This window comes from Nitrospinota bacterium (assembly GCA_027619975.1).
In the GTDB taxonomy this organism is placed as follows: Bacteria; Nitrospinota; Nitrospinia; order Nitrospinales; family VA-1; genus JADFGI01.
In genome coordinates, this window is the sequence record JAQCGX010000008.1 from 1 (window position 1) to 57,671 (window position 57,671).

Below are 57,671 nucleotides of genomic sequence, written 5' to 3' on the forward strand. Positions count from 1 at the left end.
AAAGACTGATATCTTTGTGCGGGTAGTCTCCCTCATGGATGGCTCGGCCGATGGCTTCCCCCATTCCGGTCTTAGGATCATCGGCATAGGACTGGTTGATGATATCGTTTAATTTCCCCGTCTCCTGCCACAACCCGAATTCTCCGTTTTTAATATAGCGGGCGACACTTTCTGTCGTGGCCCCGATCAGGGAGAGTTCATAATCGTGGATGATCCCTGCACCGTTCATGGCCAGGCCTCCGATATACCCCCGTCTCATTAAGTCAATCAGGTAGTGTTGCACACCGGAACGGATCACGTGACCTCCCATCATCAGGATGATGGAACGCTTATGTTTCCTGGCTTGGACGATGTCCTCGGCGACCGGGCGAAATTGTTTTTTTAAATCCGGGGAAGCACTTTCTTCCAAAGAGCGGATCGTTTGAAGGTCCAGGTCGTGGTCTCGTTTTTCGAGAGACTGAATTTTCAGGGAATTGCGGTCGAATAGTGGAACCATCGTCATGTGCCCAAGGGGGGAGCCAGAAGAAACTGAAGTGGATATTCCGAGATAAAAAGCGGCCAGGTTAATGCAATATTTTGAAAATTCTATGGATTGTTCAGCCAATAGTCAAGAATATATTCGGCGAGTCCTTTTCGGAGTTGGGGTAAGGAATGATTATTTTTTCTCCAATTTCAAAAATTAAAATACTTCAGGATAATTGATTTTTTCCTTCTGATGATCGACCCTCCATGGAATGGAGATCCGCAGTAGAATCTCAAGCTTAAAAATGTTACATACTACATGAAGTATAGAATGTTAGGATTTAATCAATGTGAAAGTCATTATGATTAAATCATTTTAAAACCTTACTTCCCAGTTTTTTGGGATCAAAAATAATTGCGAAATGGATACGCATTTGTCAAAGATTTTGGAACAATCAGGAGGGTTGAACGATTACTACCACTCCTATGTCGATTATTTGCATAAATTGTTGGATCGGTTAGACGGCAAGTCTGTCGAAAAAGTGGTAGAGGTGTTTTTGCAAGCCAGGAAAAATGGAAAGACCATTTATTTTGTCGGCAACGGCGGCAGTGCCGCAACGGCATCTCACTTTTCCCAGGACCTTGCCGAAGTTGGCAATAAAGCCAATTGTGAAGGGTTCCGAACCCTGAGTCTGACTGACAATACGTCCTTTATTACAGCTGCGGGAAATGACTGTGGTTATGAATCGATTTTTACCAAACAGATGAAATTTCTTTTTGGTGAAGGAGATGTGCTGGTGGGGATCTCTGCCAGCGGGAATAGTCAAAACGTGGTCAACGCGGTGAAACTGGCAAAAGAACGGGGAGGGGTTGCCGTGGCCCTGGTGGGCTTCGATGGAGGCGAACTGGGGAAATTTGCTGATCACGTTGTTCATTTACAAACACCTAAAGGGGAATATGGACCTGTCGAAGACGCCCACATGATTTTGGACCATATCATTACGTCCTACCTGATGTGCAAATTGAAATCTGAAGAGAGTTCGGGTTCATGGAGGTTCTAAGTAGGAGTAAAAGCAGGTTACTCTTTTGAATGGAGTACATCATTGAACAACAGCCCCAATCCAAAAATCACCATTGTTCTCACCACCTATCGCCGGCCTCATTTATTGAAGCGCGCCATTAAGAGTGTTCTCAATCAGACCTACCCTCATTTTAAGATCCGGGTTTACGATGACGCTTCTGGAGACGAAACAGAAAAGGTTGTCTCGGAATTTGCTAAGACCGATTCACGGATCCATTTCCACTCTCATGAAAAAAACATGGGCTGGTTCCTTGATAATGTGAATTTTGGTATAGCCCGTGTGGATACGCCACTGTGGACTGTATTGTCCGATGACAATCTTTTTCTTCCAAACTTTCTCGAGACAGCCGTTCAAGACCTTGAGAAAAATCCTCAAGCCCTATTTTGTGCCCAGCAGGTAATTTTTATGACTGACGAGGGGAAAATTCATACGGTGAGTCCATCTAACGCTTGGCGTTCTGGATTTTATACCACCGAGGAGGGGTTACCGGCATGTATAAAAGACCCATCGATCTTTGGAGGCGCAATATATCGGAGCAAGGCAATCGCAGAGGTGGGGTTGCTTGATCGGGAAACAGCCGAGGTCTCGGACTGGGATTATACCTTCCGGGCAGTTTCCCGGTTCCCGTTTGTCATCAATCTTAACCCGGGTGTTATCTTTCGCTTCGATACCACCAGCTTTTCAGGTCAAAGCCAAAGCCGCTACACCTGGCTCCCCTGGCACAAGATGTTGAAAAATCTGACCAGCTACAAAGGGCTTGACCCCACTGTTATTCAATCCGCTGAGAGACTACTTAAAAAACGTTTGCGGGGAATGCTGGTCCAGCAAGGAAAAATTTCAGCAAGGGCGGGCAATTTCAAAGACGCCGCTTTGGCCGCCAAGACATTGAAAGAATTTTTCCACTGTTACCGAGATTCTCTGTATATAACGTTTTTGAATAGCTTGTGCAGAAGCATTCCCACCTTCCGAAATGCTCTTCTATTATCGAATGCAAAAAAGTCGGAAAGAAAACGGGAAATGAGTACCCGCAACTATTCCAGTTATATAAAATACGAACAATATCTATAATGTAACTCGCTTTTGTATAAAAGCTTCCCTCTTTAAAAAGGGGCCAGAGCACCGGTGGCGGCTGAATATGAGTGACTAGCAGAAGACAGGTGTAGATCCTCGATGAAAATAAGTTTTACAATTTCGAGTGAGACCCGTCGCAGAAAGGCGACTTGCTGGTATGGCCGCAGTCGCAGATGGCTACCCGTTTGGCTTCTTGCATCACATGTTCCTTGGGGGATTTCCCCGTTCCCTTGGTTTCATGCGAGCCATCACAATAGGGTTTATTTGCGGACTCACCGCAGGTGCAGTAATACTTTATTCCTTCAGTTTCTTCGACATAATTGGGAAAATTCTCGTAAGCCATGTGGATTCCTTATTTATTAAGGGTGGTTGAATGAATCGTAGTCAAAAAATTGCAGATATGTCTTCGGTTGTCAATATAAAAAGATTCTGAAAAAGTTAATTGCTATTCTATATCCAGCCCCGAACGCAAGCCCAGTATGCGTTAAGAACCGGGCTCAATAAATATTTCATCAGTGGATCATTCATTCCGGCCACCGCCAGCTGGCCCCGGTAAAGCCTGATGATTTCCCTGTCAGGAACCCTCCGGAGGGTTTGTATTATTTTTCTTTTTTTGAGGATGCGGGGCAGAAGCGCTATCAATTCAAAATAGCTTTTTAGTTTCAAATGCAACCACCCGTGCAGGATCGCATGGACCCATTGGGCGGATTCTATAATCAACAGGGCGGGAAGGATCAGGACGAGTGTCTTCCACTCAAGGTTTTTTATCAGAATGTGCAGCCGGTTTTTTTCTGAGTAATAAAATTTTCGGATGCCTTTATTAAACTTGTAATGGTGGTAAAGAACCGCTTCAGGTGTGGCCATGATTTTCCAACCCGCCAGCCGTATGCGCCAGGATAAATCGTGATCTTCGTGGTAAAGAAAAAGATCTTCATCGAACCCGCCGACGGTTTCGTATACCTTGCGAGGAAACATGAAGATGCCGCCACAGGCGGTTTCGGTCCGGTTCAATTCTTGATCATCAATTTGGTCTATTTTGTCGGGGCAGGCGATTCCGGTGAAGTGAATCCCGACGCCGAAGGAATTGAAGGTGTTGCGTTTTTCGTAATAAAGGATTTTGGGAACGGCGGCTCCGATTTCGTCATTCGATTCTAGAAGCTCAACCAGTTTGCCGATGCTCGCAGATTCGAGGACCAGGTCGTTATTCAGGAAAATGAGATATTCCCCTGAAGCTTCTTCCAGGCCGCGGTTGACCGCCGTGCCAAAGCCGAGATTCCTGCCATTCTCCAACAGGCGGATCGATGATGAAAACCGTTCCCGCAAAAAGTCAATGGACCCGTCGGTCGATCCGTTGTCGCTGACGATGATTTCCAGATCGGAATAATCCTGATCCAACAGCGATTGGATGCAGTCCGCCGTTTCATTTTTTCCATTCCAGTTCACGATGATGGCGGAAACTTTTTTCATGTCAGTTCAAAGGGAGTTCTTGGTAAAAAAGTTTTAATGGGACTTAAATAAATTGATCAAGCGCTGGCAGTTTTCTTCCCAGTCGAGTTCCCTGATTTTTTTTTCGCCGTTTTCAGAAAGCCGTGTCATTAATTGTTTATCGTCAATGACGGCGGTCAAATTGTCAGCCAGCGCCTCAATGTCTTTGGGGGGAGATACGAGGGCGGTTTCTCCGTGGATCGCATAATCTCTGCAACCTCCGGTATCTGTTGTTACTAAGGCGCAGCGGCAAGCCATGGCTTCCATCGGCGGCATTCCAAGGCCCTCATGCCAGCTTGGGCAAAGATAGATGTCGCAGGATGAAAGGATGCGAGCCACTTGATCTCTCGTTGGGCGGTAATGGTATTCAAACTCGAACCCTGTTTCCCGAAACAGTTCCTGAGGGTCTTTCACTTTTTCGCCAAAAACCACCAGGTCGAGCTTCCGGTTCTGCGACCGGACTTGTTTGATGGCGGCGATTCCTTCCTTGTATCCTTTCCAGTCATAGTCGTGGTGCATCAGGCAGACTCTGGGAGGCGTGTTCCAAACTTTTTCTTTGCAGAAGAAAAGATTCCTGTCAACGGGGGTGACCAAAACTTCAGCTTCCTGTTGAAAGTTGTCCGCTAAAATTTGTTTTAACCAATTTGAAATGACGATCTTTTGAAAAGGCAGACGATATGTTTGTTCGGCGCGTTTTTTATCCCGCATCCACAGGCTTTCATAATGCTGTATAAAGTAAATTTTTTTACCCGTTTCTCTGGGGAGCTTGGCGGCAAACTCCGCCGTCTGCCATGCGCTGGCGATCAGGACGTCAGCAGGGGGGATAAACCCGGCGTTGTTGCTGGGAAGGGTGGTGATCGGCACTTGATTGTCGAACCAGTCGATAGATTTCGGATTCAAAATAGTTGGTTGTTGCCCCAGCGACTTTAATTTTTTGCCGAAGCGGTACCATTTGTGGGATTCAGCGGGAATAATAATATGCACTTCGTGGCCCATCGCGTAAATTCGATTGGCATACTCCAGCAGGGCCTTGACGCCGCCGCTGAGCCGGACGTGAGGGAGCAGGAAAGTTATTTTCATGATTGCGGAGCCGGATTCATTTAAATGTTGGAGCAGGTGTAATTAGCAGGTTGCTGAAAAAGAGAAAAATCCGTCAGCGAGTTAAGCTTTACAGGTTTTTGCTTTTAAGTGGCACAGCCTTTCCAGGCTGTGCGCACAGGCTGGAAAGGCGGAATTAAATTCCGCACTTCCGCATAAACTTTAAGGATAGGTCGCCTGTTCTACTGGTTTTCTTAAATTAACAGTAAACTTGAAATTAACATTTTAGGGTCCCAAAAATAGTTTTTCAGCAACCTGTTAGAAGTCCGCTGTGTCAGGTGACCTGATCGCCTTTGGCTCACTCCAGTATTTTCTGGTAAAACGTGTCCGGGTCGGCAGGGTCGAACGTTTCATCGGTGTAGACGATGAGCACCATGTCATTGCGACCATTATTTTTGATGGCGTGGACGATGCCGGGGGTGATCTTGACCGTTTTTAACGTATTTTCTCCCATGAGGATTTGTTCCTCTTCGCCGGTTGCCAGATCCTTGAGCAGGAGCAGTCCCGTGCCGCTGGGAACGGAAAACCATTCGGTTTTTCGCTGGTGATAATGGTTGCCGCGGACTTTTCCGGGATAGGCCACGGAAACGTGGATTTGCCCGAAGGGTTTGCTCTCCCCGTGCAATTCATCGCCCAGCACTTCGATCAGCCAGCCTCTTTCGTCGGATTTCTTGTCCAGATCCTGAACCTGGATGCCTTTCATGAGTTCCGTCCTTCCCTGAAGCCGCGCAGGGTATCTTTGATTCCCGCCGCTAAAGAAGTTGTGGGTTTCCATTGGTAGTTTTTTTGAAAACTGGAAGAGTCACAGCCATAGGAATATCCGCCCTCAGTTTTCTGATATTCGACGTTCACGTTTTCTCCGGCGCGTTTGATATTGCCAATCACCTGTCGCAATGAAGATACCCTGCCGGAACTGATATTGTAAACCGCTCTTTTTTTAAATTGTTTCCCGGTGCCTGCCAGTATCATCGCCTGGACCACATCATCGATGAAAATGAAGTCCCGACCTTGCCTGCCATCACCATCGATGATCAGGGGCAGACCCCTCACTGTGCGGTCGCAGAAGGTGGCAATGACCGAGTTGTAATTCGGGCGGCAACCCGGACCATAGACGTTGGAAAGTCTTAGAATGAGGTGATCCAAACCCGATAACCGGATTAAATCCTCCGCCGTTTTTTTACTGACACCATACAGGGATTCCGGTTCCGTCGCACGCGATTCCTTGATCAGGTCATTTTCTTTTCCCTGTTGATACACCTGCGAGGAGGAGGCGAAAACGATTCGCGTTTGCGGGGAGCCATGAGTTTTGATGGCCAGCAAAAGATGCAGTGTCCCCAGAATATTTCCTTGCAGAATGTCCTCATCCGATCCGCGGTTGACCCCGGCCAGATGATAAATTACATCTTTATCGGCAACGAAATTTTTTAGATCTTTTAGGGTAGGTGGAGAGTTTTTCCGCGTTCTGACAAGGGCAGATACGTGGATACCGGGGAGAGCTTGCAATGCGTTCGTCAAATGGCCGCCGATGAAGCCGGAGGCGCCGGTTACGCCAATACGCATATTTCCTGAAGCTGTTTTTTCAATTTTTCGATGCCGGATTTTAGGTCGACTTTAGGTTCCCAGCCCAGCATCGACCGGGCCTTGGAATAATCGCACAGCAGTTTGGGAATTTCGGATTGCGGGTGACGGTGTTCTACCAATTTGATTTTATTTTCGTCCGGGCAGATCATGCGGGCCAGGTCGAGAATGGAAATGTCGGTTCCCGAACCGGCGTTGATCACCTGCCCCAGCGCCTGTTCACAGCGCGAGGCGGCATAAACAAAATCCACGCAGTCCTCCACGTAGAGCAGGTCCCGGGTTTGCGTGCCATCGCCAAAAATTTCGAGGCCCTCTCCATTCAATACCTGCCGGACGAAAATAGAGACCACGCCGCCTTCCAGATTGTATTTCTGATAGGGGCCATAGGTGTTGAAGGGACGGCAGGTTACAACCGGCAGTCCGTAGCTGTAATAATAGGACTGCGCCAGAATCTCCGCCGACAGCTTGGACGCGGCGTAGGGAGAAGTCGGTTTGAGGGGATGGTCTTCGTTGATCGGTTTGTGGCTTCCCGCCATGTCGTAAACCATGCAGGTTCCCATGAGCATGACCTTGGACCCTAACGCGCGGCATTCTTCCAGCAGGTTGTAGGTACCCTTGATGTTTATCTCGTACGCCTTGCTCGGGATTTCCAGGCTTTCGTGAACGTTGATCTGCGCGGCCAGATGGTAGACGATGTCGGGTTTGAATTGAAAGATCGAGTGCAGCGCTTTCTGGTTGAGCACATCCTCGTAAACGATGCCTTTCAGCAACGGATGATTATGAAATTCCGCGAGATTGCTTTCCAGTCCGTTTTCAAGGTTATCGAGAACCCAGACCTCGAAATTTTCTTCCAGCAGTTTTTTGACCAGCCATCTGCCGATGAACCCGGCACCGCCTGTAACCAGAGCTTTCATATCAATTGCCTGTACCACCTGATGGTGCGTTCGAGGCCGTCTTGCAGACTGACCTTCGGTTCCCATCCGGTTTTTTGGTGAATGATGGAATAATCGGCCTCCAGAGACATCAAATCCGCTGAGCGGCCCGGTTGATTGTCGATGATTGAACTGGACCCGGTGAGTTCTTTGATCATGTGAGCCAGATTCTTGATCGAGGTTTGTTTGTTGGTGCCGATGTTGAATACATCGCCGGAAAACCGTTTGTCCTTGGTGATGACCAGCGAATAGGCACGCACCGCATCCTCGACGTATTGGAAATCGCGCGTCTGCTCGCCGCTGTCGTGGATGATGATGGGCCGGTTGTTCAGGGCGTCGCGAATAAATTTGGAGATGACCCCGGAATGATCGGAGATGTCCTGATTTTCGCCAAAGGTATTGAAATTGCGAATCACGACAACAGGGTATTTATACCACTCGTGCATGGCCTTGCAATGTTTTTCCGCCGCCAGCTTGGTGACCGCGTAAATACTGCGCGGCAACATGGGGTGGTTGATGTCCATCGGCGTGTAGATGGGGTTGCCGTACACTTCAGGGGAGGACGCGTAAATAATCAGGGGCCAGCTCTTGGTGCGGACGAGGGTCTGCATCAGGCGGAAGGTTCCCCACTCGTTGTTTTTGAAGTATTCGTTGGCCTGCTCCATCGACTCGGGGATCGAGATATGCGCCGCCAGGTGCACGATCACATCCAGATCCATCTCGTCCAGTTCCTCGATGGTCAGATCGTAAAATTTCTTGCGGATGAGGGTGAACTTTTTATCAAACCCTTCCGACTTGATGAACGGATCTTCCTGGAAAAACTGGCGCGAAAAATCGTCCACTCCAATGATGCTGGAGATATCTGGACGGCGGACCAGAGCGTCTACCAGATGGATGCCGTACAATCCAGCGGCACCTGTGATCAAGACTCTCATAGCTCATGCACCTTTAGTGTGGGTTCATTTGCAAACACGGGAAAGCTCTGTTACTTTTTTCATTACTTATCTTAATTATTGACGGCATTCTTGGTGATTAGCTTGAGCTATCTTATGCATCGGACGGATAAAAAATCAAAATTAATAATAATCCTGCTGGTTTTATTGGCTTTCAGCCGCTGGACCGAAGCCCACGCAGAGGAACCGCCGCAATTTCGCAAGGTTTTGCCCGGTTATGAGTATCAATTTCCGCGCGACTATTTTTCTCACGACGATTTCCGCATCGAATGGTGGTATTACACCGGCAACCTTGAATCTGCCGAGGGCCAGCGCTTTGGCTACCAGGTCACTTTTTTCCGAGTCGGTCTCGAGGGGACGAAAAAAATCGTCAACCCTTCCGAATGGAAAGTGGATCAGGTCTATTTCGCGCACATGACAGTCTCCGACATCGATGGCAGGAAATTTCATTTCTATGAGCGCATAAATCGCAAGGGGATGAATAACGCCGGAGCCAAATCAGATCGGTTTCTGGTGTGGAACGAAGACTGGGTGCTCACGGAGCGCAATGAGGCGCATCGCTTGCAAGCCATCGAAGCCGGGACGGGGGTGGATTTAAAACTGATGCCTGGCAAGCCGATGGTTTTTCACGGGGAGGGCGGCATCAGCAGAAAGGGTGAGCGGGCCGGAAACGCCTCGCATTATTTTTCTTATCCGCGCATGCAGACGACTGGAAAAATCTTCATCGCAGGCAAAGAGGTTCAGGTCACTGGAACCAGCTGGATGGATCGGGAATTCTCCAGCGACCCGCTGAACCCGAAACTGGTGGGCTGGGACTGGTTTTCACTGAAACTCGATAACGACACCGAGATCATGCTGTATCAATTGCGCCAGAAGGACGGCGGGGTCGATCCATTTTCCAGCGGGACGCTGATTGCAGCCGATGGCGTTTCCCGTCATCTGCAAAAAGATAAATTCTCGGTCGAAGTCACGGGAGACTGGACCAGTAAAAAAACGCAAACCACTTATCCTGCAGGTTGGATCATCACACTTGCCGATTCTAAAACGCGACTCACCGTCCAACCGGATTTAGCCGATCAAGAGCTTACCAATTTGCGTTCCATTTCAGGGTCGTACTGGGAAGGCAGTGTTTCCATCGAAGGCACGCTTGAGGGCCAGCCGGTCAAGGGCAAAGGCTACGTCGAGCTGGTGGGCTACGAAACACCGCTCAAACAGGAATTGCCAGAGTGATCACAAACCGCTTGGACCTCCCCTGACCCCTCCTTCGCAAGGAGGGGAATTTATAACTCCTTCCCTCCAGAGGGTAGAGGAGGGGGGGCTGGGCAAGGACGGGTTAGCGAATGTGGCTCAACTGGGAACCATTGAATAGGAATCGGTTTTTCTGAATCTTGACCTAAAAGATAGGATTCGGAAACAGGATTTCCATGATAGAAATGTGATTTAAACCCGAAAATATTTCTTGTTTTTTTCTTGCCAAGGAATAACATTGCATAGTGGATAGCGTCCACTCGTTTTCGTTTGGATTCTTTTTTGAGTTTTTATGTTTCCAACTTCTAAAATAGTTTTTCACGCCAAGTTAAGAAGAGGCTTTTCTTCTTCTCACCTGCATCTCAACAGGCATGTGCTCCGCATGTCAGTTACCGACAAATTAGAGCAATCCTATTTTTCCAAAGGGTTCATGTAATTTAATTCGCACCCGTTTTTTCTCTGGTCAATTTCTTTTACGAAGAAATTAGTGTGTTCTGGTGTCTTCAAAGGTACTCGGGATTTGTTAGGTAAGGATATTGAGCCGCTCTGAAAGGAGGAAAAGCAAGACTGCCTGATTGGTGCATCCAGGCAGGGGGATTTCTCTGAGTTCAACGTATTCTAATATCATCAAAAAATTTTAAAGGAATCATGAAATTATGAAAAAGTCGGTTTCTGTTTTAACAACTTTCTTGTTGGCTTTCTCGCTTTATATTATTTCCCCCGTCAATCTGGTATTGGCAGACAAGGGCCAGGAAGACCCGAATTTTGAATTGATTCAGGATGACCAGATCCCAAGTGATGCTGAGGCTTCCGAACTCTATAAGGATGAGACTCCAGAGTAAGCCGAGGAAAGATTAAGGCAGGAAGAAGAAGATCGCATGAACCCCCTTTCTTTGCAGGGAGGCGATAATGATAAGGATGAGGATAAGGATGAAGGTAGTAAGAGTATGAATTGACCGTTTAAATCCATTAATTAATGGCTGAGAGCCAGGGGGAGTCACCGCCCCTGGTTTTCTTTTAATTAAGCAATTTGTTCGGGAATGATAAGGCTGAGACAAGTGATAGCGCCATCGGCTTTCTCAAACTCGCTCATTTCCAGTTCCAGAGTTTTAAATCCGTGACTGCGGATTTGGTTCGCAACTTTAGGATATCCGGCAGGCATGAGCACGAATTCTCCCAGCCGCAGGCAATTGGTCGCGTAGCGTTCTTTTTCCTCCACCTCGATCCAGTCGAAACTTTTGAACGGGGACGCATCGACACTGGCAGGGTCGATGACCAGAAGGTTTCCGCCCAAAAAACTCACCGCACTTTTCAAATGCAATCCGCGTTTGACAGCGACCGGCAGGCAGAGTTTTCCGCATAAAGCGGCAAGAGCTGCGACGGCTTCTTTGTTGGTTCTGCTGGACTGCCCGACGAACACTGTGTCGGGGGTTACAAGAACATCGCCGCCATCTACGGTGGCAGGTGGCGCAAGATGCTGGATCGTCCGGTAATTTCTAAGCACTTCGGCAACGGAGGGTGTTTCTCCGCGCCGGGTTTCTGCTTGCATCGAACAGATGATCGCTTGGCGCTCGAAGATAACGGCAGTGTCTTCAACGAAAGGGCTGTCCGGGAAATCGGCCAGGGGTTCGAGAGCTACGACCTGCACTCCCGCCTGCTTTAAAGCTTCTGTATAGCTGAGATGTTGTTCGCAGGCGAGTTGAGTGTCGATCTGGTGTTTTTTTGGGTGGCGGGACAGGGCATGGGTGAAATCGGGGCCGGGTTTTCTAACGAGAGCCGTGACTAAAGACATAGAGAGAACTTAGAATTCAGTGACTAGCATTGTTCGCATCCTTTTTTTGGCTCCTGAATTCTACACTCTATGTTTTCATTTTCAATCAATGGTTTTAGTGCCCATGAGCCGGGAAAAATACAGCATGGGGACGCTTTTTTTCGCATTTCTAAGAATTTTCATCGTGGCTTTATCGGGTTTGAGACTGTGGTTGATTTTTTCAGGGCGGGCAATGTAAAGAAAACCGTTCACCATGGCAAAATCGTGTTTGTTGAAGCGCATGACTTTGCGTTGGTATTCCTGAGGCGCCTGATGAATTTCATCCAACCGTGGAAGATACTTGTCATCCATTTCGTACATGATCCCGATAGCCATTCCCGCATTGTCCGGGGTAGGCTCTATATTGGATAAACCCAATCCTTCAGGAGCGTTTTCATCACTGGGGATTTTATTAAACACGACCCTCTGCCCTGAAAGGGTGACGGATAACTTGTCAACATAGTCCAATCCCTGCTTCCTGAAGTAATCTTCGTTCATCAATTCCGCGTAAGCGAAAAAATTTATTATATCTGTCATTTAGTGCTCCATCCCGTGATCTTCTTCATTAGCGTTATTTTCGAGCCCTGCGTCAAACTTTAACCCTGGGTATTATAGTTGATGATATAGAATGCCCTATGTTATAATTCACCTCGTTTCCCACTTCAATATTTCAGTTGGATCCGATTCAGAATTGTATAGCAATTGCTGGAAGAATTGTCTTTGAAAGTTGTATTTCCCTATTTCAGCCTTAAATTTGCTGACTTTGGTCAGCAACGGGTTGAAAGCGGTCTGATTTTTTTTAAATAAATGGAGGAGATTTATATGTCATCCGGAAAAGTCGTGGCCGTATCTGACGCTGAATTTGAAACGTCAGTGATTCAGAATGGCAAACCCGTCATTGTGGATTTCTGGGCCGAATGGTGCCAGCCTTGCAAAATGCTCGCTCCCACGGTGGAAGAAATTGCCAATGAGTATGAAGATCAGATTCTGGTGACTAAATTAAACGTCGATGACAACCCTGCCACGGCCACCAAATACGGAATTCGCGGTATTCCTACGTTGTTGTTTTTTAAAGACGGTCAGGTAGCTCAGCAAATTGTAGGCGTTAAGACCAAAGCAGAGATCAAAAAAATCATCGAAGAAAACCTGTTGTCCTGAACTTCCTGCTCAATCTTAAAGGCTCGTACGGATGGTTCTCTCCGGCGGGCCTGGTGTTTCCTTCCTGAAGCCCCGGTTTTCTGGAAAATCTATGCCGATTCGTAAACCGGACGCAGACCCAGGCTTTCTATCATCTCAATATCTTTTTTGGGGTCCTGGCCCTTGGTGGTGAGATAGTTTCCTCCCAGAATTCCGTTGGCGCCCGCCGCAAAAAGTGTTTCCTGTCGATCGGTGAATATTTCTTCGCGTCCGCCGCAGACAAACAAATCCATTTTAGGAAGGATCAGCCTCAAGAGAGCGATGGTTGCGAGTGCTTCGTAATGGTCCATGACCTGTAAATGGTCCAGCCCGGTTCCCTCGATCGGCTTGAGAAAGTTGATCGGAAACGATTGTGTACCCAGCGCTTTGATATCGAAAGCAAGCTCGACTCGTTGGGCGTGGGTTTCCCCCATTCCAAAAATACCGCCAACACAAACTTGCAATCCCGCTTCCTTGGCGTTTTCTACGGCGCGGATTTCATCTTCATAGCTATGCGTGGTGACGATTTTATCGAAATGGCTGGCGGCGGTTTCCAGGTTGTGATGACAACGGTCCAGCCCGGCGGCCTTCAATTCCTTTAAATGCTCGAGACCCATCAGCCCGATGGAACAGCAGGTTTCCAGGTTGGTCTCGGCTTTGATCCGCTTGACGGCTTCGATGATTTTATCGAGTTCCTGCCGGTCATCCATTGCGGTGCCTGACGTGACAATGGAAAACTCGTTGGAACCGAACGCCTCTGCTTCCTTTGCGGCGGCGACGATTTCATCGACGCTCATCAATTCATACTCAGGGGAATCGGTTTCAAAACTACTGGATTGTGCGCAAAAGGAGCAATCTTCCACACATTTTCCTGATTTGGCATTGACGATGGAGCAGATTTTTACATCCTGACCCTTAAAGGCTTCGCGGATTTTGTTGGTACCTTCAAACAGGGTATCCAGTTCTTCGTGAGTCAAGGTTCCCATTTCCAAGGCATCGGCACGGGAGATGCCCTCCCCACTCAGGGCGTTGTCGATCAGTCGGTCGATAAAGTCTATTCTCATGGTTGCAAATCATCCATGTTGCTTTGAGTTGTTTGGTCCCAAAGGTTTGGGAAATTTAGAGATGGAGAATATTACCACAACTTCTGTTTCCACCAGTGGATTTTATACCCCGCAACGCGGGGAGGAAACGTGGGGCTGACGTTTGCTTCGCTCACGAGCCCCGAAGACAATGCCAGGATGAAAATTCAGCACTATTCAATATTGGGTCCAGCGTCACGCTGGCCACAACTTCTATTCGTAAGCTAACAGTTTGATCAATTCCGTGACCGATGTGACGGGAGCCAGACAGGTTCCCTGTCGGCAGACATAGGCTGTGGCCTTGCCGTCCACCAGCTTGCGCCCTGCAAGCAGAGGAATATTTACAGCCGTTTTGTCGACATCATCTGCATAAGAAAAGGCGAACACCGCGTTGGGAAAAAATCCGCCACGAATAACTTTCAGCATCTCCTCGGTGGACGGATGGTTGCGGGGGCCGACGATGGCGACTTCTTTCAACCCTCCCAAATAGAGGTGCAAGGCCTGCATCATGAAAGCCGAGTTCAAGCCGTATTCCATGACATCCTCATGAAAGGACGTGAATATTTTTTCGGCGTTGGCGGCAAGCGTTGGGTCGGCCAATAAAGCGGATAATTTCAAAAAGGCCAGTGCGGCGTTGCTGTTGCCGGAAGGCTCGACCCCGTCATAACCGGAGATTTGCCGGACGATCAGATTTTCTGCATCGCTCGCGGTTTCGTAATACGCGCCTTCCGAGGCAAATTTTTCCTCCACCTGTTGCATCAGGTCGCGGGCATGGCGGATGTAGTCGCCGTTATAAGTGGCCTCATAAAGGTCGAGACAGGCGACGGCGATCGAGGTGTAGTCGAACAGATAACCGTCGTACCGTCCTTCGCCATCCCGGTAGCGGCGCAACAACTTACCATCCGGTTGCCGTAATTCGGTGAGGATGAAGCGCATGGCTTTTTCCGCTTTTTCGATGCGCGAAGCATCGTCCAGAATGCGTCCGGTTTTGGCCATCGCCGAGATCATCAGTCCATTCCAGGAAGTGAGGACTTTGTCATCCAGCAGGGGGCGGATGCGTTTGCCGCGAACCCCTAGCAACTGTTCGCGCGCCTTATCCAGTTCCTCCCGGACAGTCGATTCTTCGATGCGTAGTTCCTTGGCCAGTTCGGGGATGGTTTGTTTAACATTGAGGATATTCTTGCCTTCGAAGTTGCCTCTGGCGGTCACGTCATAGTAGGGGGTGGCGATGCTGGCGGTTTTACGGCCCAGAAGTTTTTCGACTTCCTCCAGGCTCCAGACGTAAAATTTTCCCTCCACCCCTTCGCTGTCTGCATCTTCGGCGCTGAAGAAAGCGCCCTCGGCAGACGTCATGTCGCGGTCGATGTATTGCAGGACATCGTTGGCGTAATCTGCGAAATCCTGTTTTCCGGTCACCTGATAGGTTTCGATCAACGCGTTGACAAACAGGGCGTTGTCGTAGAGCATTTTTTCAAAATGCGGCACCAGCCATTTGTAGTCGGTACTGTAGCGGGACAGGCCACCGCCGATCTGGTCGTAGATGCCGCCGTTTTTCATGGCCCGCAAAGTGTTTTCTGTCATCGTCAGGCTGTGTGCCTCGCCGGTTCGGTGATAATGACGCAACAGCAGGGAGAGCCCCATCGACGCTGGGAACTTGTTTTGTTGTTGAAAAGCAAAGCCGTGGTTCAGCGTATCGTAATGGCGACCAAAGAGTTCCGCCGCTTTGTCCTCGCCGTCGAAATCCAGCGTATCGAGCGATCCCGTTTTGGTTTCCTTGGCGGAGGAATTGCGAATGGCCTGAATCAAGGCCGCGCCCTGCTTTTCCACCTTTTCATATTCGTTTTGCCAGGTATTGGTGAGAAAACGCAGGACATCCTCGAAAGAGGGCAGGTTGAATTTGCCCTCCGGCGGGAAATAGGTGCCTCCGTAAAAAGGAATGCCGTCCGGCGTGACAAATACGTTCAGCGGCCAGCCGCCCTGTTGCCCCAGGTTTTGCACCGCCTGCATGTAAATGCTGTCGATGTCCGGGCGTTCTTCGCGATCCACCTTGATGCTGATGAAATGGCTGTTCAGTACCTGGGCCAGGTCCGGGTCTTCAAACGATTCCCGTTCCATGACGTGGCACCAGTGGCAGGTGGCGTAGCCGATTGAGACCAGCACCGGGATATTTTTTTCCCTGGCGATTTTAAAAGGCTCTTCCCCCCAGGCGTACCAGTTCACCGGGTTGTGCGCGTGCTGGAGGAGGTAGGGACTCTTTTCGTGTACGAGTTGATTGGTGTAAGTAGGCTCGTTCATTAGGAATTATTTTAAGGTTGCAAAGCGGTCGAAAAAATCGGGGAATGATTTTTCCACGCATTTTGGGTTTTTGATTTTGACGCCGGGAATTTTCAAACCGGCAACGGCAAAGCTCATGGCCATGCGGTGATCTTCGTAAGTTTCGATCTCCGCTCCGAAATATTTTTCACTGGGCCGGATGGCTAGAAAATCATTGCCGCTCGTTACCGAGGCGCCTAACCGGGAAAGTTCCGTTTCCAGAGCCTGAATGCGGTCGGTTTCCTTGATTTTCAGATTGGCAATTCCGTTGATGACCGTTTCCCCCTCGGCAAACAGAGCGGTCACCGCCAGAGTCTGCACCGCATCCGGCATGCTGTTCATATTGATGGTGATTGCCTTTAAAGGGTTTCCTTTTAAACGGATATTTTTTGTGGATTTCTCGACATTACACCCCATTTGTTGCAGGACATCGAGGAACCCGGCGTCGCCCTGAATGCTGTCCGGGTTCAGCCCTGTGAGGGTGACCTCGCCTCCCGTAACCGCCGCCGCCGCAAGGAAATACGAGGCACTCGACCAGTCGGCCTCGACCTGATAATCCTGCGCCCGATAACACTGACCGGACGTGACATGAAAGCGTTGGTAGTTCTCATTTTCTACATGAACGCCGAAGGACCTCATGATGTCGAGAGTGATGTCGGCGTAAGATTTGGACGTGAGATCTCCGAGGATCTCGATGGTGGTGTCATTCTTGAAATAAGGGGCGGAAAGCAGGATCGAGGTCAGGTATTGACTGCTCTTGTCCCCCGCCAGTTGAATTTCTCCCCCCGGCACATTGCCACCGTGGATTTCAAGGGGGGGACATAGATTGCCTTTTACCGACACCGCCCGAATCTTCATTTGCTCCAGACAGGAAAGCAGATCACCGATGGGCCGTTGTTGCATGCGCTTATCGCCCGTCAGATGCACAGTTCCCTGGGCCAGAGTGGAAAAAGTCGTCAGAAAGCGCATGGTGGTTCCGGCATTGCCGACAAAAATTTCTTTCTTGGGAGACCTGATTTTTCCGCCGGTGCCGGAGATGATAAAAGCGTTCTCTTCTTTTTGCACCGGAATGCCGAACTCAATCAGAGCCTGGCTCATATAATGCGTGTCGTCGCTGAACAGGGGGTGCTCCAGCCGGCTTTTGCCATCTGCCAAAGCGGCGATCAAGAGAGCCCGGTTGGTGTAACTTTTGGATGCGGGAATTTCAACGGTGACAGAAATTCGGCCTACAGGTCGGATTTCGATAGTGGAATCGTCCATTATGCGTTTAGTTATAATAGGTTAATTGTTAGGTAAACGGGATAATATAACACATGAGGCAAGGGAGACTTTAATAATATCCAGAAGTTTTATATACTGATTGACTATTCTGAAAGAACGTTTTTTAAGGAGGTAGGTCATATGGCCGATCAATGGATGATTCGTGGTTCTCAATTTGCGAACTGCAACTGCGACTTTGGATGCCCCTGCCAGTTTTATTCGAAAACGACCCATGGGTTTTGCGAGGCCAGCAACAGTGTGATGATTGAAGAAGGGTATTTTAATGATATTTCTTTGGACGGGCTGTGTTTTGTACTGCTGGTAAAATGGCCGGGCGAGGTCTCTGAAGGCAACGGACGCCAACAGGTAATTATTGACGAACGCGCTAACCCCGAACAACGCGAAGCCATTCGAAAAATTGCTCATGGCGAATCGACCAAACCTGGGTCCACGCATTTTTTTATTTTCAACAGCACCATGTCCGAAGTGCATGAAACGCTCTACGCGCCCATAGAAATGAGTATCGATGTCGATGCGCGTCGCGCCCATACAAAAATCGAAGGCCTGGTTGAATCAAAAGGATCGCCGTTAATAAACCGCTTTAATGGTGAGGAAATGAAAAAAGGAATTCACCTGCCCCGGGGTTTTGAATACACCTATGCGGAGGTCGGGTCTGGCAGTTCCAAAGTAACCTCTCAGATTGAACTGGACCTGAATGAAAGTCACGGCCATTTCAACATTCTGCATATGAATCAGGATGGTGTGATCCATCGCCAATTAACCGGCACATGATCTGATGCCACCTGCCCGGCAATTGCCGCGACGTGATTTCTGGGCCATCGTCCTTTCCCTTGGCGGTGTCACCCTGCTCGCCTGGCTCTACTTGTTGTCCCTTAACGCAAACATGTCCCTATCTATGGATGGTGGCATGGCCGCCATGCAAATGCAGGCCTGGGACTTGCGTTATTTCCTGATGATGTTCCTGATGTGGGCCATCATGATGATCGGCATGATGTTGCCTTCCGTCACTCCCACGGTTTTGATCTATGCATCAGTAGCTCGGAAAGCAGCTACGCAGGGAACGCCCGTGGCTCCCACTGGCGCATTTGTATCAGGATATGTCGCCATGTGGGTTATCTTCAGCCTGTTTGCGGTCTTCGCGCAATGGGGGTTGGAGAAAGCCGTGCTGTTATCCCCCATGATGGTTTCCAATAGCGTGGGTTTAGGCGCCGGGCTCTTGATCGCCGCAGGTATTTATCAATGGCTTCCCATTAAAGATAAATGCCTCACCCAATGCCGTTCTCCCGTGGACTTTATTTGCAACCATTGGCGCGACGGAACCACAGGGGCCTTTCGAATGGGGCTTTCCCATGGCGCGTATTGTCTCGGCTGCTGTTGGGTGTTGATGGGCTTGCTGTTCGTTGGTGGCGTGATGAACCTTTTGTGGATTGCTGGCATAACAGTATTCGTTCTGCTGGAAAAAATTCTGCCTTTGGGCGGAAGGGGTGGGCGCATTTCGGGGCTTCTGATGATCCTCACTGGTGCTGCTCTCGCGTTTATGGGCGGGTGAAGCCCGGTATTTTCCCATATTGCCACAACTCTTGTTTCCGTTCTTATATTTTGATACGATGCCTCCTTGCCGATATTTTTATATGTTGATGAATTAAAAGGCCCAGCGGAGAAGGGATCATGAGTGATAAAAAAGGCTCTTTGTGGTACCGGTTGTGGGATCACAGGACCGAAAAGGACAAAAAATGGATCAAGTCGTTCATTCCGGTGGTCATGTACACCCTTGCTTTTATGTATGGGGTGATCTATTTGTCCATTCTCAACACGGTGAACCGGTACAATCCGGGGCCGGCGGTCAAGTCCTGGTTCGGCGGCGACTCGAATGAGGTCATTGAAGCCAAGAACAAGCTAAAGGCCGACATCGAGGAAAGTTACAAGGGCTTGCGCAAACGGGTTGCCGGAGGTAGATAACCCCGCTACCCGGGGAGCGGGCCACGCCCGCAGGAAAAGTTACCGCGCGATGGGTTTTCGAGCGGGCGGTGCGTTATCTTTGAATATGAATTTTTACCGGGAGGCACTCCCTGAAAAAACTGATCTATATTTTTAACATGTTCTACCTGTTCTCGCTTTCGTTGTGGGTGGCGGGAATGTTTCTTCTGGGCATCCTGGTCGAGATCATGGTTCGCATCACCCTCAAGGATCAACCCCTGATGGGCAGTGCCATCATGAACAAGGTCATGGACGTCTACAACGTCAATATCATTTACACCTGCATCGGGTTGATGCTGACGGCGGAAGTTATCAAATTCCTGGTGCAGAAATACAGCAAGGTCGGGTTGCAGCGTGTTGTGGTCACCAAACGCGCTTATACCAAGGAGGTCGTTTTGGCGATCATGATCGTTCTGGCGATTTATATGGGCAGTTTTCTCAGGCCGGAAATGCACAGGGTGGATCAGCTTAAAAAGGCCAATCCAACGGATGTGAAACTGCAGATCCAATTCGACCGGTTCCATTCAAAGTTCACGTGGATATATTCCGTTAATATGATTCTCGGATTGTCCCTGTTTTATATTCATGGCAAAGAGATGGTCCGGTTCAGGGAAGATCCCGAAGACGGGCTGTAGCACTTTGCCGTCAACGCTTGCCGGTACTACGATCGAACCGATTTGATGTCCATTCGTCTCTCGTCTTTTTTTCTCAATCAGATATTTATTATTGCATTGGCGCTCCACGCCGGTCAGGCGGCTTTTGCTGCGCCATCGACCGATGTTTCCCGTTCGGATGATTATTCCCTTATGGTCAGAGTCGAGGCGGGGGGATTCAAGAGAGGTTCCCTGTTTGATGAGACCAAAGAGTACCTCGAATTGTGCCGGAAATGGGATAATGCCTGTGAACTGTGGTGGTTTGAGGATGAATTTCCGCAAAAGCAAATCACTCTGGACAGTTACTGGATCGATATGTATGAGGTGACCAATACTCAATATCTGGAGTTTGTCAAAGCCACGGGGCACCGGCCTGCTTTGGACGATTCCTGTCTGACGGAAAAGTGTCGGGAGGGTAATTTGTGGGAAGGAAATTCTTTTCCGCCGAGCATCCGCAACCAGCCGGTGGTGCAGGTCAGCTGGTACGATGCCGACACGTATTGCCGCTGGAGGAACAAACGCCTGCCATCGGAAGCGGAGTGGGAAAAAGCCGCCCGTGGATCCATAGGCAATATATACCCTTGGGGGTCAGCGTCTCCAAAAGGCCGAGCCACTTTTCAGAGAAAATGGCAGGGTGTGTTTACCATGACCGATGTGGGAAGCTATCCGCAAGGAGCCTCCATTTACGGGGTGTTTGATATGGCCGGCAATGTCTGGGAGTGGGTGGACGACTGGTACCATTTTAAATATTACAGTCTGGGTCGCAAAAAAAATCCGCATGGCCCAGCCACTGGAGAGTTTAAAGGGGTCCGGGGCGGGGCCTGGGTCAATTACCCCAACGCTTTGCGTAGTGCCTTTCGCCGATGGAGCCGACCTGAGGTCCGCTTCAATGATACAGGATTCCGATGCGCCAAGGATGCCGTAGATGAAACCGAAAAGAACTGACGAACTGACTGACCGCGAGAAAGAGATTCTCGCGCCTTACGTTTCCGATGTGGACGCCAAGGTCTTTGCGCTCAAAAACCTCAACCCTGAGGTGATCGGCGCCGCTCTGGCACGCTACAGCCGCGCTCCTACAGGATTAAAGGAAACCATTGCGCGCGAGTTTCTCAATGCCGACGGCTCTCCCAATGAAGTCAAAGGCAGTGAACTGATCGACCGGGTGGTGAATAAATTCGGCGATGATTCCGTTGCCGAGCTGGCAGTTGCGCCGCTCTGCCTGGAAGACGTTTCCAACCTGATGACCAAGATCATCGAAGACCGTCGTATCGGCGGTTCCCCCATTGAGGAATCGACGCGCTACGTTTTATACGATCAGAAAAAAAACGGCGAATGGCGTTATGTGCGCCCACAAAGCATCCTTGAATCCGGCCTTGGAAATAAATTCGTGGAGACGATGGAGTTTCTTTTTGAAACTTACGCCAGTCTTGTGGAACCCATGCAGGAACTTTTCCGTAAGCGTCTTACCGAGAATAAGTTTCAAATTGAAGTGGAGCGGGCGGGAGTCATAAAAAAAGCCGGTTGGGACGAACTGGAGAATGACGGTGAGCGCAAGGCGCACCGCATTGCCTACGGGTTCACCATCCGCAGCGCCGCCTGTGACGTGATCCGATGTATCCTTCCGGCTTGCACCCAGGCCAATATGGGCCTGGTCGGCAACGGCCGGTTTTATTCCGGCCTGATTTCCAAATTGCTCACCCAGGGGCTTGGGGAAGGTCACGCTCTGGCGGCGTCCATCCAGGAGGCGCTCAATACTCAGATTCCGACGTTTATTAAGCGGGCGGCCAAAAATACGTATCAGGCGGACAACCACCGCAACATGAGACGGCTTTGCGGCCTGTTGTTTGCAGGGATTCCGATCGAGAAAAGCGCGGAAGTGGTTTTACTGGAGGACCGCCCGGAAGAGCCATCAATCCATCTTCTTACCAGCATGATTTTCCCACACGTTCAGCACTCGACCGAACAGATACGCCAGATCGTAAAAACTTTTAGCGAGGACCAGCGCAAGGAAATTGTCGCCACTTATTTTGGGGAACGGAAATCGAAACGCGACCGGCCGGGCCGAGCTCTGGAGAGCGGGTATCCCATCAACTTCGATATCGTTGCAGGGTTTGCAGAATACCGTGACCTTCAGCGCCATCGAATGCTGACCCAGCAAAGGCAGGACCTTGGCGTTTTGCTGGGATATTCTATTCCAGAGGAAATCATAGAAATCGGCAGAGAGAAAATCGTTCAGGAATGTTTTGAGCGGAGCGAAACTCTGCACGGTGATCTCAAGCGCGCTGGCATGGAAGAGGAAGCCCAATATGTCACCCTGTTCAATCACTTCATCCGCTGGAATGTGGGAATGAACTTAAGAGAGCTGGGCCACCTCACGGAACTGCGTACCCAAAAAGCCGGGCACCCTAAATACCGGCGCATCGTTCAGGTGATGGCAAAACAGTTTTTAAAACGGTCGCCGGAAATGGAACCTGTGTTGAAGTTTGTGGATTATAACGATTACGACCAGAGCATCGCGCGGGCGGATCAGGAAGCGCGGACGGCCAGAAAAAGTCTGGCCGCAGGCGTGTTTGATGACATGGATTGATCCATCAACTTTCTAGCGGGGATGGAAGAGGTAAGAGAGGATAATGGGTTCTGATTGGGGGGAGTTAGGGGTGAACCCCCGGCCCACCAGGACCGGGAGTTCGGTGAAGAAAGCGATTGAAATGAGTATAGTTCGGTATTCCTGATAAATAAACAAAAAATTCGTAATTACGATAAATTTATTCTAATTTATGGGCATCTCTAAAAATTAGTTTTCACAGAAAATAGACTCGTGTGCAAAATTTACTTAAATCAGTGGCACGGGCTTTCCAGCCCGTGCGGACAGGCAGGAAAGCCTGTCCTACTAAAACAAAAGACGCTTCTTTGAATTGGCGATTCGGCGTCGTTGTCAATTTTTAGAGATGCCCTTATTAGTATTTATTTCTGTACTCGGATTATTTTCCTCTTTTTTCATCCTTCATCGGTTTTTTTCTCTATATTTGCGCCTCAATTAAAGTGTTTTGTTGTGGGCGAGAGTGACGGTTTCCTCACGACTCTTTGACTGAACTGACACCTTCCCATATAAAAAAGGAAATTGTCCTTTTGCGCAGGTGTCCCTAACCTAAGGATCATTTAACTTCCCTGGCAAGAAGGTTTCAGGGAAATCGTAATTGAGAGTGGATAACTCCCCCAGATTCAGTTTGAAATTGTTGCTGGAAACGCAAATACAGGAAGTGCAGAGAGCGGCTCAAAAAAAGTGCGTTGAAATAGTGAAAAGATGACGAAACTTTTTTTAACCGGTCACCGGAGATGGAACCGTTTCTCCAATTTGCGGGCAATAATGATTACGATGGCGGTATAACCTGTGCTGATCAAGAGGCCCGTGCCGCCCGCAAAAGCCTCGCTTCCAACCTCTTCGACCAAATGATAAATCTGGCTAGCAGCGATGCTCCCGGCTTAACGAGCTTATGCCCAATTTATTCCACGGGAGAGAGTGCAGCAATAGGCTGTCGCGTCTGAGTCAGTTCTCTTGACAACGGCCTCTTCCGTTAGGACACTATTTTTTTGAGATTTTGAGAAAAATTGACAATTAATATGTTAGTCTTATGCGCTTTTATGTTCCCCTAACCCATTCTTTACTGAGAGAGAAAAGTGATGAAGATTGGTATCCCTAAAGAAGTTCATGCTGGCGAAAAACGGGTGGCGACCACCCCCGAGGTCGCAAAAGAGCTTATCAAACTGGGTTTTGAAGTAGCCATTGAGTCGGGCGCTGGTTCCGCCGCTCATTATTCAGATGCTTCTTTTGTTGAAGCGGGCGTAACGGTTATAAAAAATACCAAGGATCTCTGGAGTGACAGCGACATCATTTTAAAAGTTCGTGGCCCCGAAGCAAACGAGGTGAAATTGCTTAAAGAGGGCCAAATTTATATTTCGTTCCTTTGGCCGGCGCAAAATCCCGAACTGCTCAAAAAATTAGCCGATAAAAAAGTGACTGCCCTGGCAATGGACATGATACCGCGTATTTCTCGTGCTCAAAAAATGGACGCGCTCAGCTCCATGGCGAATATTGCCGGATACCGGGCCGTTGTTGAGGCCGCTCAGCATTTTGGCAGGTTTTTTACCGGGCAGATCACGGCGGCGGGAAAAGTTCCTCCGGCAAAAGTCATGGTTATTGGTGCGGGGGTTGCGGGTTTGGCTGCCATCGGCGCCGCTAAAAGCATGGGCGCCATTGTACGGGCTTTCGATACCCGGCCAGAAGTGAAAGAACAGATCGAGAGCATGGACGCAGAGTTCCTGGAACTCGATTTTGAAGAAGAGGGTTCTGGCACTGGCGGATATGCGAAGGTGATGAGCAAAGAGTTTATCGCAGCAGAAATGGCCCTTTTCGCAGAGCAGGCCAAGGAAGTGGATATTATAATCACGACAGCGTTGATTCCCGGCAAACCGGCTCCGGAACTGATTCTGGAAGATATGGTGGCTTCCATGAAAGACGGTAGCGTGATCGTTGACTTAGCCGCTGAACAAGGGGGCAATTGCAAGCTATCTGAAGCAGGAAAAGTGGTCAATGTTCATGGGGTTTCCATTATCGGATACACCGATTTACCGAGTCGTATGGCGACCACATCGAGTCAGTTATATGGAACCAATTTACGCCACTTGCTGACAGACATGTGCAAGGCAAAAGACGGGAACGTAATAATAGATTTTAATGACGAAGTGGTCAGAGGAGCGACGGTTGTCAAGGAGGGTGAGATCACTTTCCCACCGCCTGCGCCAAAACTTTCAGCGGCGCCGGCCAAACCGGCTGAACCCGCTAAACCACATGAAAAACCCAAAGAAGAAAAACCATCATGGGTGGGACCGGTTGTCACTTTTGGGATTGCGGCCTTGGGCTTGTTAGGGTTGGGTGCCGTTGCGCCTGCATCTTTTATGGCCCACTTTACGGTATTTGTTCTGGCCTGCTTTGTCGGCTATATGATTATCTGGAATGTGACAGCGGCTTTGCACACTCCGTTAATGAGTGTGACCAACGCCATTAGCAGTATCATTGTTGTGGGTGCTATTTTGCAGATCAGTTCGGGAGAAAAACTTCTTATGGGGGTGGCGGCTTTCGCAACGATGATCACTGCAATTAATATCGTGGGCGGGTTTGCGGTAACGCGCCGCATGCTTAACATGTTTCGTAAATAGGAGGCGATTAAATGAGCGAAGGTATAATAACCGCCTCTTATGTTGGGGCGACCATTCTTTTTATTCTTGCGTTAGGCGGATTGAGCAATCCGGAAACTTCCCGGCGTGGCAACCTTTATGGCATGCTGGGCATGGCCATTGCCCTTGTAGCCACTATCTCAGGGGTCACAGCTAATATAGGGATTTTGATCGGGGCATTACTGGTAGGCGGTAGTATTGGTCTGGTTCTGGCACGTCGGGTGCAAATGACGGAAATGCCCGAACTGGTTGCCATTCTGCATAGTCTGGTAGGGCTGGCCGCAGTTCTGGTTGGTTTTGCCAGTTTCATGGATCCCAATGCTCATTTCAAAGGAGTGGAACTCACCATCCATGATATCGAAACCTACTTAGGAATTCTTATTGGGGCGGTCACGTTTTCAGGATCCATCATTGCATTCGGAAAACTCAGCGGAAAAATTACCGGGAACGCCATGTTATTGCCGGCTCGACATTGGCTCAATCTGGGTTTACTGATTGCTTCCATTTACTTGTGCGGCATGTTTGTCAATCAGTCCGCAGCGGGCGGTGGATTAATGCCTCTGATGATTATGACAGGAATCGCCTTGCTGTTCGGGATTCATATGGTCATGGCTATTGGCGGGGCAGATATGCCGGTGGTGGTTTCCATGCTCAACAGCTATTCCGGCTGGGCGGCTTCTGCAACGGGTTTCATGCTCAATAACGACTTGCTCATTGTGACGGGCGCATTGGTAGGCAGTAGTGGTGCGATCCTCAGTTACATCATGTGTCGAGCCATGAACCGTAAATTCCTGTCTGTTATTGCCGGAGGCTTTGGCACAACAACAGGCGGTGGTTCCTCTTCGGCCTCAGCTGAAGAACAGGGTGAAGTTGTTGCGATGACGGCACATGAGGTTGCAAGCCTGTTGAATGAAGCGAAGGAAGTCGTGATCATTCCGGGATATGGCATGGCCGTAGCCCAGGCCCAGCACATCGTCTGCGAAATCACCAAAGCACTTCGTGCCAAAAAAATAAATGTGCGGTTTGCGATTCATCCTGTTGCCGGGCGTATGCCGGGACATATGAATGTTTTATTGGCAGAAGCCAAGGTCCCCTACGATATTGTTTTTGAAATGGATGAAATCAATGACGATTTCCCGGATGTTGATGTTGCGATCGTCATTGGAGCCAACGACATTGTCAATCCCTCAGCTCAGACAGACCCGAACAGTCCTATTGCGGGAATGCCGGTACTGGAATGCTGGAAGTCTGAAACCACCATTGTGCTGAAACGTGGCATGGCTACAGGCTACGCGGGCGTTGAGAATCCGTTGTTCTTCAAAGAGAATACCCGCATGTTGTTCGGCGATGCCAGGGCCAGTCTGGACGAGGTTTTCAAAAACCTTTAACGGTTAGTTTCCTCATATATGGCCTGTCCATTTGGGCAGGCCGTTTATTTTAGAGGAACTGTGAACACCAGGTTGCCATTGAAAGAGGGGACCAGCACTTGATGGTTCCTGAAATCTTAGGAAATGCCCGCTGGCGTGACCATGCTTTTTCGTATCACCTCCACCGTAGAATATTTTTTGATCCGGTAAATGGTTCCTTCCCCGGCACTGGACACGATGATATTTCTCTCCCGGTCCAGATCAATCCCACTCAAATCTTTGAATCGTTTCTTGAGAATCGGCAGAATATGGCCCCGCATATCGACGGCGATCAATTTTCCTGACTCCGTGGCCACCAGCAATCGACGATGTGGCGCTTCATAAACCAGCCCGTTAGGATTTCCAAGTTTTGGATCTTTTGCCAGAACCGTGATCTGGAAATGATTGGCCGGGTCGATTCGATAGATGACGTTGCCAGCGGTGTCGGAGACAAACAGCAGTCCATCCGAGTCAACCGCCAGACCGTGTAAAGATCGCGCACCTAATAGCGAAAAATTGATGGTCCCCAAGGGCTTTCCAGATTCCACATCGAAGCGGCGAACCACATCGATATCCGTCACATAGAGATTTTGGCCGGAAAGGGCCAACCCCCTGGGAGCGTTCAAATGCACGCCTTTTTTTCCAGAGCGAATGAAATCCCGGTCCACGGCTTTTCCCGTTGGGTCGATTTTGGCGATGAAAGCGTTATTATCTTTTGCGCCGGGGGAGCCTGAAACGTTGGAAACGTAGTACACTCCGGTGGAGGGATCGACGATGAAACTTGCAGGCCCATCCATTCCCCGTATCTGGAAAGCGTGAGCGGGAGAGAAGAACAGGATGAGAAGTAGGGTGGCTAAAGGTAAAGGGCGCATGAATGATGTTTTCATTAGATCAATGGTCACCTTTTTATGAAAAGACCTTTGCATAGGGTCATCCTCGTTGGCTTTGGAAAAGTATAAATCCCCCCTGCCCCCTTCGCAGAAGGGGGAGAAGCGGGTCCCCCCTTTTTCAAAGGGGGTTAGGGGGATTTTGGAACTCCCAGGCCCCCTCTCCCTTTTAGGGAGAGGGTTGGGGTGAGGGTTTTTTATCAATATTTAAATTGACACAAAATCAGCCTACAACAGAAAATAATTGAATGAAAATAAAAGATAAAAACAACCTGGTGTTTGGGATTTTATTGATGAGTGCCACCGGCCTTGCGATGGGCTGGGTGGTGGACAGCCCCCTGCTGATGGCGGTGGCCGGAGGTCTTGGAGCCATTATAGGTGGCTTTGTCGGCTGGCTGGGCGGCAGGCTTTATCTGGTGATCATCTGCTTTGGTGTGCTCTTGGGCGCGTATCTTGGCAAGCTGTCCGGCGACCGGGACATATTGATCATGGCCGCCGGAACCGGCGGTGCTATGGCCGGTTTCCTCGGCAACTTTATTACGTTGTTTGTGAGGAAGAGGTAGAAATTCATTAATAGAACCACTATTCTAAGAATAGCAAATATCCCAAATCACCTAAAAATTTTGAGTTTTATTTAATTTTCTCATTAACCTGAAAAATCCATACAAACTTTTGTGAATATTATGGAAACTAAATTTAAATTCAATATATCCAATATTTCTAAAAACCCTTATTTTGGTTTAATTGGAATAATTTTGGGGCTTATAGGAATAATTTTGTCGATATTCTTTTATGTTGGAAGTAAAAAAGAGTCTGAATTAACCTTTATGGTAAATCCCATTAAGACATCCATTGTTTCTTCTGGAAGGACCTCATCAATAAAGGTTTTTAACGCGGAAAAAGAAATAACTAATGATGTAACTGCTGTCCAAATTGCCATTTGGAATGGAGGGGCGAAAAGTATTAGAACAAATAATATTTTAGAACCTATCGAGATTTACACAGACCCGCCGGTTTCAATAATTGAAGCTACAATCCTTAATACCTCTCGCGAGGTAACTAATTTTCATATCGAGACGGATAAGCTTGAACAGGGGATTATTAAACTTAAGTGGAAAATTCTAGAACAGAATGATGGAGCAAGCATTCAGATCATATTTATTGGTGCAAAAGATACTAAATTTAACTTTAGAGGGACAATTGAAGGGCAAGCACAAATTTTTGATTTTATGAATATCAATAATCAAATTATTTATCTAACTTCTCTTATTTATTCAAAAAAACGTTTAAGGGAAAAAGAGTTTGGTTTGGAAGAATTTAGAACCCTTTGGAAATTATTAACTGGAATGGTATTACTATTATCATTGATACCATTGACTATGGCTATCGATAGACACAAACGAAAAAGATATTTCTTTGCTTATGGTTATTTTTTCGGTTTCCTCATAATGCTTTTTTTAGCTTTGGTTTATTGGTTCTTGACTCCCCCTTACTCTCCTATTCCTTTTTAATAATAGTCATTTAAAATTCCAAATTTAACAACAATGATTTACTGGCATTAAAATATTCGCCTACATATTATCTTTCCTCTAACCATCCCTTCCTTTTCTTCCTTCGACATTTTCTTAACAGCGGCCTCGGCTTTTGAAGCTTCGGATCGACTGCCAATTTTTTGCTGGAACACCAGTTGCAGTGGGCCGCGTCCTCTTAAGTATTTGGCTCCCTTCTTTCCGCCTGCGGTGTGCTCGGCGAATCGTCGCTCCACATCCTGGGTGATGCCGGTATACAGTTCGCCGTGTTTGGTGCGTATCATGTAGATGTGCCAGTCGGACATTTTAATTCCCCCTCATCCTAACCTTCTCCCCCAGAGGGGAGAAGGAATTATTTTTTCCTTCATTCTGTCTATCACCCTGTGGGTGCCTCCCAAAAGAGGAAGAAGTGGGTGGTTTGCCCCCTCTCCCTTTTAGGGAGAGGGTTGGGGTGAGGGTTTCAATAAATAGTTCCAGATAGTTTTTGTTCAATAGGTGAGATATTTGGATTGAAGGATATCTCTAAAAATTGACTAAACGCTCCTAGTCGTCAACTTAAGGAGATGGCTTTGTTTCAGTGGGACAGGCGACCTACCCTTAAAGGTTATACGGAAGTGCGGAATTTAATTCCGCCTTTCCAGCCTGTCCGCACGGGCTGGAAAGCCCGTGCCACCGATATAAGAAATCCTTGTACAATGTTCGATTTCCTGTAATAAACTAATTTTTAGAGATGCCCTTTAGAAAATACGCCCGTTTGAGTAATTAATAATTTTCTGCTCATCAATTTCTTTCCCACTTTTCTTCAATATTGCTGTTCCGATCAAGAACCCCAATCACCCCATCAACCTTTTGAATTTATTGATAATTATAAAGAACTCGCTTGACTTCACCCTTCCAAAATTTTTCGCTTCCGGTCCACCAACTGCATTTTATTAATTTTTATTAATGTTGCGTTAATAATTTTTTAATTTTCCTTTTTTATAATGGGGTAATTACTTTCTCCTCCTCTCTTTGGAAGGGGTCCTCTACCATTGGACTCCTTCCTTTCTTTCTATCCAAGGATGAGAAGGACTGGATTAATAATTAAATCGCCATTCTTTTTGGTACATTTTTAATACTTGGTCAGGTGAGATAATGAATGATATTCGTGTTTACGAAGTAAAAGTTTTTGACCGATCTGGAAAATTAAAAAAAGTTGTTTCGCAAAAAACTTTGCTCAAGATTTCAGATGAAAAATTTAAGGCCAGCTCTTCTCCAATGAGAAATTACAAAGCCAAAAAAGTCAAAAATCTTAATTAATACAATGGATTGCTCAAACTGACATAAAATTTACGATTTTCTTTATCAGCCCTCTTTACCCAGGCAGGGGTGGAGAGGGTTTTCTTTTTACCAATTGAAAGTACCCGGTTCAGGTACCTCAAGCCTCATCTCACAGGTCCACTGTAATGCCCCGCGAATCCGGAAGACGAAATACCCACGGGTAAATATTTTTCAGCGATTCGGGCAATGGCGTCCCGGTAGTCTAAATGGACCGAATCCGGCTCAGCCTCGACCATCGCCTGCGGAAGTTTCGTTTTAAGCGTCCGGGAACCATCCTTGGTGCCATCCCCATATATAAAGTGATCAATCACCACTGCTGTGATTCCGATTTGGGACAATCTTAAAAAAAATGCATCCGGAGCTTTCATAGGATAAAGAGGGGAAAGACAGGCTACTGCTGGAATTTTCCGATCAGATAGTTCTTTGAGAACAGCCAATCTCTCTTCCAGCGTGCAGGGCGGAGGCGGCAAACCGGCCAGGCGATCGCGGTCTCCTTCTATGGAAATATGAACGCGGAGGTCGCATATTTTAGATAGTGTTTGAATCCTTTCCAGGTCGTCAAGCAGACGGGCGGAATGGGTTTGCAGGATCAATTGATCGGGTGGAGCCTTGTGCATGGCCTCAAGCAGTTGGCGCGTCACTCGGTACTCCCTTTCAACCGGCTGCCAGGGGTCGGTCGAACTGGAGAAAAAAACTGAAAAGACACCGCCCTCTTTTCGCGCCCAATTTTTCTCCTTTTTTACTGTGCGCAAATAAATCTCGGCGGCATTGATTTTGACATCGACAAACCGTCCCCATTCGCGTCCGCGCATGAGCCATTGATTGAAGCGCACATAACAACCCTCGCCGCAGGCAGAGCGCCCAAACCCGCACCCGACGTAAGGGTTGAGAGAATGCGAACTCACCGCCTGCAAGTAACCGGAAGTACGTGTGAGTATGGATTTACAATGAATTTCATCAACCGTCATGAGCTGTGGAGAAGAGACAAGTCTATTTGGCTTCCGCATTGCCGGGAAGCGCTCCCGGCCACCACGGACTCCACTTTACAGACGACACATTTCTACGAAAATTAGGGGCCGGATGGTAGTAAGCATCATACGCTCCGGATTTGGAGTTCGCCTCGATGGTTGACCATTTGTCGTTTTGAAACTCGTCCAGTGCCAACAACCATATCTTCTGGTCATCCCTTTTTCGCAAAACCAGATACCCTCTTTCTTGATTGTAAGAAAAACTTCCGAACAGGGTCACCGTGGTCCCCGGAGGGCCGTCGAGGGTCAAGGTGTACATTCCCTGGCAAAAGTAATAGGGATAATCCCGGCGCATGTCGGCAACATCTTCTCCAGAATCCACGTAATACAAGGTGGCAGAATCACAGAGAGAATTGCCGTCAATAGCGGGACCTGTATCAAAAAGTTGCTCTTTGGACAGCATCAATTCCTGATTAGCAGATACAAAAGTAGAATTGAGCAGGACAATCCATATTCCCAATACCAAAATTTTTATTTCCACAATAACCTCCTTTTTTCAACCAGTTTCTCTTAACGGCAGAGGAAAGCCAGCCTTGGCTGTAAGTTAACATCGTTCGTAACCACCGATTTAATTTTGGTTACTCGATATTCTATATGGAATCAATATTAAGGTTTCTTGAATTGCTGTAATTATAGTAAATTTAACCCTCCGCCTAAAGGACAAATTTGGCATATACTGATTCTGATTTATCAAACACCTTTCAAAAAAAATGCAAATGACCGCTCAGGGGGAAAAAATAAATCCACGATCGATAGTTATGGGCATTTTTATTGCCGCGGCAATCTTTATTTTGGACACACAGCTTCCCCTGGGTGTTGCTGACGGAGTGCTTTATGTCGCTCTGGTGCTCATCGGGTTACGATCCCGCAGTAAAGAGTACATCCTCTGGAGTGCCTTTTGTGGAACCGCTCTTATTGCGATCGGTTTTTTCTTTTCCCCACCAGGCGGTGAACTATGGAAAGTACTTGCCAACAGGGCTTTGGCCGTGTTCACCCTTTGGATGAGTGCTTTTCTTTGCCTGTGGCAGATACGGGCGGAGAAAAAACTTCAGAAAGCCAGTGAGGAATTGGAACAAAGGGTCAAGGACCGGACGGCCAAACTGAACGAGATCAATATATTATTACAACGAGAGCGTGAATTCGTCGAATTACACAAAGACATCGCCGTGGCTTCCAACGAGACACAGGCCATAGAAAAAACTCTGGAATACAGTTTAGAACGCATATGCGCACATGCGGGCTGGCCGGTGGGGCATTTGTACCTGACGGCTGAACCCTATTCAAACCAGCTTCTTCCAGCGGGTATCTGGTACCTTGAAGATCCCGCCCGGTTTGAAAACTTTCGCAACATAACCGAGGTGACTCCTTTCAAGGCAGGAGAAGGTCTGCCCGGCCGGGTGATCGCCAGCGCCAAACCCGCCTGGATTATCGACGTGACCAAAGATCCCAATTTCCCCCGTGCCCAACACGCCAAAAATATCGGCGTCAAGGCCGCCTTTGCTTTTCCCATTCTAATTGGAGATGAAATTGTGGGCGTTATGGAGTTTTTCTCTACCCAGGCCGTGGAACCGGACAGCAAAATGCTGGAGATCATGGCACAGGTGGGAACGCAACTGGGCCGGGTGCTCGAACGAAAAAGGGCCGAAGAAGGCATCAAACGGTCGCACGAACAATTGCGCAACCTTTATCATCGGCTGGAATTGATTCGTGAAGAAGAAAGAACTCGCATGGCCCGTGAAATTCACGATGAACTGGCGCAGGTGTTGAGTGCCTTGAAGCTTGAAGTCTCGCTTCTGGATAAAAAATTGAATAAAAGTGATTCCTCTCTCCAGACTTCCACCCAATTGATGTTGAAACTGATCGACACCACCATCCAGACAGGAAAAAAACTGGCAATGGATTTGCGGCCACCTCTTCTGGATGACCTCGGTCTCATGGAGGCTATTGAATGGGAAGCCAGGGAATATGAAAGGCGGACGGGAATTGTATGTGAGGTCGAAATGAAAAAAAACGGCTTCGAACTGGATGAGGAAAGGTCCACGACCCTCTTCAGGATATTTCAGGAAGCTTTGACCAATGTAACGCGACATGCCAAAGCAGACAAAGTCCACATCCTAATAAAAGATCAAAACAATATCATCACACTTCAGATAGCGGATAATGGAGTAGGCATATCTAAAAAACAGCTTGCCAATCTAAAATCACTGGGCTTACTGGGAATGCGTGAACGCGCCCTTGTTTGGGGAGGAAAAGTCGATATAATAGGGGTACCCAATAAAGGCACCACCGTTACCATCCATCTTAATCGAGAAACTTTATGACAACGACGTATCTGGAAACCCCGCAAATAAAAATACTCATTGCAGACGATCATCCTCTCTTCAGACAAGGTTTGAAGCACACGTTTTTGGAAACCGAGGACATCCGGGTAACTGGGGAAGTTGAAAATAATGACGACTTGATCACCACCATTAAAAACCATCCCCCAGATGAGTACACTCTGGTTTTACTTGATATCACCATGCCAGGAAAAAGCGCTCTTGATGTCCTGAAACAGTTGAAGCTGGAATATCCAAAACTGCCGATCCTGATGTTGAGTGTGTATTCGGAAGATCAATACGCCGTCCGGTTCATCAAGGCTGGAGCCTCGGGTTACCTGACCAAGGAAAGCGCCCCGGACCTGCTTGTGGAAGCCGTGCGCAAGGTGGCCCGTGGGGGCAAATTTGCCAGTCCTCGAATCACTGAAAAACTGGCTTTTGACTTTGGCGATTCAAATAAACCCTTGCATGAATCGTTATCGGATCGTGAATATCAGGTGTTTTCCATGATTGCCGACGGGATGTCTCTGACCGAAATTGGCGTTCAACTTTCCCTGAGCGTCAAGACCATCAGCACCCACCGCACCCGAATCCTAGAAAAAATGAAAATGAAAAAGAACACGGAATTGATCCACTACGCCATCAATAACAACCTGTTATAACCCTGCGATGTCATTTCCTCCCTGCGCCCCCCTCCAAACGCCTTTCAACCCTTTTTCAATTAATCTTATCAGGAAATTCTTCATCCCTTAACCGATATCTCTCAAGGTCCAGGACACATTCCTACACGCATACAGTATTTATCCTACATTAAAACCAGAATACATCTGATAGCACGGAAAAATAAAATAACCTAAACTCCCGTTGGTTAAAGCTTCCCATACATTAACGATTTACAAGACTTTTGGAACATATGGTGCCTTCAAAACTTCTTTCGTTTGCGCTTGTTATCGGGGTTCTGCTGATGGGATTTTCCTACAAATCGGTGGATGCCAAAACACCGAACATTTCCCTCAATCAACCCAGCGAAGGGATGTCCAGGATAACCATTACAAAAGGCAAAGTAATCCAAGTCAGCAATGATTTTGGCAGTGCTCTATATAATTTGATGATCGTAAAGTTTTCCAGCGGAAAAAAAATGGTCAGTATTGATGAGTTCCAGGCAGGGCAGACCTTCGATTTGGAATTCGTTGGAGAAGGAACTTATGTGATTTGTTACTCACTACATCCCCAAGCCGGGTCCATGCGGGATGCTTGTTTACAGGTAAATGTTGGGGCCCATCACCAGGCATGAACGCTCCCTTGTGGAGTTAAACATGAAGTTTTTTAGTTTGGGATCATTATTGCCAACTGTAACCGTCATTTTTTGAAAGGAAAAGGAAAATGAAAAAGATTCTCCTGCTAACCGCGATTTTTATCGCCAGCACCAGTATTTCCGCATTTGCGGAGCAAATCAACAATGGTCAGTCCGCCAGCTGTAAGGACGCCGGTTCTATCGACATCGCTGTTGTTAAAACCGATTCAGAGTTTAAAGACAAATTCGGTTATACCACCAACGACCGGGGTACAGCTAACCTGGTGGTTTGGAAATCTTCCAACTACACCACCATCCCCATCACTTTGGGGCCGAACGACGACCACCGCAGCCTCAATTCCACGGACCACGATCTGACCGGAATTCCCGTCAGGGGCGCCATGGGACCTGCTAAAGTAGCTCTTTCCAAACAGTCTGGTTTCAGCCGTGGAGATTCCATTGGCGACATCAGCGGTACGGTAAAAATCACCAACACCGGTTCGGTTCCAGTAACTGTTGAATGTAAATAAATGAAATAAGGGTTTTATCGCGAGTTTAACCCTTACCCTAGAGGAAACCGTCGGTCCATCAGGGCCGGCGGTTTTCTTTTTTCTAAAGTTTCCGCTTGCTAGTGATAAAACCCTCCCATATTCAGAAGTATGCCCCCTCCCCAGGGCCTACGAAGGAAACCCGCAGGTACGCCTGAGAAAATAAATCTGATTATTATTATTCTGTTTCGAGATTCATTGGCGGTAGGAACTGAAGAGCGAAGCGGGGAATCAAAAGCTTCTCAATCGTCCAAGTGGACGATGACATCCGTCAAAGCTGGGATCGGTAAATGAGGATATTCATCAGGCGGCGGTAGCGATCGTCTCCAAACAGTTCCGCGTCGTCCTTTTTCATGTCATAGGAACCCAATAATTCAAAAATTCCGGGGCGCGAGTTTTGTTTGGCGAGAGAAATAAAGTACCTCTTTTTTTCCGCGCCAGTGTTCTTCCCTGCCAGGTTTTGGCTATTCTCTACCATTTCACAAGCATCCTTCCCTTCAATGAAGAAACCCGCCCTGTTGCGGGAAAAATATTTTACCAGTGCTAATATTTTAGGGAAGCAATAGTTGTACCATTAAAGACAGGACAAATTCAATTTACAAAACCTTTATTTATATAGAGATCACGAGACCGCTGGAAGAAAAGATTCTAACACCGTCAATTTTCATTTAAGACTTCCACAATATCGCCGGGATTTTGGCAGCTTCTTCCTCGGGGTCTTCAAGAAATAGCTTAATATTCATTGCTGGTTTTGGTATTTTGAAGGACTGTTTTTCATAACGGAGCCTCGAGCTCCTATAAAATAATGCAAACATGAAAGCAAAAAAACAATGACTGATAGCGTTAAAGTGCGATTCGCCCCCAGCCCGACAGGGTTCCTTCACATCGGCGGCGTGCGCACCGCTCTTTTCAACTGGCTGTTCGCCCGCCATCACGGCGGAAAATTTGTCCTACGCATTGAAGATACCGATGTCTCACGCTCGACGGAAGAATCCATCCAGGAAATCATCGAGGCTATGAAATGGCTGGGCCTGGATTGGGACGAGGGACCCTATCGACAAATGGAGCGGCAGAATATTTACAATGAAAAAGTCGGTCTACTACTCAGTGCGGGAAAAGCTTATCGCTGTTATTGCTCTCCCGAGGATTTGGAAACCAGACGTCAGGAGGCCCAGAAAAAAGGCTTGAAACCCAAGTATGACGGGACCTGCCGCAACCGGACGGATCACCCAGAAGGCATGCCGTCGGTTGTCCGTTTCAAGACCCCGTTGGAAGGGCCGGTTGCGGTTCACGACCTGCTTCGCGGGCAGATCATATTCGATAATCAGGAACTGGACGATTTTATCATCCAGAGGACGGACGGAACCCCGACCTATAATTTCGTCGTGGTCGTCGATGACGCGGATATGGGCATCACCCACGTGATCCGGGGAGACGATCATCTCTCCAACACCCCAAGGCAGGCGCTCATGTATGAAGCCTTGAATCATCCCCAGCCGAAATTCGCGCATATCTCCATGATTCTGGGAGCCGACAAAGCCCGGCTCAGCAAACGGCATGGGGCCACATCGGTCCTCGCCTATCGCGACATGGGATACCTGCCGGACGCCGTGATCAACTATCTGGTACGCCTTGGCTGGTCGCACGGGGACCAGGAGATATTCTCAAGAGACGAGTTGATCCAGCATTTCTCGCTGGAGAGCATCACCACCTCGGCGGCGGTATTTAATCCAGAAAAACTGACCTGGCTCAACCAGCAATATATCCAGAAAACGCCGCCGCTGGAATTGGCCCCGCACTTAGAACCCATGCTCGTCAAGGAAGGTCTTCTGCCTGAAGGCCACGGATTGAGCCTGGAAGAAATCGCCAAACCGATTCCTTCCCTCAACCAACGTGCCGAAACTCTGGTGGAAATGGCGCATAAGGCGGAGTTTTATTTTAAAAAAGAATTGGAGTTTGACGAACAAGCCCGCGCAAAACTTCTGACTCCTGAAGCCAGACCCCATCTCGAATTGCTTGTTTCCAAGTTATCGACTTTAAGCGATTTTTCGGAGTCCACCCTGGAAACCGCTTTCAAGGAAATCGTCGAGCAGGAAGGCATTAAACTGGGAAAACTGGCCCAGCCGGTACGCATTGCGTTGACCGGAAAAAAAGAAAGTCCTGGCATTTATGAAGTCCTGTCTCTCCTTGGCCGCGACACGACAATCTCCCGACTCAATAATGCCATTGCGTGGATAGATTCCCTCTAACACCCGCCATTTTAGTAAAAGCTTTTGCGCCTAAGAGGAGCATCTGGTAGAAAGGCTCATGAACGACTCTAAATCATAAAAAGCCCAATCGAAGAACTGCAACAAAAGGAAAAACGGCGATGAAAGATGATGTACTGGAAGTTTGTAACCCCTTCGATCTCAAACCCATCGGTTCGGTGCCGCTGACTTCCTGGGACGAAGCTGACAAGATGCTGGAAACCGCGAGCCGGTTGTATAAGGATAAAAAAACCTGGCTCCCGGCTTACAAGCGCATCGAAATCTTGAAAAAGACAGCCACCTTAATGCAGGAACGGTTTGATGCGCTGGCGTTTCAGATCGCCAACGAAGGCGGCAAACCGCTCATCGACGCGCGTGTCGAAGTGGCGCGCGCCATCGACGGTGTCGGGCTTTGCATCAAGGGACTCGACCGCATGGCCGGCACGGAAATTCCGATGGACCTGACCGCCGCCGGAGCGGGCCGGGCGGCTTTCACCTTCCGCGAACCCATCGGCCCTGTGGTCGCCATATCGGCGTTCAACCATCCGCTGAACCTGATCGTGCATCAAGTGGGCCCTGCGATTGCAGTGGGCTGTCCCGTGATCGTCAAGCCTGCGGGAACCACTCCCCTGTCGGCCAAAGCCTTTGTGGAAATGCTGTATGAAGCGGGACTGCCGGAGGACTGGTGCCGGTTCGCCGCCTGCAAAAGCGCTGTCGCCGAGAAACTGGTGACCGACCCGCGCACGGCTTTTTTCACCTTCATCGGCTCCGGCAAGATCGGCTGGATGCTGCGCAATAAAATCGCTCCCGGAACCCGCTGTGCCCTGGAGCATGGCGGCGTGGCCCCGGTCATCTTTGAGGAGAGCGCCGAGGTCGATGCCATGATTCCTGCCCTATTGAAAGGCGGTTTTTATCATGCCGGTCAGGTCTGTGTTTCAGTTCAAAAAGTGTTTGCGCCAAAAGCGATGGCGGAAGACATCGCCAAGCGGCTGGCGGACGGTGCATCGAAACTGAAAGTCGGCAACGCCATCGAAGAAACCACCGAGGTCGGTCCGCTGATCCAGCCGGCGGAAGTGGACCGCGTCGCCCTATGGGTTCAGGAAGCGGTGAACAGCGGGGCTCAAGCACTGTGCGGCGCTAAAAAACTGGGTGACACCACCTATGCGCCAACGGTCCTTCTCAACCCCCCGGCGGAGGCAAGGGTTTCCACGGATGAGATATTCGGTCCCGTGGTCTGTGTGTACGGATATGACGACATCGACCAGGCCATTCTGCAAGCCAACGCCCTGCCCTTCGCCTTCCAGGCGGCATGTTTCACCAACCGTCTGGATATCGCCATGAAATGCGTGCGCGAGATGGACGCCGCCACCGTGATCGTCAACGACCACACGGCGTTTCGTGTCGACTGGATGCCGTTCGCGGGACACCGGCACTCGGGCTATGGCACAGGCGGCATCGCCTACACCATGCACGACATGACGCATGAAAAACTGGTGGTGCTTAATAATTTTAGCCCAGCGGGTTGATGAGAAAGTTTGTGAATAGGAAGTTTGGTTCCCTTTTTACGAAAGAGGCTTTTTATTCCCCCCCACCCTTCTTCACGATATTGGCCCAGGCATCGCGCAGGGTGACGGTGCGGTCAAACACAGGTTCACCGGGTTTGGAATCCACCGCATCGACGGTGAAATAGGCCATGCGCAGAAACTGGTAATATTCGCCAGGTATCGCCTTGATGAGATGCGGTTCCAATTTACAGTCTTGCAGTACTTCCACGGAGTCGGGATTGAGGCATTCGGTAAAATCCGGGAATTTTTTTTCATTGCCGGGGTCGGGTGCGGTGAACAAGGTGTTGTACAGCCGAACTTCGGCGTTGATTGCGTGTTCCGCCGACACCCAGTGCAGGGTCGCTTTGACCTTGCGCCCTGCTGTTGCTCCGCCGCTCTTGCTTTCGGGATCGTAGGTGCAGTGCAGTTCTGTCACTTCGCCCGTTTGGGCATCCTTCACCACCCGTTCGCATTTGATGATGTAGGCGTGCTTGAGCCGCACTTCGCGCCCCGGACCCAGCCTGAAAAACTTTTTCGGCGGGTCTTCCATGAAATCTTCCTGCTCGATATACAGCTCGCGGGAAAAGGGAATTTTTCTCGTCCCTGCGGACGGATCTTCAGGATTGTTCTCGGCTTCCAATTCTTCCACCTGGCCCTCAGGATAATTGTCGATGATCACTTTCAGGGGACGCAATACCGCCATGACCCTGAGCGCACGGTTGTTCAGGTCTTCGCGGATGCAATGCTCGAGCAGGGCAAGGTCCACAACGCTGTTGGCTTTGGCCACGCCGATGCGGTGGCAGAATTCGCGGATCGATTCCGGCGTGTAGCCGCGCCGCCGCAACCCGGATAAGGTCGGCATGCGTGGATCATCCCAGCCGTTGACATGATTTTCGTTCACCAGTTGCAGGAGCTTGCGTTTGCTCAAGACGGTGTAGCTGAGATTCAACCGGGCAAACTCGATCTGTTGCGGATGATATATTTTCAACTGGTCGAGAAACCAGTCGTACAAGGGGCGATGGTCCTCAAATTCCAGTGTGCAGATGGAGTGGGTGATCCCTTCGATCGAATCGGACTGCCCGTGCGCCCAGTCATACATGGGGTAAATGCACCACTTGTCCCCGGTGCGGTGATGATGGGCTTTGAGGATGCGGTACAGAACCGGGTCGCGAAAATTCAGGTTACCGGAGGCCATGTCGATTTTGGCTCTGAGGACTTTCGCACCGGTGTCAAACTCCCCGGCCCGCATGCGCTGAAACAGATCGAAATTTTCCTCGACACTACGGTTTCGATACGGACTGTCTGTGCCCGGCTCGGTCAGGGTTCCCCGGTGTTCGCGGATTTCATCGGCGCTCAGGTCATCCACATAAGCATTGCCGTTTTTAATCAACTGCACCGCGTATTCGAAAAGCTGTTCAAAATAATCGGAAGTATAAAACAGCCGGTCTTCCCAGTCGAACCCCAGCCATTTCACGTCTTCGATGATCGACCGCACATATTTGTCTTCTTCCTTGATCGGATTGGTGTCGTCGAACCTGAGGTTGCAGAGCCCGCCAAACTGCGCCGCGAGGTCAAAGTTGAGACAGATCGATTTAGCGTGACCGATGTGGAGGAAGCCGTTCGGTTCCGGGGGAAAGCGGGTATGCACCTTTTTCTCCTGGAACTTGTTGGTTTTCAAATCTTCTTCAACGATGTGCTTGATAAAATGGTGCGGGGAATCGTTGTTGTTCAAATCAAAATTTCCTTTCTGTTAATGGCGGTGAGGAATTGGAGCCAGCCATTTTAACATATCCAAATCTTCAGGAGTCTTTAAAGGAAGTACTCTGGCAAGGCTGGACCTCCAGTAGGTCCAGAATGGTGGGGAAACCAGGAAAATTCTGTAGCAGCCGTCAGCGGTTACTTGGCGGATAAATCCGGAGGCAGATCTTCACTTGGGGAATCCTTAACCTCATTGTCGGAGGAGTTATCCGTCTCTTGCTGGCAGTCCCATCCCGAATCGGACAAGTCTTTGACGAACACAGCCATTTTTTTCTCACAGAAACCAGCTTCATTGGCGGCTTGCCAGAGGACCTGCCCCATGCCGGGCTGTTCTGTGTCCTTATAGTACTGAACTTCACAGGGAACTTGCTTTTCCGGTTCATAATAATGGACCTGGACGCTCCGCTGAGACTTTCCATTTTGACACAAAGACTTGTCCCCAGTGCGCATGGTTTCCTGCCCAATGGCATCGGTTAACGCACCGGAAATCATTAAAGAGATGACGATTAAAACGGGAATTATTTTTTTGATCGAGGTCATTGATTCCATCTCCGAATTAGTTTGGATAAACTTTTTTCCACCAATAAATGGCAAGCCATTCCAACAATTGAGCTTACGGGTTGTGACGAGTGACTCTCCAGTCTGTCGCTTCTTTGGGAAACCGCGGACACTCATCGCTATTACCACGCGCCCAGGCAACGATGGATTCATTAACATTTTCGTAGCCCCTTAAAGCCTTGTAAACCGTCACCCTGGTTTTATCGGAGGAGATAGCCTCAATATCTGCGAACATGACAAAATACCCACCTTCGGGCATTTTTCCGCTGTCTTTTTTGTCCAGTTGCAAAGAAGTTTCCCCTGCCGTCTCACTAATCATCAGGGAGTCTGAGCGATATCTTATCGACTCAACCCTCGCTTCGGGGTCATTGCTGGGTAGTTTTGTAACGGTCACTTCAAAACATCTTTCCGCATTTATTTGCACGGCATTGTACGCAATGATAAAAGGCCGTTCCACTTCATACTCTTCTATTTGAATCCCAGAGAGACCCGATCTTATCTGATCGCGCATTTCCTCAACACTCTGCACAGGTGGCTGAGTGGCACATCCTGCAATAAATCCAGCCAACACCAGAATCAATAGATTTTTCATACTTTTCATCATCGGACCCTAACAGACATAAATTAACCCAGCAGTGAAATGAAATCTTTCCGCAACTTTTCTCACTGCTTCTTATCTTGATATTATCAATTTTTCTGGATTATTAACTTCTTTAATACAAGCAAACTAGATGCCATTTAAAAACCATTGAAATTTCGCGACTTATGATTCCAGACAATCAGGAATCTGCCAATTTTTGTCGGTTTTACAGATATTATTATACTATTTCAGACATTTTGGGCGATGATCTTTCTGGCAAACCCCACGGATATTCTCGCAAAACAACCGATTTTCCGCCTACCCTCTTCCGGCTCCATCCGGAAAATCATTTTCTTGCAAAATTTTCCCAGGATGGAATGAAACTATTTGAAGTGAACAGGAAACAAGTTTTACCTTTTGGCGGTCTCATTAAAAGCAACGGGGCCGGGTTTTGCCAGTGGTTCATGGCCACCAAACTTCCCGGAAGGACTGTCATAAAATATTTCGTTGCCATTAACACCATCTTCTTCGGTGTCTTTGTACATCAAATCCCAGCGGCCGTCTTCATCTATATCTAATGCATAAAAAAGCGGTTTTGGGACAGCAACGTAGTAATAGTGTGAGGTTTCGTAATTTATGAAAAAGATATGGTTTTCAGGATAGTTTAAAGCAATATCAGCAACCGAGTCTTTCGAAAAATAGGAGGTTATTACAACACGAAGGATATCACTCACCTCAATATCAAAGGACAACGGGTATTTGTGGATTGGTTTTTTGATCGGCTGACGGATGAGGTGAAGAAGAATGACTGAATTTCATCTTTATCACTTTATCTGGCTTGCGAGCGCTGCTTGTGGCGTATGGTTTTTCCCAATACGCTACCATGCTGACATTATCGCCTCGATAACCGGCCTGTTTTTGATTGTGTTTTCACCCCTGTCTGCTCTCCTGTTATTTACCAGTTCCTTATTGGTTTACAGGTTAGCGGCATCCAAACACCGGTCTCATCATCTGACGGTTCTGACGGGAGTGATCTATTGCGGGCTCCAGTTTTTTCTAATCAGGGGCTTACAGCTTTACCAATATAATCTTGGGGTACAAATTCCTACCGTAATGGGATTAGCCTATTACACCTGTCGGCATATTCATTATATTATTGAAGTTTTCCAAGGCAATATTAAGCCTGATTTTCGCCAATACCTGCGTTACCAGTTTTTTCTACCTGCGATGTTGGCTGGCCCTATCCACCGATATGCTAATTTTCAGCGCCAAAGTAGCCGTCGCCGTTTAGATAAGAAGCAAATATCCAACGCCCTGGAAAGGATCCTCTATGGGTACGTTAAGATTGTTGTGCTGGGTAATTATTTTATTGCCTGGGAAGTCGAACTCAGGAGGGTGGCGCTCGATTTGAACGGCTTTATGACCCTTTGGCTCGAATCCGTTCAAGGTTGGATTTATTTGTACTTTCAGTTCAGTGGGTGGACGGATGTTGCTATCGGCTTTGCGCTGTTGATGGGGTTCCGCCTGGAAGAAAACTTTAATTGGCCCATTCGTGCCGTGAACCTAATGGACTTTTGGAGACGCTGGCATATGACGTTGTCCGCCTGGTGTCGGGATTACGTTTTCACTCCCACTATGGCGGCAACCCGCAAACCGTCTATATCCGTAGGTGCCGCTATGGTTGCCATGGGGCTCTGGCACGAACTGTCACTGGCCTATATCCTCTGGGGAATCTATCACGCTCTGGGCATTGCTTTTGCGCAGAGATTTATTGTTTTGGTTAGAAATTACAATTTCCTACAGCTGTTAACGAGTTCCAGAGCCTGGACACCCGTTGCGCGGGTTCTGACCTTTAACTTTATTGTTATGGGGGGGCCCGTTGTTACTTGGGTTAAATTATGGATGGGGATTCCATCATGAACTTATTGCAAGTCCTATCACGTTATCTTCCACTTCCCCTTGCCCGGCTGGCACTGAGTTGCTGGTATGCCTTATTGATATCGGCCGTGCTGTTTCTTTCCAACTATTCAGCAACTGAAATAGTGTATTGGGACCAATGAGTGGCAGTTCACCTTGTCCTCGGTTGGCGCTGAGAACGTTCTGATTCTCAAATCACCCTTCCCCTTGCAACCGAAGTGAACATGGAGGGAAAATGGTAGCGGCGCAGGGACTTGAACCCCGGACCTCACGGATATGAGCCGTACGCTCTAACCAGCTGAGCTACACCGCCATTATTTTGAATGGGCTATCAAACCCGATATGTTAACTAATTGAATTGCTTAAAAGGAGGAGGAATTCTACCTGCTTCCCCTTACCCTGTCAACAAAATACCTTTTATGAGGGCGGTCAGGCCTTGCCTTTCCATCGCCGGACATCTTTCATGTACTTTTCCCGGTCCATGGCCCGGTCTGGAGCGAATATTTCCGTCAACGGCTGTGGAAACCTTTGTTCTTTAGAATAGCATTCCACATTGCCCTTCTCCACCCGATAAATATTTTTAAACGTGCGGTACTGAGCCGCCACACCGACAAAATCCCAGCTCGTTTGCTTTTCGATCAATTTATAGAGTTCCGAGCAACTGATCCCTTCATACAGATTGACCTTGCCAATACGCCCCTGCTGGACCGTGGCCTCCTCGCCGCCAAAATCGATGCTCCAGATATCCGACCCGTTCCGGCCAAACACTTCCAGCTGATAAGCCGTTTTCCATTCCACCCAGGTCTGGATGTTCTCGCTCTCGACCAGCAAGTCCACCAGCTTGTTTTCAATAAAATCCGTGACGACCTGCTTTTCCTTGTCCTGCTGGGCGGCATCCGTCGTCAACGTCCGCAGGGGCTTGACTTCCATCACCGGTTTGAATTCCGCCAAATACCCGTCGTTTTCATGCACGCGGACAAAATCGGAGTCCTGCCTGAGAATCTTCACGCCCTGAGGGGTGATCTCGGCCACGTCGCCCGGATAAAAAGTACTGCTATCGATTTCAGGGCAAAAATCATGCAAATCCCGCAAGAACTGTTCTTGTGTGGTCGGAAAGGAATATTGATTCAGAAAACCAAACTCGTCCTTGTAGCGAAACCCGGCGGAACCGGGAACCGCAAATTTCGGCTTCAACGCCCCCGCCACCATGAGAAACGACCGGTACTCATCAAAGGGCAGTTCGATGGCATTGTGAAAGGTAAAATTCCCTTCCAGCAGCGGCAGGTAACGGACATGCGCCAAGTCTATCTGCCCGTATAACTGATGAACGTATTGAATGATTTTCGGGATGACAATGGTATCCACCTGATTCCAGACCGTCACTTCACCGTCATGAATGAGCAGGCCGTGTTCAGGGAAATAGTCCTGCTCGTTGAGAGAAGGCGTGGGTGTCAGGGTCAAACCCTTGATCTGCAGGGCTTCAAAATCCTTCACCACGCGCACGTCCTTGAACTCCAGTTCAGCAAGAACTTCCAGTAAAATTTCGTCCTGGGGAGCCAGCACCACCACATCCGGCGCCAGGATTTTGTCATTTCTTGCGAGATGCGCCAGCGTGCGGACATCGAAATGGTCCTGATGACGATGAGACAGGTTCAGGATATCCACCGGGGGTATTTTGTCGCGGTCCAGATCGATGCTCGGACAAGGCACATTGAGTTCTTCCCAGTGCGGCTGAAACAGCACCGGGTCGGATATCAAGGTGGTGTCATTAGATTGCACTAAAAGCGTCGCATGCCCGATTAATGTGGTTCTCATGGCCGGATATTCCGCTAATATTATGGATATAAAACCCGTCACGCTACCCCAATTAACAAGAGAACTCAAGGATTTTTGCTTTATTTTACAAGAGGAAAGAGTGTCCAAAATTATCCCCGCGACGATTTTTAAAAGCCTGGGGAATTTTTATTGACTTTAACGGAGGGTCCACGACATTATAAAACCTTAAATAAAATTATAATTTCATCTCAACGGAACGAAACCATGGACGAAGCAATAGACCAAACAATTCGCTTTGAAGAGGGCAAACTTTGTCCCGTAAAAATAGAGGGAGACGGCGGCGGGCTGTCCTTCTCTCCTAACGGAGACATGCTGTTGATTGGCAGGTTTCCCAATCCGTCAAAAGCGCAGATTGAAGCGTGGGGCGGCAAGTGGCGGGCCAAGCTGTGCACGGAGTCGGAGTTTCCCTCCATCCCCATATTCGCCGTCGGCAGTGAGGACTGGATTCTGGAAGCCCCCTGCAACCCATCCGAACTGGAAAAGGAAGCGCCTGGTTTCTGCGAGGCGCTCTACGCCAAGGAAGATCATGAAATGGTGGCCATCCTGGTCGATTCGATGACCAACATGATCGTCAAGATCAAGACGGTACCTCTAGATGAGATGTTCATCGAGCGGCTGGTAATGTCGTGGAATCCGTTTCGCGGCCCGGCGGATCAATACAACAAAACCTTCACCTTCGAGACGTTCAGTGAGCGCATCGGCAATATATTCAAAACCCGCTCGCAGAAAGATATCTGGGTGAGTTCTTGGTAGGTGTGAAGTAATGAATTTGAAACAGAACTGCGGTGAAGTGTTTCAGATTTGGAGGAAACTGGAAGGGCGGACCCCCTTGAATCCCGCATAAGACCGTTTCTCAGGGTCAGAATTTGAACCAGAATTGGCCATTCTGTTTCAGGAGGGGTTTTCGGGTAATATAATTTGGATGGTACAGTCCAAAGGAATGAAAGCTGGATTTTGGGTATTATGCTGATCCAAACTAATAATATTAGACCTTAATTATGACCCCCAAACAAATACATATTTATACGGAAGAAACGTATATCCACACACAACTGGCATTGTCGAATTATCAGACATTTAGAAATATCATTGATAATCATGAGTCTCGGCAAAGCCGAGAAGCGTGGATGTTTCTACAGAGTTTCCTGTCACATTTTGGGATGGTATCGAAACTTCTTTATGCTCCCAGCGGAAGTCAACGAGCAAAGGATCGTGCTCAAGAATTAAGAAATCATCTAAAAACTGATGAAACCAGTGCACTAAATAATAGAGATGCTAGAAATGCTGTTGAGCACCTAGATGAAAGAATGGATAACTGGCTAAATGCAAGTGCAAGTCATAAAGGCATATTAGAGGGTGTATTTGAAGACGAACAAGCTTTTGCTTTCCTCTATTCTTTCGATAGTTAGATTGTTCGTCGAGTTTTTGTCCTAGCTGAGTCACTGTTTATAACGGAAGGAAAAGATGGTCCTAAAAAAATGGAAATCCAACCATTAATTGAAGAGCTAAGTAGGCTTTATGATTTGTGTCATGAAAAACTAAAAACGGAAAACCCTTACCACATGATCTTGCCAAATCGGAACCAACAAAGGTAAATACACTCTGAACGTTACCTGACAAAATGGGTACACCCTACCTGTCAGCCTGTCAGGTGGTTATTTTTTGCGCAAAAACGGGGTTTTGAGCAGGATAAAATCGAGGGACCCTATCTGTCAGTGAAATCTTCAAGTGTTGCTTTGAACGTATTCATCCACAAGACTGAGGAAATTAAAATTGTTTTTCGGGGTCTTCCCGTCCCAAAATTCGAACGATAACAATTTCTTCGGGATCAATGCGGTAATAAATCGAATGTGAACCGCACACGCTACGGCGGTAGCCTTTGTGAATGTGGTCAACAGCGGGATAAAGGAGCGGAGTTTTGGCCAGCACATTAAATCGATGTTTGAGTTGGTCGCGGTACCTGTCGGATTGAACAATGCCGAAATGCTCATCTCCATATTGTGCGATCGCTATCAAGTCTTCTTTTGCGGCTTCGGAAAGCCGATAATCAGGCATGTTTCGATCGGTGGCGTTGTCTGGCTTCTTGCCATATCTCATCTACAGTGCGATCACTAAAACCACTCCGCTCACCCTCAATCAACGCCTTGCGGATTGCCTCGATCTCGGCGGGGGTTTCCTGCTCGCGAATTTGCCGCTCGCGGATCAACTCCCGGACAACTTCGCTTTCATTGCCGAAATGGCCGGATTCAATTTGCGCCTTGATCCAGCTGTCTTGTTGGTTTGTGATGGATATGCTTTTTTTGACCATTGGCATTTTTTGCCCCCAGGCTTAAATGATAATATCCTACTCAGTAGGATATTATACCCTTGATCGTCTACCAAGCTTTTTCATAGTATTTTTCTCATAAACCTCTACTTCTCATACTCTTCATCGCCTAAGTCTTCTTCCTCGTCCACTTCGACGATTTCCTCGATCTCTTCAAACTCTTCCTCATCCTCCTCATCCTCCTCCTCGATCTCTTCGCGCTCGAATTCAGGGTATTCCAGTTTGGTGAGAAATTCGGATTCGCCCAATGCATAAAACCCGTCATCGGTGTATTCGTTGCCCTCGATATAAACCCGAAGCAGGTTGCTCATGAGTTCTGATTCGGCGATGGCGATCAATCCGTCATCGGTGACGCCACTGGTCTCGATCATCAACATTTCCAGGTTTCTGAATACGTCCGAATTAGCGATTAATTTAACGCCTTCATCGCCGATGGGATTGCGGTCGAGAGAAATCAGGGTGAGGTTGTTTAGATACGGCGATTCGGTCAGATGGCGAATGCCTTCTGCTGTGATACGGTTCAGCTCCAGATAAAGCTTGGTCAGGTTTGCCAGATCCTCGCAATGGCTGATGGCCTTGCATTCCAAGTCGCCGATTCCGATCTTACTGAGATCGAGCACCGTTTTATCTTCATTCAAGTGGTGACGCAGACGGTTGATGATGAGAAACTCCGAAAACGCATTTTTGCCTATTTCAGTGAGGGGGTTGTCGGACGAGTCGATGGATTGCAGACTGCTGAACTCTTTGCTCTTGGCAAATTCCAAAGCGCCCTGGTCGGTGATCCCGTTCTTTCTAATATCCAGATATTCAAGTTTTGAAAGTTGGGTCGATGCCGCCAGATGTTTAAGACCTTCATCACCGATCTTATTTTCAGCCAGGCTCAAGGTAGTGAGTGATTTTAGATTTGTAGATTCCGCAATGTGCCGTGCGCCTTCGGGGCCGATTTCGTTCCACGCCAGTCTGAGGGAGTTGAGGCTGGGCAACCTTTCAGACTCGCAAAGGTATTTGACGCCCTCGTCGCCGATTTTATTTTTGTACAGCTTGAGCGATTGCAGGTTGCCAAGGTAATCCGCGGCTCCCAGGCACTGCGCGGCTTCAGCGCTCAGCTTGTTGCCGCTTATTGTCAGCCGGGTGACTTGCCGGACCGATTTTGATTTGGACAGCGCCTGAACTCCTGAATCGCCCAATTTGATAAAATTAAAATCAAGGATTTCGTAATCCCGGCTCAGTTTAAAACCGTTGCGAATAATTCCTTCTATGTTGTAAAACTTTTTCATTCAAAACACCTGTACGATTTCACAGTTATTAAATATTTTGCATGGACAACACCCGGCCTCGGAAATTCTCATTCCTCCCAGGGAACGTTGTCGAGAAAGTTTTTCAGGCAGACGAAATAACCACTATCTCTTGCCAACATCATATCGTTGTGCCCCACTCCCTGCAGAATATTGAGCAGCTTGACCTTGGCCCCCGCCTGTCTGTAATTCAACTCCGCTTCCTGCGGAGAAATCAAAAAATCATCCTCGCCATGCATGATCAGCAAAGGACATTTGACGTTTGCGATTTTCTTGCTGTTATTAAATAAAGCATCCTCTTCCGGCGTAGTCTTGCTTATCCTCAAGCCTCTGCGTTCCACCAGGGGAATGGGGTCGGCATATCCACTTTCGATCACACAGCAGGAAATTTCATCGAAGGTCGAACACAACTCAATGGCCGCAGCGCTTCCCAGGGAACGACCCATGACGCAGACACTGGGCAAAAACTTTTGATTGTCTTTAAGATGATTATATATCACCGAGGCGTCCGTCAACACGTTCCGGAGGGAAGGGGTCCCCTCGCTTTTCCCGTAGCCGCGATAATCGCAAACGATCATTTCCGCGCCCAGGGCCGTAAATGCCCCTGCCAGCCCATCATAGTCTGAAACCACCTCGCCATTGCCATGAAAAAACAGCAGGCTGTACCGGGCCTCGGGCGATGGATAGCGGCGGACATGCACGTGGATGTTTTCCTCCACCTCGACATAAATATCTTCAGCCCCTTGCGGACCGGACATGGAATCCGTCCGGGGGAAAAACAGGTTTTTATTAAATTCTCTGGAGTCAAATACGGAACTCATGAATTACCTTCGAAAAAAACGATTATTAGCATCTATTTTATTGATAATAATAAACTTAAATTATCAAGTATGTTAACCAAAAATGATTGAATTTTTAAATTTTTCGTGACAGAATGTGCTCTTCCTTTTAGCAGTTTCTGTTGAGAATTCGATCCATGGTCAAAAACTAACGGCACCGGTTCTGGTGTCCAAGTGTAACTGATTAAATTTTAAATTGAAGGTGAAATCAAATGTTGCTGGAAATCGAACCCATTGAAAAGTTATTTCAGTCCCTTGAAAAAATTCATGCCGAAGCAAGAAAAAATCTCGGTCGCGGCCTCACTGTCGTTGAAAAAAATCTCTATTCCCATATGGAGCCCACCGACTATTCCAAGCTGGTACGCGGTGTCTCAAATATATTTCTAAGCCCCGATCGCGTTGCCATGCAGGATGCCACCGCACAGATGGCGATTCTGCAATTCATGTCGGCGCTAATGCCCAAAGTCGCAACACCAACCACCGTTCATTGCGACCACCTTATCCAAGCCTATACAGGTTCCATGGCCGATTTAAAAGCTGCTGAAGAAACGAATAAGGAAGTTTATGACTTTCTTCGCTCTGCCGCAATGAAATACGGCATGGGCTTCTGGAAGCCCGGCTCCGGCATCATTCACCAGGTTGTGTACGAGAATTATGCCGTTCCCGGCACCATGCTGATCGGAACCGATTCTCACACCCCCAACGCTGGCGGCATGGGAACAATCGCCATCGGTGTGGGTGGAGCGGATGCAGTGGACGTCATGACGGGCCAGCCTTTTATGACCGTCATGCCGAAACTGATCGGTATCAAACTCACCGGTAAAATGAGCGGATGGACGGCTTCCAAGGATATTATTTTAAAAGTCGCCACCATGCTGACCGTTAATGGCGGTACGGGCAAAATCGTTGAGTATTTTGGTGAGGGCGCACGTGCTTTGAGCGCCACCGGCAAAGGAACCGTCACCAATATGGGTGCGGAAATCGGCGCCACCACCTCGACTTTCGGCTACGATGAGGAAATGGACCCGTATCTCCGCGCCACCGGTCGTGCGCCTGTTGCCGATCTTTGTAAGAAATACGCAGAATTCCTGAAATCAGACCCTGAGGTGGAAGCGGACCCTGCTAAATACTACGACGAGGTTTATGAGATCGACCTTTCCACCCTGGAGCCGCACATCGTAGGACCGCACACGCCGGACCTCGGGCGGCCCGTTTCGGCCATGAGCCGTGAAGTGGATGAAAAGGGCTATCCGGAAAAGCTTTCCGCCGCTCTTATTGGGTCCTGCACCAACTCCAGTTATGAAGATATGGCAAGGGCCAACAGTCTGGTACAGCAGGCGCAAAAAGCCGGTATCAAAGTTAAGTCCAACTTCATGGTCACACCGGGTTCCGAACAGGTTTACGAAACCATCAAGCGTGACGGAATTTTGAAGAATTTTGAGGATGTCGGCGCAACCGTGCTAGCCAATGCCTGCGGACCCTGTATCGGCCAATGGAAACGGGAAGATGTTAAAAAGGGAGAAAAAAACAGCATCCTGACCTCCTACAACCGGAATTTTGCCAAAAGAAACGACGGCAACCCGGAAACACTGGGCTTTATCAGCAGCCCGGAACTGGTGGTCGCCATGGCGTTTGCCGGGTCTATGAAATTTAACCCGATAACGGACACGCTGAAAGACAAAGACGGGAACGATTTCAAATTTAAGCCTCCGACAGGAGATGTGCTTCCTGCCAAAGGATACGCTTCCAATGACAGCGGTTACGAGAGTCCCACTATGTCGGGCGAGGTTATTATCGATCCGGCCAGCGAACGGTTGGCATTTCTACACCCGTTTCCCAAGCAGGACCCGGTACAAGATTATCAAGATATGCCTGTTATGTTCAAAGCCAAGGGAAAATGCACCACCGACCACATTTCTCCGGCCGGACCGTGGTTGGAGTTTCGCGGACATTTAGATAACATCAGTAAAAACATGTTCCTGGGCGCCACCAACGCTTTCACTGATGGCACGGGGACAGGAAATAATCCCGTCAACGGCGATCAAAAAGGCGCTGAGCTCAACCAGATCGCCCGTAGTTTAAAGGAAAAAGGAATCGGTTGGGTGGTTGTCGCGGACGAGAATATCGGTGAAGGGTCAAGCCGGGAACACGCGGCCATGGAACCCAGACACTTAGGTGGACTGGCCTTCATTGCAAAATCCTACGCACGAATTTTTGAAGCCAATCTCAAAAAGCAGGGCGTTTTGTCTCTGACCTTTTCCAATAAGGATGACTACGAAAAAATTCTGGAAAACGACAGGGTCACCCTTGATGCACTGGATAAGCTGGCACCAGGTAAACCCGTTACCGCAACGGTAAAGCATGCAGACGGGTCCACCGAAAAATTAACGGTGACTCACACACTCAACGAACAGGAGATCCAGTGGTTCCATGCGGGCTCCGCACTCAATTTTGTGGGACAGCAGAAATAAAGGCTGTCATGCAATGATCGAGAAGTTCTTGATTTAAAAATATTTTTTATTTTTTAAAGGCTTACGGATTTTTGTCCGTAAGCCTTTTTTTGTGGGAGGAAGTAAACGGGTAAACCACTGAGCAAAAATAAGAGCATCTCTAAATATTAGTTTTTACAGAAAATAGAATCGTCTGCAAAAGTTTCTTAAATCAGTGGCACTAAAACAAAAGAAGCTTCTTTGAATTGGCGATTCGGTGCCGTTGTCAATTTTTAGAAGTGCCCTTCATACTGAAGGATGTATTTTTAATTGCGGAAACCGAGTACAAACCAAAGGTTTTACTTTCAATAGCAGTCACAATATTAAAAGGCTTAGGGGTTTTTCCCGTGAGTTTTTTTTGGGGGGAGAACTTGGAAGATCTCTCAATATAGAAATTCATTTACTTTATTCTGATAATAATGTGGTATTAATGTTAAGAGCAATACGCTAAAGATCCCCTGTCACCTAATTACAGCGGGAGGATAGTAATGAGTATACTAGTAAGCAACCCTGAAACCCTCGGAGAGCTTTCCGTAAAAGTTAACGATATTTTCATTTATGGTGACACTTAAATCAGGGAACTTATTCCCGCCTTAATCCGAGAATTTCATAATCAGCTCATGAGCGACCCTAAAACCTTGGCCGCTTTTAAATCCCACTCTCATTCCCCACCAGTTAGCACAGGGTTTCGCAAACCCCTCCCTTCCAAGCGTGGTCCGCTCCAAATCTTGCACCCAATGGGAAAACGACTCACCCAGAGGACCCAAATCCTCAAAGTGAAGTGCAAAAATAATTCCTCCTCGACACTCCCCCAAAAAACCAATCCTCAGGAACCATTTGAATCCTTAAAATTTCCCGAAAAACGTTTCATGGACGCCCTGCCGGAGTTGATTGGTTTTATTGACAGAGATTTGAAGTATAAATTTAATAATACCAGTTATGAAGAGTGGTTCGGCTTAAAAGTGGAGAGCCTATACGATACCAAGGTCAGTGAGTTGCTCGGGTCTCATTTTAAAAAATTAAAACCCTTCTTTGAACAGACCTTGGAGGGAGAAATCGTCGAGATTACGTCACCCGTGTATTTTAAAGGCACTCAAGGGAGAATGGTTCATTCAAGCTATTTTCCTTATTATGGGGAAAATGACACGGTTGAGGGTTTTTTTGCTGTCGTTAAAGGGGTGACCAATAAATCTGATTTCGAAAAAGCCAAACTCCAATTCTTGAAACCACCCTTCAAAAAAACCCTAATTCCTAATCACACAATTGACAATCATATCGGAAAGCACCTTTAACAGGTTGCTGAAAAACTATTTTTGGGACCTTAAAATGTTAATTTCAAGCTTACTGTTAACTTAAGAAAACCCGTAGCACAGGCTGGAAAGGCTGTGCCACTTAAAAGCAAAAACCTGCAAAACTTAACCCGCTGACGGATTTTTCTCTTTTTCAGCAACCTGTTAAAGCTGGATGGGGAAATCTAACTCTGGAGGGACTAATTCATTTCGGGTTAATTTAATCATAAAAAGACAAAAAAAACCGACAGGACCGAAGTCCTGCCGGAGCTTTTTATTCTCGAATTATTTTGGCATCACGTTTGCCGCCTGCGGCCCTTTCGGCCCGGCATTTTTTTCAAACTCAACCGCTTGCCCTTCTTTTAAAGTTTTGAACCCGTCCCCCTGAATCGCCGAAAAATGGACAAAAAAGTCTTCTCCCTCTTCAGACTCAATAAACCCATACCCTTTTTTATCGCTGAACCACTTAACTTTTCCTCCAGACATATCTTAGCTCCTCCCCCTGGAAAACAAATGAACGGCCCACCAAAAAACAACAAAGAATTTTCCAGATATCATGAGTAACGCGTCCCTGTCAAGCAATTCCTTCGGGCAACCGAATATTCTTCATAAATAACAATTATTTATGAAATTTAAAATTTTCATCTCTCTCGGCTTCTGAAAAACCAATTAATTTTGTTTTGCGTCCAGCCTCTGCACTATCAGGTTGCTGGAAAACTATTTTTGGAACCTTAAAATGTTAATTTCAAGTTTACTGTTAATTTAAGAAAACCAGTAGCACAGGCGACCTATCCTTAAAGTCAATGCGGAAGTGCGGAATTTAATTCTGCCTTTCCAGCCTGTGCGCACAGCCTGGAAAGGCTGTGCCACTTAAAAGCAAAAACCTGCAAAACTTAACTCGCTGACGGATTTTTCTCTTTTTCAGCAACCTGCTATACTACCAAACAGATTCGACTTGAAAATATTGAAATTAATGACAAACCCTGAGCTTCTGGTAGATAATTTAAAAGTTTCCTTTTCCAGCAAGGAAGGAAAACTTACGGCTGTCAACGGCATCAGCTACCACCTGAATTGCGGAGAGACTTTAGCCATAGTGGGCGAGTCCGGTTGCGGTAAAACCGTGAGCGCCCTGTCCATACTGCGACTGATTTCCTCCCCTCCCGGAGAAATCCAATCAGGCCGTATCCTGTTCGACTCCAAGGACCTGCTGCAATTGCCTCCCAGAGAACTCAGGGAAATTCGAGGCCGGGATATTGCCATGATCTTTCAGGACCCGATGACCAGCCTCAATCCGGTGTTAACTCTGGGCGATCAAATCACAGAGCCACTTTTCAGGCACACTTCGTTATCTCGAAAGGAAGCCTGGGAAAAAGCGGTGGAAATTTTAAACTGGGTGGAAATCCCCTCCCCTGCTGAAAAAATGCATCAATACCCGCATCAGTTGAGCGGCGGCATGCGACAGCGCGTGATGATAGCCATGGCACTGACCTGCTCGCCACGCATATTGATCGCGGACGAGCCCACGACCGCGCTCGACGTCCTCATCCAGGCGCAGATCATCGATTTATTGCAACACATCAAAGGGCAAACGGGAATGTCGATCCTTTTGATCACCCACGACCTCGGCCTAGTCACGGAAATTGCCCAACGAGTCATCGTGATGTATGCCGGAGAAATTGTGGAATCCGGCCCCACCGGGCAACTATTCCACAGCCCTAAGCATCCTTACACATTAGGCTTGAAAAATTCCTTGCCCAGACTGGGGCAAAAGAAAGGCGCCAAAACGCGGCTCACGGAAATTCCTGGTAACGTTCCCTCTTTAAATCAGCTCCCTTCAGGATGCGCCTTTCACCCGCGCTGTCCCGAGGTCATGGATCGGTGTAAAACGCAAAAACCCGTTCTGCATAAAGTTGCCCCCGGACACGAAGTCAGCTGCTGGCTGCACGAAATATAATCATGAATTTGACCGCTGAAAAACATCACCTTCTCGAAGTCAAGAACCTCAAAAAACATTTTGAGGTGCGCGGAAGTTTCCTGAAAAAAAACGCCTCGAATGTGCGTGCGGTGGATGGAATTTCTTTCGTTCTCAAGGAAGGTGAGACTTTAGGATTGGTCGGCGAAAGCGGGTGTGGAAAATCCACCGCCGCCCGTGCCATCCTAAGGTTGGTCGAACCAACCTCCGGGGAAATTCTCTATAAAGGCACCGATCTGCTCCGGCTTTGCCACAAGGAAATGCAGCCTTTGAGACGGGAGATGCAGATCATCTTTCAGGACCCGAACGCTTCTCTCAACCCCCGCAGACGAGTGGGAAGCATTCTCGAAGAACCTTTCGAGATCCACGATGTTGGGCAAAAGGAAGATAGAGAGGATCGGGTGGCCCAGCTTTTACAAAAAGTCGGGCTTTCCCCGGAACATGCCCGGCGTTTTCCGCATGAGTTCAGCGGCGGCCAACTGCAACGCATCGGCATTGCACGAGCGATTGCCTTGAACCCGCGCTTGATCGTCGCCGACGAGCCGGTCTCTTCCCTGGATGTGTCTATTCAGGCGCAGGTGATCAACCTCATGCAGGATCTTAAAGAAACCATGAACATTTCCTACCTGTTCATTTCCCACGACATGGCCATCGTGGAACACTTTTGCGACCGGGTGGCGGTCATGTACCTGGGCAAGATCGTGGAGATGACCATAAGCGACCAACTTTATAATAACCCACGCCACCCTTACACCGAAGCCCTGCTTTCCGTCATCCCCACCATCGAGTCCGGGAGAAAAAAACAACCGCTCCTGATCAAGGGGGACATTCCCAGCGCCGCGAACCCACCGACCGGGTGCGCGTTTCACACCCGCTGTCCGATTAAGGAAAAAATATGCGAGACCACCACCCCGGAGCTGAAAGAAGTGGAACCGGGTCATTTTGTCGCCTGTCTGTTGAGGGAGTCTTGAATCGTTATGGAAATAGGAATCATTTCAGACACTCATAGTTTGGTGAGGCCGGAAGTGTACGAAGCCTTCGAGGGAGTAGACCTCATCCTGCATGCGGGAGACATCGGCAGTCACGATGTCATCATCGAACTGGAACCGATCGCGCCGATCAAAGCTGTGCTGGGAAACAACGACGGCCACCTCTCGCACCGATTCGATGAAAAGGTAAAGTTCGAGTTGGGACAACGGATCTTCAACCTTCAGCATATCCTTGACGATATCCCTGAAGAAACAGCGGCTGATTTA

58 protein-coding genes and 1 tRNA gene (1 of these 59 running past the window's edge) are annotated in these 57,671 nt (G+C 48.2%); 30 read left to right on the forward strand and 29 right to left on the reverse strand.

Annotated features, from left to right (window positions below; all coding sequences use genetic code 11):
- Positions 1–496, reverse strand: a 496-nt coding sequence (locus O3C58_04065; protein MDA0691037.1) for a hypothetical protein, incomplete at its 3' end; no start/stop codon positions are given.
- A 400-nt stretch (positions 497–896) separates the two neighbouring features.
- Here O3C58_04065 and O3C58_04070 point away from each other — a divergent pair.
- Complete coding sequence (locus tag O3C58_04070; GenBank protein ID MDA0691038.1) at positions 897–1,523, forward strand: SIS domain-containing protein; 627 nt, start codon at positions 897–899, stop codon at positions 1,521–1,523.
- A 42-nt stretch (positions 1,524–1,565) separates the two neighbouring features.
- A complete protein-coding gene (locus O3C58_04075) occupies positions 1,566–2,612 on the forward strand; it encodes a glycosyltransferase family 2 protein (GenBank protein MDA0691039.1) in 1,047 nt (348 codons plus the stop codon).
- A gap of 115 nt (positions 2,613–2,727) precedes the next feature.
- Here the strand turns inward: O3C58_04075 and O3C58_04080 are convergent, their stop codons facing one another.
- From O3C58_04080 to O3C58_04110, 7 genes are all read right to left on the reverse strand, one after another.
- Entirely contained in the window at positions 2,728–2,958 is a 231-nt protein-coding gene (locus tag O3C58_04080; GenBank protein ID MDA0691040.1) for a CDGSH iron-sulfur domain-containing protein, read from the reverse strand.
- Between the two features lie 107 nt (positions 2,959–3,065).
- Positions 3,066–4,082, reverse strand: coding sequence for a glycosyltransferase family 2 protein (locus O3C58_04085; protein MDA0691041.1), 1,017 nt, complete (start codon positions 4,080–4,082; stop codon positions 3,066–3,068).
- A 33-nt stretch (positions 4,083–4,115) separates the two neighbouring features.
- Complete coding sequence (locus O3C58_04090; protein ID MDA0691042.1) at positions 4,116–5,180, reverse strand: glycosyltransferase family 4 protein; 1,065 nt, start codon at positions 5,178–5,180, stop codon at positions 4,116–4,118.
- A gap of 316 nt (positions 5,181–5,496) precedes the next feature.
- A complete protein-coding gene (locus tag O3C58_04095; protein MDA0691043.1) occupies positions 5,497–5,901 on the reverse strand; it encodes a WxcM-like domain-containing protein in 405 nt (134 codons plus the stop codon).
- Entirely contained in the window at positions 5,898–6,758 is an 861-nt protein-coding gene (locus O3C58_04100; protein MDA0691044.1) for an NAD(P)-dependent oxidoreductase, read from the reverse strand. Before O3C58_04100 ends, O3C58_04095 begins: the two co-directional genes overlap by 4 nt.
- Positions 6,743–7,690 (reverse strand): GDP-mannose 4,6-dehydratase, encoded by a 948-nt coding sequence (locus O3C58_04105; GenBank protein ID MDA0691045.1) that lies wholly within the window; start codon positions 7,688–7,690, stop codon positions 6,743–6,745. Before O3C58_04105 ends, O3C58_04100 begins: the two co-directional genes overlap by 16 nt.
- Complete coding sequence (locus O3C58_04110; GenBank protein MDA0691046.1) at positions 7,687–8,643, reverse strand: GDP-mannose 4,6-dehydratase; 957 nt, start codon at positions 8,641–8,643, stop codon at positions 7,687–7,689. Before O3C58_04110 ends, O3C58_04105 begins: the two co-directional genes overlap by 4 nt.
- Positions 8,644–8,757: 114 nt before the next feature.
- On the opposite strand from O3C58_04110, the gene O3C58_04115 reads away from it, so the two are divergent.
- Together O3C58_04115 and O3C58_04120 are read left to right on the forward strand one after the other, a co-directional pair.
- The gene (locus O3C58_04115; GenBank protein MDA0691047.1) at positions 8,758–9,891 is read left to right on the forward strand and encodes a carotenoid 1,2-hydratase; all 1,134 of its coding nucleotides are present in this window, start codon (positions 8,758–8,760) and stop codon (positions 9,889–9,891) included.
- A gap of 674 nt (positions 9,892–10,565) precedes the next feature.
- Entirely contained in the window at positions 10,566–10,751 is a 186-nt protein-coding gene (locus O3C58_04120; GenBank protein MDA0691048.1) for a hypothetical protein, read from the forward strand.
- 179 nt (positions 10,752–10,930) lie between these two features.
- Here O3C58_04120 and O3C58_04125 read toward each other — a convergent pair whose 3' ends face one another.
- Positions 10,931–11,701, reverse strand: a complete 771-nt coding sequence (locus O3C58_04125) for an arginine deiminase family protein (GenBank protein MDA0691049.1) — start codon at positions 11,699–11,701, stop codon at positions 10,931–10,933.
- A gap of 81 nt (positions 11,702–11,782) precedes the next feature.
- Positions 11,783–12,256 (reverse strand): gamma-glutamylcyclotransferase, encoded by a 474-nt coding sequence (locus O3C58_04130; GenBank protein MDA0691050.1) that lies wholly within the window; start codon positions 12,254–12,256, stop codon positions 11,783–11,785.
- A 285-nt stretch (positions 12,257–12,541) separates the two neighbouring features.
- Here O3C58_04130 and trxA point away from each other — a divergent pair, with 285 nt between their 5' ends.
- A complete protein-coding gene (gene trxA / locus O3C58_04135) occupies positions 12,542–12,877 on the forward strand; it encodes a thioredoxin (GenBank protein ID MDA0691051.1) in 336 nt (111 codons plus the stop codon).
- An 89-nt stretch (positions 12,878–12,966) separates the two neighbouring features.
- Here trxA and bioB read toward each other — a convergent pair whose 3' ends face one another.
- The 3 genes from bioB to aroA form a co-directional block, all read right to left on the reverse strand.
- Positions 12,967–13,959, reverse strand: coding sequence for a biotin synthase BioB (gene bioB / locus O3C58_04140; protein ID MDA0691052.1), 993 nt, complete (start codon positions 13,957–13,959; stop codon positions 12,967–12,969).
- A gap of 231 nt (positions 13,960–14,190) precedes the next feature.
- The gene (locus tag O3C58_04145) at positions 14,191–16,272 is read right to left on the reverse strand and encodes a thioredoxin domain-containing protein (GenBank protein ID MDA0691053.1); all 2,082 of its coding nucleotides are present in this window, start codon (positions 16,270–16,272) and stop codon (positions 14,191–14,193) included.
- Between the two features lie 6 nt (positions 16,273–16,278).
- Complete coding sequence (aroA, locus tag O3C58_04150; GenBank protein MDA0691054.1) at positions 16,279–17,550, reverse strand: 3-phosphoshikimate 1-carboxyvinyltransferase; 1,272 nt, start codon at positions 17,548–17,550, stop codon at positions 16,279–16,281.
- A 141-nt stretch (positions 17,551–17,691) separates the two neighbouring features.
- Here aroA and O3C58_04155 point away from each other — a divergent pair, with 141 nt between their 5' ends.
- From O3C58_04155 to pntB, 8 genes are all read left to right on the forward strand, one after another.
- On the forward strand, positions 17,692–18,342 hold the full coding sequence (locus O3C58_04155; protein MDA0691055.1) for a DUF1326 domain-containing protein: 651 nt from the start codon (positions 17,692–17,694) through the stop codon (positions 18,340–18,342).
- A 4-nt stretch (positions 18,343–18,346) separates the two neighbouring features.
- Positions 18,347–19,120 (forward strand): DUF2182 domain-containing protein, encoded by a 774-nt coding sequence (locus O3C58_04160; protein MDA0691056.1) that lies wholly within the window; start codon positions 18,347–18,349, stop codon positions 19,118–19,120.
- Positions 19,121–19,239: 119 nt separating this feature from the next.
- Positions 19,240–19,530 (forward strand): hypothetical protein, encoded by a 291-nt coding sequence (locus tag O3C58_04165; protein ID MDA0691057.1) that lies wholly within the window; start codon positions 19,240–19,242, stop codon positions 19,528–19,530.
- Between the two features lie 137 nt (positions 19,531–19,667).
- Entirely contained in the window at positions 19,668–20,183 is a 516-nt protein-coding gene (locus tag O3C58_04170; GenBank protein ID MDA0691058.1) for a hypothetical protein, read from the forward strand.
- Between the two features lie 45 nt (positions 20,184–20,228).
- A complete protein-coding gene (locus O3C58_04175) occupies positions 20,229–21,146 on the forward strand; it encodes an SUMF1/EgtB/PvdO family nonheme iron enzyme (protein MDA0691059.1) in 918 nt (305 codons plus the stop codon).
- On the forward strand, positions 21,127–22,788 hold the full coding sequence (locus O3C58_04180) for an FAD-dependent thymidylate synthase (GenBank protein ID MDA0691060.1): 1,662 nt from the start codon (positions 21,127–21,129) through the stop codon (positions 22,786–22,788). The genes O3C58_04175 and O3C58_04180 overlap by 20 nt, the downstream gene beginning before the upstream one ends.
- Positions 22,789–23,882: 1,094 nt before the next feature.
- Positions 23,883–25,418 carry a Re/Si-specific NAD(P)(+) transhydrogenase subunit alpha gene (locus O3C58_04185; GenBank protein MDA0691061.1) on the forward strand — a complete coding sequence of 512 codons (1,536 nt, stop codon included), beginning with the start codon at positions 23,883–23,885 and terminating at the stop codon, positions 25,416–25,418.
- A gap of 11 nt (positions 25,419–25,429) precedes the next feature.
- Positions 25,430–26,824, forward strand: coding sequence for a Re/Si-specific NAD(P)(+) transhydrogenase subunit beta (gene pntB / locus O3C58_04190; GenBank protein MDA0691062.1), 1,395 nt, complete (start codon positions 25,430–25,432; stop codon positions 26,822–26,824).
- A gap of 116 nt (positions 26,825–26,940) precedes the next feature.
- Here the strand turns inward: pntB and O3C58_04195 are convergent, their stop codons facing one another.
- On the reverse strand, positions 26,941–27,714 hold the full coding sequence (locus O3C58_04195) for a hypothetical protein (protein MDA0691063.1): 774 nt from the start codon (positions 27,712–27,714) through the stop codon (positions 26,941–26,943).
- Between the two features lie 263 nt (positions 27,715–27,977).
- On the opposite strand from O3C58_04195, the gene O3C58_04200 reads away from it, so the two are divergent.
- Together O3C58_04200 and O3C58_04205 are read left to right on the forward strand one after the other, a co-directional pair.
- A complete protein-coding gene (locus O3C58_04200; protein ID MDA0691064.1) occupies positions 27,978–28,292 on the forward strand; it encodes a hypothetical protein in 315 nt (104 codons plus the stop codon).
- 120 nt (positions 28,293–28,412) lie between these two features.
- Positions 28,413–29,240, forward strand: a complete 828-nt coding sequence (locus O3C58_04205; protein MDA0691065.1) for a hypothetical protein — start codon at positions 28,413–28,415, stop codon at positions 29,238–29,240.
- 47 nt (positions 29,241–29,287) lie between these two features.
- On the opposite strand, the gene O3C58_04210 is transcribed toward O3C58_04205, so the two are convergent.
- Complete coding sequence (locus O3C58_04210; protein ID MDA0691066.1) at positions 29,288–29,563, reverse strand: GIY-YIG nuclease family protein; 276 nt, start codon at positions 29,561–29,563, stop codon at positions 29,288–29,290.
- An 829-nt stretch (positions 29,564–30,392) separates the two neighbouring features.
- Here O3C58_04210 and O3C58_04215 point away from each other — a divergent pair.
- Positions 30,393–30,557 (forward strand): hypothetical protein, encoded by a 165-nt coding sequence (locus tag O3C58_04215; protein ID MDA0691067.1) that lies wholly within the window; start codon positions 30,393–30,395, stop codon positions 30,555–30,557.
- A 125-nt stretch (positions 30,558–30,682) separates the two neighbouring features.
- Here the strand turns inward: O3C58_04215 and O3C58_04220 are convergent, their stop codons facing one another.
- Positions 30,683–31,585, reverse strand: coding sequence for a hypothetical protein (locus O3C58_04220; protein MDA0691068.1), 903 nt, complete (start codon positions 31,583–31,585; stop codon positions 30,683–30,685).
- A complete protein-coding gene (locus tag O3C58_04225; GenBank protein MDA0691069.1) occupies positions 31,569–32,087 on the reverse strand; it encodes a hypothetical protein in 519 nt (172 codons plus the stop codon). Before O3C58_04225 ends, O3C58_04220 begins: the two co-directional genes overlap by 17 nt.
- A 229-nt stretch (positions 32,088–32,316) precedes the next feature.
- Between O3C58_04225 and O3C58_04230 the strand changes: the two genes are divergently transcribed.
- From O3C58_04230 to O3C58_04245, 4 genes are all read left to right on the forward strand, one after another.
- Positions 32,317–33,927 (forward strand): histidine kinase, encoded by a 1,611-nt coding sequence (locus O3C58_04230; GenBank protein MDA0691070.1) that lies wholly within the window; start codon positions 32,317–32,319, stop codon positions 33,925–33,927.
- Positions 33,924–34,586 carry a response regulator transcription factor gene (locus O3C58_04235; protein MDA0691071.1) on the forward strand — a complete coding sequence of 221 codons (663 nt, stop codon included), beginning with the start codon at positions 33,924–33,926 and terminating at the stop codon, positions 34,584–34,586. The genes O3C58_04230 and O3C58_04235 overlap by 4 nt, the downstream gene beginning before the upstream one ends.
- A gap of 302 nt (positions 34,587–34,888) precedes the next feature.
- On the forward strand, positions 34,889–35,218 hold the full coding sequence (locus tag O3C58_04240) for a hypothetical protein (GenBank protein ID MDA0691072.1): 330 nt from the start codon (positions 34,889–34,891) through the stop codon (positions 35,216–35,218).
- An 89-nt stretch (positions 35,219–35,307) separates the two neighbouring features.
- Positions 35,308–35,748, forward strand: a complete 441-nt coding sequence (locus O3C58_04245) for a hypothetical protein (GenBank protein ID MDA0691073.1) — start codon at positions 35,308–35,310, stop codon at positions 35,746–35,748.
- Between the two features lie 289 nt (positions 35,749–36,037).
- On the opposite strand, the gene O3C58_04250 is transcribed toward O3C58_04245, so the two are convergent.
- Complete coding sequence (locus O3C58_04250; protein ID MDA0691074.1) at positions 36,038–36,244, reverse strand: hypothetical protein; 207 nt, start codon at positions 36,242–36,244, stop codon at positions 36,038–36,040.
- A gap of 352 nt (positions 36,245–36,596) precedes the next feature.
- Here O3C58_04250 and gltX point away from each other — a divergent pair, with 352 nt between their 5' ends.
- Together gltX and O3C58_04260 are read left to right on the forward strand one after the other, a co-directional pair.
- A complete protein-coding gene (gene gltX, locus O3C58_04255) occupies positions 36,597–38,015 on the forward strand; it encodes a glutamate--tRNA ligase (protein ID MDA0691075.1) in 1,419 nt (472 codons plus the stop codon).
- Between the two features lie 119 nt (positions 38,016–38,134).
- A complete protein-coding gene (locus tag O3C58_04260) occupies positions 38,135–39,538 on the forward strand; it encodes an aldehyde dehydrogenase family protein (GenBank protein ID MDA0691076.1) in 1,404 nt (467 codons plus the stop codon).
- Positions 39,539–39,590: 52 nt separating this feature from the next.
- Here the strand turns inward: O3C58_04260 and O3C58_04265 are convergent, their stop codons facing one another.
- From O3C58_04265 to O3C58_04280, 4 genes are all read right to left on the reverse strand, one after another.
- Positions 39,591–41,288 (reverse strand): glutamine--tRNA ligase/YqeY domain fusion protein, encoded by a 1,698-nt coding sequence (locus tag O3C58_04265; protein MDA0691077.1) that lies wholly within the window; start codon positions 41,286–41,288, stop codon positions 39,591–39,593.
- Between the two features lie 164 nt (positions 41,289–41,452).
- Positions 41,453–41,854: a hypothetical protein gene (locus O3C58_04270; GenBank protein MDA0691078.1), complete on the reverse strand. Its 402-nt coding sequence runs from the start codon at positions 41,852–41,854 to the stop codon at positions 41,453–41,455.
- 73 nt (positions 41,855–41,927) lie between these two features.
- The gene (locus O3C58_04275) at positions 41,928–42,464 is read right to left on the reverse strand and encodes a hypothetical protein (GenBank protein ID MDA0691079.1); all 537 of its coding nucleotides are present in this window, start codon (positions 42,462–42,464) and stop codon (positions 41,928–41,930) included.
- 398 nt (positions 42,465–42,862) lie between these two features.
- Entirely contained in the window at positions 42,863–43,204 is a 342-nt protein-coding gene (locus O3C58_04280; protein ID MDA0691080.1) for a hypothetical protein, read from the reverse strand.
- A 52-nt stretch (positions 43,205–43,256) separates the two neighbouring features.
- Between O3C58_04280 and O3C58_04285 the strand changes: the two genes are divergently transcribed.
- The gene (locus O3C58_04285) at positions 43,257–44,372 is read left to right on the forward strand and encodes a hypothetical protein (protein ID MDA0691081.1); all 1,116 of its coding nucleotides are present in this window, start codon (positions 43,257–43,259) and stop codon (positions 44,370–44,372) included.
- A 233-nt stretch (positions 44,373–44,605) separates the two neighbouring features.
- On the opposite strand, the gene O3C58_04290 is transcribed toward O3C58_04285, so the two are convergent.
- Both O3C58_04290 and O3C58_04295 read right to left on the reverse strand, forming a co-directional pair.
- Positions 44,606–44,682: transfer RNA gene (locus tag O3C58_04290), tRNA-Met, on the reverse strand.
- A 116-nt stretch (positions 44,683–44,798) separates the two neighbouring features.
- Entirely contained in the window at positions 44,799–46,184 is a 1,386-nt protein-coding gene (locus tag O3C58_04295; GenBank protein MDA0691082.1) for an MBL fold metallo-hydrolase, read from the reverse strand.
- Between the two features lie 225 nt (positions 46,185–46,409).
- Between O3C58_04295 and O3C58_04300 the strand changes: the two genes are divergently transcribed.
- Both O3C58_04300 and O3C58_04305 read left to right on the forward strand, forming a co-directional pair.
- Positions 46,410–46,958, forward strand: coding sequence for a hypothetical protein (locus O3C58_04300; protein MDA0691083.1), 549 nt, complete (start codon positions 46,410–46,412; stop codon positions 46,956–46,958).
- Between the two features lie 245 nt (positions 46,959–47,203).
- Positions 47,204–47,614, forward strand: a complete 411-nt coding sequence (locus O3C58_04305; protein MDA0691084.1) for a hypothetical protein — start codon at positions 47,204–47,206, stop codon at positions 47,612–47,614.
- A 358-nt stretch (positions 47,615–47,972) separates the two neighbouring features.
- Here O3C58_04305 and O3C58_04310 read toward each other — a convergent pair whose 3' ends face one another.
- From O3C58_04310 to O3C58_04325, 4 genes are all read right to left on the reverse strand, one after another.
- Complete coding sequence (locus tag O3C58_04310) at positions 47,973–48,260, reverse strand: type II toxin-antitoxin system RelE/ParE family toxin (GenBank protein ID MDA0691085.1); 288 nt, start codon at positions 48,258–48,260, stop codon at positions 47,973–47,975.
- Positions 48,253–48,519 (reverse strand): type II toxin-antitoxin system ParD family antitoxin, encoded by a 267-nt coding sequence (locus O3C58_04315; GenBank protein ID MDA0691086.1) that lies wholly within the window; start codon positions 48,517–48,519, stop codon positions 48,253–48,255. Before O3C58_04315 ends, O3C58_04310 begins: the two co-directional genes overlap by 8 nt.
- A 98-nt stretch (positions 48,520–48,617) precedes the next feature.
- Positions 48,618–49,808: a hypothetical protein gene (locus O3C58_04320; GenBank protein MDA0691087.1), complete on the reverse strand. Its 1,191-nt coding sequence runs from the start codon at positions 49,806–49,808 to the stop codon at positions 48,618–48,620.
- Positions 49,809–49,876: 68 nt separating this feature from the next.
- Positions 49,877–50,647: an alpha/beta hydrolase gene (locus O3C58_04325; protein MDA0691088.1), complete on the reverse strand. Its 771-nt coding sequence runs from the start codon at positions 50,645–50,647 to the stop codon at positions 49,877–49,879.
- 230 nt (positions 50,648–50,877) lie between these two features.
- Here O3C58_04325 and O3C58_04330 point away from each other — a divergent pair, with 230 nt between their 5' ends.
- Complete coding sequence (locus tag O3C58_04330; protein ID MDA0691089.1) at positions 50,878–53,136, forward strand: aconitate hydratase; 2,259 nt, start codon at positions 50,878–50,880, stop codon at positions 53,134–53,136.
- Positions 53,137–54,023: 887 nt separating this feature from the next.
- The gene (locus tag O3C58_04335) at positions 54,024–54,446 is read left to right on the forward strand and encodes a PAS domain-containing protein (protein MDA0691090.1); all 423 of its coding nucleotides are present in this window, start codon (positions 54,024–54,026) and stop codon (positions 54,444–54,446) included.
- Positions 54,447–54,728: 282 nt separating this feature from the next.
- Here O3C58_04335 and O3C58_04340 read toward each other — a convergent pair whose 3' ends face one another.
- A complete protein-coding gene (locus O3C58_04340; GenBank protein ID MDA0691091.1) occupies positions 54,729–54,929 on the reverse strand; it encodes a cold-shock protein in 201 nt (66 codons plus the stop codon).
- 487 nt (positions 54,930–55,416) lie between these two features.
- Here O3C58_04340 and O3C58_04345 point away from each other — a divergent pair, with 487 nt between their 5' ends.
- The 3 genes in view from O3C58_04345 to O3C58_04355 are tightly spaced (at most 6 nt apart) and all read left to right on the forward strand, a layout consistent with a single transcriptional unit that may run on beyond the window.
- Positions 55,417–56,397: an ABC transporter ATP-binding protein gene (locus O3C58_04345; GenBank protein MDA0691092.1), complete on the forward strand. Its 981-nt coding sequence runs from the start codon at positions 55,417–55,419 to the stop codon at positions 56,395–56,397.
- Between the two features lie 2 nt (positions 56,398–56,399).
- Positions 56,400–57,386, forward strand: a complete 987-nt coding sequence (locus tag O3C58_04350; protein ID MDA0691093.1) for a dipeptide ABC transporter ATP-binding protein — start codon at positions 56,400–56,402, stop codon at positions 57,384–57,386.
- A 6-nt stretch (positions 57,387–57,392) separates the two neighbouring features.
- A protein-coding gene (locus O3C58_04355; GenBank protein MDA0691094.1) for a metallophosphoesterase family protein crosses the window boundary here: on the forward strand, positions 57,393–57,671 show its 5' portion. It continues 183 nt past the right edge of the window; the window shows 279 of its 462 coding nt (coding positions 1–279); its start codon is at positions 57,393–57,395; its stop codon lies beyond the right edge, outside the window.

Coding starts and splice junctions, on each gene's coding strand:
- O3C58_04080 (MDA0691040.1), bottom strand. CDS start 2,958: ATGGCTTACGAGAATTTTCCCAATTATGTCGAAGAAACTGAAGGAATA.
- O3C58_04085 (MDA0691041.1), bottom strand. CDS start 4,082: ATGAAAAAAGTTTCCGCCATCATCGTGAACTGGAATGGAAAAAATGAA.
- O3C58_04090 (MDA0691042.1), bottom strand. CDS start 5,180: ATGAAAATAACTTTCCTGCTCCCTCACGTCCGGCTCAGCGGCGGCGTC.
- O3C58_04095 (MDA0691043.1), bottom strand. CDS start 5,901: ATGAAAGGCATCCAGGTTCAGGATCTGGACAAGAAATCCGACGAAAGA.
- O3C58_04100 (MDA0691044.1), bottom strand. CDS start 6,758: ATGCGTATTGGCGTAACCGGCGCCTCCGGCTTCATCGGCGGCCATTTG.
- O3C58_04105 (MDA0691045.1), bottom strand. CDS start 7,690: ATGAAAGCTCTGGTTACAGGCGGTGCCGGGTTCATCGGCAGATGGCTG.
- O3C58_04110 (MDA0691046.1), bottom strand. CDS start 8,643: ATGAGAGTCTTGATCACAGGTGCCGCTGGATTGTACGGCATCCATCTG.
- O3C58_04115 (MDA0691047.1), top strand. CDS start 8,758: ATGCATCGGACGGATAAAAAATCAAAATTAATAATAATCCTGCTGGTT.
- O3C58_04120 (MDA0691048.1), top strand. CDS start 10,566: ATGAAAAAGTCGGTTTCTGTTTTAACAACTTTCTTGTTGGCTTTCTCG.
- O3C58_04125 (MDA0691049.1), bottom strand. CDS start 11,701: ATGTCTTTAGTCACGGCTCTCGTTAGAAAACCCGGCCCCGATTTCACC.
- O3C58_04130 (MDA0691050.1), bottom strand. CDS start 12,256: ATGACAGATATAATAAATTTTTTCGCTTACGCGGAATTGATGAACGAA.
- trxA (MDA0691051.1), top strand. CDS start 12,542: ATGTCATCCGGAAAAGTCGTGGCCGTATCTGACGCTGAATTTGAAACG.
- bioB (MDA0691052.1), bottom strand. CDS start 13,959: ATGAGAATAGACTTTATCGACCGACTGATCGACAACGCCCTGAGTGGG.
- O3C58_04145 (MDA0691053.1), bottom strand. CDS start 16,272: ATGAACGAGCCTACTTACACCAATCAACTCGTACACGAAAAGAGTCCC.
- aroA (MDA0691054.1), bottom strand. CDS start 17,550: ATGGACGATTCCACTATCGAAATCCGACCTGTAGGCCGAATTTCTGTC.
- O3C58_04155 (MDA0691055.1), top strand. CDS start 17,692: ATGGCCGATCAATGGATGATTCGTGGTTCTCAATTTGCGAACTGCAAC.
- O3C58_04160 (MDA0691056.1), top strand. CDS start 18,347: ATGCCACCTGCCCGGCAATTGCCGCGACGTGATTTCTGGGCCATCGTC.
- O3C58_04165 (MDA0691057.1), top strand. CDS start 19,240: ATGAGTGATAAAAAAGGCTCTTTGTGGTACCGGTTGTGGGATCACAGG.
- O3C58_04170 (MDA0691058.1), top strand. CDS start 19,668: ATGTTCTACCTGTTCTCGCTTTCGTTGTGGGTGGCGGGAATGTTTCTT.
- O3C58_04175 (MDA0691059.1), top strand. CDS start 20,229: ATGTCCATTCGTCTCTCGTCTTTTTTTCTCAATCAGATATTTATTATT.
- O3C58_04180 (MDA0691060.1), top strand. CDS start 21,127: ATGAAACCGAAAAGAACTGACGAACTGACTGACCGCGAGAAAGAGATT.
- O3C58_04185 (MDA0691061.1), top strand. CDS start 23,883: ATGAAGATTGGTATCCCTAAAGAAGTTCATGCTGGCGAAAAACGGGTG.
- pntB (MDA0691062.1), top strand. CDS start 25,430: ATGAGCGAAGGTATAATAACCGCCTCTTATGTTGGGGCGACCATTCTT.
- O3C58_04195 (MDA0691063.1), bottom strand. CDS start 27,714: ATGCGCCCTTTACCTTTAGCCACCCTACTTCTCATCCTGTTCTTCTCT.
- O3C58_04200 (MDA0691064.1), top strand. CDS start 27,978: ATGAAAATAAAAGATAAAAACAACCTGGTGTTTGGGATTTTATTGATG.
- O3C58_04205 (MDA0691065.1), top strand. CDS start 28,413: ATGGAAACTAAATTTAAATTCAATATATCCAATATTTCTAAAAACCCT.
- O3C58_04210 (MDA0691066.1), bottom strand. CDS start 29,563: ATGTCCGACTGGCACATCTACATGATACGCACCAAACACGGCGAACTG.
- O3C58_04215 (MDA0691067.1), top strand. CDS start 30,393: ATGAATGATATTCGTGTTTACGAAGTAAAAGTTTTTGACCGATCTGGA.
- O3C58_04220 (MDA0691068.1), bottom strand. CDS start 31,585: ATGCGGAAGCCAAATAGACTTGTCTCTTCTCCACAGCTCATGACGGTT.
- O3C58_04230 (MDA0691070.1), top strand. CDS start 32,317: ATGCAAATGACCGCTCAGGGGGAAAAAATAAATCCACGATCGATAGTT.
- O3C58_04235 (MDA0691071.1), top strand. CDS start 33,924: ATGACAACGACGTATCTGGAAACCCCGCAAATAAAAATACTCATTGCA.
- O3C58_04240 (MDA0691072.1), top strand. CDS start 34,889: ATGGGATTTTCCTACAAATCGGTGGATGCCAAAACACCGAACATTTCC.
- O3C58_04245 (MDA0691073.1), top strand. CDS start 35,308: ATGAAAAAGATTCTCCTGCTAACCGCGATTTTTATCGCCAGCACCAGT.
- O3C58_04250 (MDA0691074.1), bottom strand. CDS start 36,244: ATGGTAGAGAATAGCCAAAACCTGGCAGGGAAGAACACTGGCGCGGAA.
- gltX (MDA0691075.1), top strand. CDS start 36,597: ATGACTGATAGCGTTAAAGTGCGATTCGCCCCCAGCCCGACAGGGTTC.
- O3C58_04260 (MDA0691076.1), top strand. CDS start 38,135: ATGAAAGATGATGTACTGGAAGTTTGTAACCCCTTCGATCTCAAACCC.
- O3C58_04270 (MDA0691078.1), bottom strand. CDS start 41,854: ATGACCTCGATCAAAAAAATAATTCCCGTTTTAATCGTCATCTCTTTA.
- O3C58_04275 (MDA0691079.1), bottom strand. CDS start 42,464: ATGAAAAATCTATTGATTCTGGTGTTGGCTGGATTTATTGCAGGATGT.
- O3C58_04285 (MDA0691081.1), top strand. CDS start 43,257: ATGACTGAATTTCATCTTTATCACTTTATCTGGCTTGCGAGCGCTGCT.
- O3C58_04295 (MDA0691082.1), bottom strand. CDS start 46,184: ATGAGAACCACATTAATCGGGCATGCGACGCTTTTAGTGCAATCTAAT.
- O3C58_04300 (MDA0691083.1), top strand. CDS start 46,410: ATGGACGAAGCAATAGACCAAACAATTCGCTTTGAAGAGGGCAAACTT.
- O3C58_04305 (MDA0691084.1), top strand. CDS start 47,204: ATGACCCCCAAACAAATACATATTTATACGGAAGAAACGTATATCCAC.
- O3C58_04310 (MDA0691085.1), bottom strand. CDS start 48,260: ATGCCTGATTATCGGCTTTCCGAAGCCGCAAAAGAAGACTTGATAGCG.
- O3C58_04315 (MDA0691086.1), bottom strand. CDS start 48,519: ATGCCAATGGTCAAAAAAAGCATATCCATCACAAACCAACAAGACAGC.
- O3C58_04320 (MDA0691087.1), bottom strand. CDS start 49,808: ATGAAAAAGTTTTACAACATAGAAGGAATTATTCGCAACGGTTTTAAA.
- O3C58_04325 (MDA0691088.1), bottom strand. CDS start 50,647: ATGAGTTCCGTATTTGACTCCAGAGAATTTAATAAAAACCTGTTTTTC.
- O3C58_04330 (MDA0691089.1), top strand. CDS start 50,878: ATGTTGCTGGAAATCGAACCCATTGAAAAGTTATTTCAGTCCCTTGAA.
- O3C58_04335 (MDA0691090.1), top strand. CDS start 54,024: ATGGACGCCCTGCCGGAGTTGATTGGTTTTATTGACAGAGATTTGAAG.
- O3C58_04340 (MDA0691091.1), bottom strand. CDS start 54,929: ATGTCTGGAGGAAAAGTTAAGTGGTTCAGCGATAAAAAAGGGTATGGG.
- O3C58_04345 (MDA0691092.1), top strand. CDS start 55,417: ATGACAAACCCTGAGCTTCTGGTAGATAATTTAAAAGTTTCCTTTTCC.
- O3C58_04350 (MDA0691093.1), top strand. CDS start 56,400: ATGAATTTGACCGCTGAAAAACATCACCTTCTCGAAGTCAAGAACCTC.